At 70.8% G+C, this 54,270-nt stretch carries 60 protein-coding genes and 2 pseudogenes (2 of these 62 cut by a window edge); 32 read left to right on the forward strand and 30 right to left on the reverse strand.

The genetic code is table 11. The features are described from left to right. The 8 genes from ACWCQS_RS19645 to ACWCQS_RS19680 all read right to left on the reverse strand — a co-directional run. Positions 1-305, reverse strand: the 5' portion of a protein-coding gene (locus ACWCQS_RS19645; RefSeq protein ID WP_451005576.1) for an HAD domain-containing protein. Its footprint begins 178 nt before the window's first position; the window shows 305 of its 483 coding nt (coding positions 1-305); its start codon is at positions 303-305; its stop codon lies beyond the left edge, outside the window. A gap of 336 nt (positions 306-641) precedes the next feature. Continuing rightward, positions 642-2,672 (reverse strand): HelD family protein, encoded by a 2,031-nt coding sequence (locus ACWCQS_RS19650; RefSeq protein ID WP_451005577.1) that lies wholly within the window; start codon positions 2,670-2,672, stop codon positions 642-644. A gap of 51 nt (positions 2,673-2,723) precedes the next feature. Then, a complete protein-coding gene (locus ACWCQS_RS19655; protein WP_451005578.1) occupies positions 2,724-3,338 on the reverse strand; it encodes a TetR family transcriptional regulator in 615 nt (204 codons plus the stop codon). 26 nt (positions 3,339-3,364) lie between these two features. Continuing rightward, a complete protein-coding gene (locus tag ACWCQS_RS19660) occupies positions 3,365-4,261 on the reverse strand; it encodes a phosphotransferase (protein WP_451005579.1) in 897 nt (298 codons plus the stop codon). Between the two features lie 214 nt (positions 4,262-4,475). After that, positions 4,476-5,180, reverse strand: a complete 705-nt coding sequence (locus ACWCQS_RS19665; protein ID WP_451005580.1) for an HAD family hydrolase — start codon at positions 5,178-5,180, stop codon at positions 4,476-4,478. Positions 5,181-5,194: 14 nt separating this feature from the next. Continuing rightward, positions 5,195-6,352, reverse strand: coding sequence for a phosphotransferase family protein (locus ACWCQS_RS19670; protein ID WP_451005581.1), 1,158 nt, complete (start codon positions 6,350-6,352; stop codon positions 5,195-5,197). A gap of 62 nt (positions 6,353-6,414) precedes the next feature. Then, the gene (locus ACWCQS_RS19675) at positions 6,415-7,248 is read right to left on the reverse strand and encodes a winged helix-turn-helix domain-containing protein (protein WP_451005582.1); all 834 of its coding nucleotides are present in this window, start codon (positions 7,246-7,248) and stop codon (positions 6,415-6,417) included. Between the two features lie 215 nt (positions 7,249-7,463). Next, a complete protein-coding gene (locus ACWCQS_RS19680) occupies positions 7,464-8,342 on the reverse strand; it encodes a winged helix-turn-helix domain-containing protein (RefSeq protein ID WP_451005583.1) in 879 nt (292 codons plus the stop codon). 299 nt (positions 8,343-8,641) lie between these two features. Between ACWCQS_RS19680 and ACWCQS_RS19685 the strand changes: the two genes are divergently transcribed. Continuing rightward, positions 8,642-8,824, forward strand: coding sequence for a hypothetical protein (locus tag ACWCQS_RS19685; protein ID WP_451005584.1), 183 nt, complete (start codon positions 8,642-8,644; stop codon positions 8,822-8,824). Positions 8,825-9,624: 800 nt separating this feature from the next. On the opposite strand, the gene ACWCQS_RS19690 is transcribed toward ACWCQS_RS19685, so the two are convergent. From ACWCQS_RS19690 to ACWCQS_RS19700, 3 genes are all read right to left on the reverse strand, one after another. Beyond that, positions 9,625-10,536: a GntR family transcriptional regulator gene (locus ACWCQS_RS19690; protein ID WP_451005585.1), complete on the reverse strand. Its 912-nt coding sequence runs from the start codon at positions 10,534-10,536 to the stop codon at positions 9,625-9,627. Between the two features lie 105 nt (positions 10,537-10,641). Continuing rightward, entirely contained in the window at positions 10,642-11,391 is a 750-nt protein-coding gene (locus tag ACWCQS_RS19695; protein WP_451005586.1) for an HAD family hydrolase, read from the reverse strand. Further along, complete coding sequence (locus ACWCQS_RS19700) at positions 11,391-12,272, reverse strand: GntR family transcriptional regulator (RefSeq protein ID WP_451005587.1); 882 nt, start codon at positions 12,270-12,272, stop codon at positions 11,391-11,393. The genes ACWCQS_RS19695 and ACWCQS_RS19700 overlap by 1 nt, the downstream gene beginning before the upstream one ends. Before the next feature lie 133 nt (positions 12,273-12,405). On the opposite strand from ACWCQS_RS19700, the gene ACWCQS_RS19705 reads away from it, so the two are divergent. Beyond that, a complete protein-coding gene (locus ACWCQS_RS19705; RefSeq protein WP_388630840.1) occupies positions 12,406-12,573 on the forward strand; it encodes a hypothetical protein in 168 nt (55 codons plus the stop codon). A gap of 13 nt (positions 12,574-12,586) precedes the next feature. Here the strand turns inward: ACWCQS_RS19705 and ACWCQS_RS19710 are convergent. From ACWCQS_RS19710 to ACWCQS_RS19720, 3 genes and pseudogenes are all read right to left on the reverse strand, one after another. Beyond that, positions 12,587-13,497: pseudogene (locus tag ACWCQS_RS19710) on the reverse strand (winged helix-turn-helix domain-containing protein). Positions 13,498-13,815: 318 nt separating this feature from the next. Continuing rightward, positions 13,816-15,054, reverse strand: coding sequence for a GNAT family N-acetyltransferase (locus ACWCQS_RS19715; protein ID WP_451005588.1), 1,239 nt, complete (start codon positions 15,052-15,054; stop codon positions 13,816-13,818). A gap of 84 nt (positions 15,055-15,138) precedes the next feature. After that, a complete protein-coding gene (locus ACWCQS_RS19720) occupies positions 15,139-15,786 on the reverse strand; it encodes an RsiG family protein (RefSeq protein ID WP_451005589.1) in 648 nt (215 codons plus the stop codon). Positions 15,787-15,945: 159 nt separating this feature from the next. Between ACWCQS_RS19720 and dtd the strand changes: the two genes are divergently transcribed. From dtd to ACWCQS_RS19735, 3 genes are read left to right on the forward strand one after another with little or no spacing between them, the layout of a single operon-like run. Next, positions 15,946-16,371, forward strand: a complete 426-nt coding sequence (gene dtd, locus ACWCQS_RS19725) for a D-aminoacyl-tRNA deacylase (protein ID WP_351805233.1) — start codon at positions 15,946-15,948, stop codon at positions 16,369-16,371. A 55-nt stretch (positions 16,372-16,426) separates the two neighbouring features. Next, positions 16,427-16,564, forward strand: coding sequence for a hypothetical protein (locus tag ACWCQS_RS19730; protein WP_451005590.1), 138 nt, complete (start codon positions 16,427-16,429; stop codon positions 16,562-16,564). 13 nt (positions 16,565-16,577) lie between these two features. Then, positions 16,578-17,180, forward strand: coding sequence for a hypothetical protein (locus tag ACWCQS_RS19735; protein WP_451005591.1), 603 nt, complete (start codon positions 16,578-16,580; stop codon positions 17,178-17,180). A 36-nt stretch (positions 17,181-17,216) separates the two neighbouring features. Here the strand turns inward: ACWCQS_RS19735 and ygfZ are convergent, their stop codons facing one another. The 4 genes from ygfZ to ACWCQS_RS19755 form a co-directional block, all read right to left on the reverse strand. Then, positions 17,217-18,182: a CAF17-like 4Fe-4S cluster assembly/insertion protein YgfZ gene (gene ygfZ / locus ACWCQS_RS19740; protein WP_451005592.1), complete on the reverse strand. Its 966-nt coding sequence runs from the start codon at positions 18,180-18,182 to the stop codon at positions 17,217-17,219. Positions 18,183-18,191: 9 nt separating this feature from the next. Further along, positions 18,192-18,629: a Fur family transcriptional regulator gene (locus ACWCQS_RS19745; RefSeq protein ID WP_451005593.1), complete on the reverse strand. Its 438-nt coding sequence runs from the start codon at positions 18,627-18,629 to the stop codon at positions 18,192-18,194. A 49-nt stretch (positions 18,630-18,678) separates the two neighbouring features. Beyond that, positions 18,679-19,254 carry an FABP family protein gene (locus tag ACWCQS_RS19750; protein ID WP_451005594.1) on the reverse strand — a complete coding sequence of 192 codons (576 nt, stop codon included), beginning with the start codon at positions 19,252-19,254 and terminating at the stop codon, positions 18,679-18,681. Positions 19,255-19,486: 232 nt separating this feature from the next. Next, positions 19,487-19,621 (reverse strand): hypothetical protein, encoded by a 135-nt coding sequence (locus ACWCQS_RS19755; protein WP_451005595.1) that lies wholly within the window; start codon positions 19,619-19,621, stop codon positions 19,487-19,489. Between the two features lie 48 nt (positions 19,622-19,669). On the opposite strand from ACWCQS_RS19755, the gene ACWCQS_RS19760 reads away from it, so the two are divergent. Then, a complete protein-coding gene (locus tag ACWCQS_RS19760; protein WP_451005596.1) occupies positions 19,670-20,032 on the forward strand; it encodes a DsrE family protein in 363 nt (120 codons plus the stop codon). Between the two features lie 4 nt (positions 20,033-20,036). Here the strand turns inward: ACWCQS_RS19760 and ACWCQS_RS19765 are convergent, their stop codons facing one another. Further along, the gene (locus ACWCQS_RS19765) at positions 20,037-20,300 is read right to left on the reverse strand and encodes a DUF3099 domain-containing protein (RefSeq protein WP_388630868.1); all 264 of its coding nucleotides are present in this window, start codon (positions 20,298-20,300) and stop codon (positions 20,037-20,039) included. 284 nt (positions 20,301-20,584) lie between these two features. Between ACWCQS_RS19765 and ACWCQS_RS19770 the strand changes: the two genes are divergently transcribed. From ACWCQS_RS19770 to ACWCQS_RS19790, 5 genes are all read left to right on the forward strand, one after another. Continuing rightward, positions 20,585-21,328 (forward strand): LmeA family phospholipid-binding protein, encoded by a 744-nt coding sequence (locus ACWCQS_RS19770; RefSeq protein ID WP_451005597.1) that lies wholly within the window; start codon positions 20,585-20,587, stop codon positions 21,326-21,328. Between the two features lie 198 nt (positions 21,329-21,526). Next, on the forward strand, positions 21,527-21,607 hold the full coding sequence (locus ACWCQS_RS19775) for an Ms5788A family Cys-rich leader peptide (protein WP_350751515.1): 81 nt from the start codon (positions 21,527-21,529) through the stop codon (positions 21,605-21,607). A gap of 129 nt (positions 21,608-21,736) precedes the next feature. Beyond that, positions 21,737-22,582 (forward strand): sulfurtransferase, encoded by an 846-nt coding sequence (locus tag ACWCQS_RS19780; RefSeq protein WP_451005598.1) that lies wholly within the window; start codon positions 21,737-21,739, stop codon positions 22,580-22,582. A gap of 57 nt (positions 22,583-22,639) precedes the next feature. After that, on the forward strand, positions 22,640-22,930 hold the full coding sequence (locus tag ACWCQS_RS19785; RefSeq protein ID WP_384776111.1) for a DUF1416 domain-containing protein: 291 nt from the start codon (positions 22,640-22,642) through the stop codon (positions 22,928-22,930). Positions 22,931-23,321: 391 nt separating this feature from the next. Further along, on the forward strand, positions 23,322-24,056 hold the full coding sequence (locus ACWCQS_RS19790; RefSeq protein WP_451005599.1) for a hypothetical protein: 735 nt from the start codon (positions 23,322-23,324) through the stop codon (positions 24,054-24,056). A gap of 144 nt (positions 24,057-24,200) precedes the next feature. On the opposite strand, the gene ACWCQS_RS19795 is transcribed toward ACWCQS_RS19790, so the two are convergent. Genes ACWCQS_RS19795 through ACWCQS_RS19805 form a run of 3 tightly spaced genes read right to left on the reverse strand, consistent with a single transcriptional unit; the run spans position 24,201 to position 26,531 of the window. Next, positions 24,201-25,367 carry a hypothetical protein gene (locus ACWCQS_RS19795; RefSeq protein ID WP_451005600.1) on the reverse strand — a complete coding sequence of 389 codons (1,167 nt, stop codon included), beginning with the start codon at positions 25,365-25,367 and terminating at the stop codon, positions 24,201-24,203. Position 25,368: 1 nt separating this feature from the next. Beyond that, the gene (locus ACWCQS_RS19800) at positions 25,369-25,623 is read right to left on the reverse strand and encodes a MoaD/ThiS family protein (protein WP_388630882.1); all 255 of its coding nucleotides are present in this window, start codon (positions 25,621-25,623) and stop codon (positions 25,369-25,371) included. 47 nt (positions 25,624-25,670) lie between these two features. Continuing rightward, a complete protein-coding gene (locus ACWCQS_RS19805) occupies positions 25,671-26,531 on the reverse strand; it encodes an alpha/beta hydrolase family protein (protein ID WP_451005601.1) in 861 nt (286 codons plus the stop codon). Between the two features lie 195 nt (positions 26,532-26,726). Between ACWCQS_RS19805 and ACWCQS_RS19810 the strand changes: the two genes are divergently transcribed. The 7 genes from ACWCQS_RS19810 (at position 26,727) to ACWCQS_RS19840 (ending at position 34,057) form a co-directional block, all read left to right on the forward strand. Beyond that, complete coding sequence (locus ACWCQS_RS19810; RefSeq protein ID WP_451005602.1) at positions 26,727-27,515, forward strand: response regulator transcription factor; 789 nt, start codon at positions 26,727-26,729, stop codon at positions 27,513-27,515. A gap of 97 nt (positions 27,516-27,612) precedes the next feature. Beyond that, positions 27,613-28,638, forward strand: a complete 1,026-nt coding sequence (locus tag ACWCQS_RS19815) for a LacI family DNA-binding transcriptional regulator (RefSeq protein WP_451005603.1) — start codon at positions 27,613-27,615, stop codon at positions 28,636-28,638. A gap of 99 nt (positions 28,639-28,737) precedes the next feature. After that, positions 28,738-29,736: a S1C family serine protease gene (locus ACWCQS_RS19820; protein ID WP_451005604.1), complete on the forward strand. Its 999-nt coding sequence runs from the start codon at positions 28,738-28,740 to the stop codon at positions 29,734-29,736. Positions 29,737-29,794: 58 nt separating this feature from the next. Further along, positions 29,795-30,034 carry a hypothetical protein gene (locus tag ACWCQS_RS19825; RefSeq protein ID WP_451005605.1) on the forward strand — a complete coding sequence of 80 codons (240 nt, stop codon included), beginning with the start codon at positions 29,795-29,797 and terminating at the stop codon, positions 30,032-30,034. Between the two features lie 844 nt (positions 30,035-30,878). Next, on the forward strand, positions 30,879-31,607 hold the full coding sequence (locus ACWCQS_RS19830) for a response regulator transcription factor (protein ID WP_451005606.1): 729 nt from the start codon (positions 30,879-30,881) through the stop codon (positions 31,605-31,607). Further along, positions 31,604-33,091 (forward strand): sensor histidine kinase, encoded by a 1,488-nt coding sequence (locus ACWCQS_RS19835; RefSeq protein ID WP_451005607.1) that lies wholly within the window; start codon positions 31,604-31,606, stop codon positions 33,089-33,091. Before ACWCQS_RS19830 ends, ACWCQS_RS19835 begins: the two co-directional genes overlap by 4 nt. Positions 33,092-33,343: 252 nt before the next feature. Beyond that, entirely contained in the window at positions 33,344-34,057 is a 714-nt protein-coding gene (locus ACWCQS_RS19840; protein WP_451005608.1) for a PH domain-containing protein, read from the forward strand. Between the two features lie 243 nt (positions 34,058-34,300). Here ACWCQS_RS19840 and ACWCQS_RS19845 read toward each other — a convergent pair. Beyond that, positions 34,301-35,360 (reverse strand): annotated as a pseudogene (locus tag ACWCQS_RS19845) (ABC transporter transmembrane domain-containing protein); the annotation flags it as partial. A gap of 427 nt (positions 35,361-35,787) precedes the next feature. Between ACWCQS_RS19845 and mshD the strand changes: the two are divergent. The 7 genes from mshD (at position 35,788) to ACWCQS_RS19880 (ending at position 43,130) form a co-directional block, all read left to right on the forward strand. After that, positions 35,788-36,714, forward strand: coding sequence for a mycothiol synthase (gene mshD, locus ACWCQS_RS19850; RefSeq protein WP_451005609.1), 927 nt, complete (start codon positions 35,788-35,790; stop codon positions 36,712-36,714). A 120-nt stretch (positions 36,715-36,834) separates the two neighbouring features. Continuing rightward, positions 36,835-37,221, forward strand: a complete 387-nt coding sequence (locus ACWCQS_RS19855; RefSeq protein ID WP_450985647.1) for a GntR family transcriptional regulator — start codon at positions 36,835-36,837, stop codon at positions 37,219-37,221. Further along, a complete protein-coding gene (locus tag ACWCQS_RS19860) occupies positions 37,218-38,114 on the forward strand; it encodes an ABC transporter ATP-binding protein (RefSeq protein WP_451005610.1) in 897 nt (298 codons plus the stop codon). Before ACWCQS_RS19855 ends, ACWCQS_RS19860 begins: the two co-directional genes overlap by 4 nt. Then, a complete protein-coding gene (locus ACWCQS_RS19865; protein ID WP_451005611.1) occupies positions 38,111-39,097 on the forward strand; it encodes an ABC transporter permease in 987 nt (328 codons plus the stop codon). Before ACWCQS_RS19860 ends, ACWCQS_RS19865 begins: the two co-directional genes overlap by 4 nt. Before the next feature lie 146 nt (positions 39,098-39,243). Next, complete coding sequence (locus ACWCQS_RS19870; protein WP_451005612.1) at positions 39,244-41,598, forward strand: RNA degradosome polyphosphate kinase; 2,355 nt, start codon at positions 39,244-39,246, stop codon at positions 41,596-41,598. Next, positions 41,579-42,700, forward strand: coding sequence for a CHAD domain-containing protein (locus tag ACWCQS_RS19875; protein ID WP_451005613.1), 1,122 nt, complete (start codon positions 41,579-41,581; stop codon positions 42,698-42,700). Before ACWCQS_RS19870 ends, ACWCQS_RS19875 begins: the two co-directional genes overlap by 20 nt. 22 nt (positions 42,701-42,722) lie before the next feature. Beyond that, positions 42,723-43,130 (forward strand): NUDIX hydrolase, encoded by a 408-nt coding sequence (locus tag ACWCQS_RS19880; RefSeq protein WP_451005614.1) that lies wholly within the window; start codon positions 42,723-42,725, stop codon positions 43,128-43,130. Here the strand turns inward: ACWCQS_RS19880 and ACWCQS_RS19885 are convergent. After that, positions 43,112-43,285 carry a hypothetical protein gene (locus tag ACWCQS_RS19885; RefSeq protein ID WP_451005615.1) on the reverse strand — a complete coding sequence of 58 codons (174 nt, stop codon included), beginning with the start codon at positions 43,283-43,285 and terminating at the stop codon, positions 43,112-43,114. The two genes, ACWCQS_RS19880 and ACWCQS_RS19885, sit on opposite strands and share 19 nt — an antisense overlap. Before the next feature lie 143 nt (positions 43,286-43,428). Here ACWCQS_RS19885 and ACWCQS_RS19890 point away from each other — a divergent pair, with 143 nt between their 5' ends. Both ACWCQS_RS19890 and ACWCQS_RS19895 read left to right on the forward strand, forming a co-directional pair. Next, complete coding sequence (locus ACWCQS_RS19890; protein ID WP_451005616.1) at positions 43,429-44,277, forward strand: hypothetical protein; 849 nt, start codon at positions 43,429-43,431, stop codon at positions 44,275-44,277. Between the two features lie 101 nt (positions 44,278-44,378). After that, the gene (locus ACWCQS_RS19895) at positions 44,379-44,546 is read left to right on the forward strand and encodes a hypothetical protein (RefSeq protein ID WP_388631014.1); all 168 of its coding nucleotides are present in this window, start codon (positions 44,379-44,381) and stop codon (positions 44,544-44,546) included. A 28-nt stretch (positions 44,547-44,574) separates the two neighbouring features. Here the strand turns inward: ACWCQS_RS19895 and ACWCQS_RS19900 are convergent, their stop codons facing one another. After that, complete coding sequence (locus ACWCQS_RS19900; protein ID WP_451005617.1) at positions 44,575-44,880, reverse strand: metal-sensitive transcriptional regulator; 306 nt, start codon at positions 44,878-44,880, stop codon at positions 44,575-44,577. Positions 44,881-45,084: 204 nt separating this feature from the next. Between ACWCQS_RS19900 and ACWCQS_RS19905 the strand changes: the two genes are divergently transcribed. The 4 genes from ACWCQS_RS19905 to ACWCQS_RS19920 are packed head-to-tail and all read left to right on the forward strand — an operon-like array spanning position 45,085 to position 47,404. Beyond that, a complete protein-coding gene (locus ACWCQS_RS19905; protein WP_351615062.1) occupies positions 45,085-45,705 on the forward strand; it encodes a DUF47 domain-containing protein in 621 nt (206 codons plus the stop codon). Positions 45,706-45,712: 7 nt separating this feature from the next. After that, positions 45,713-46,711 carry an anion permease gene (locus ACWCQS_RS19910; protein WP_451005618.1) on the forward strand — a complete coding sequence of 333 codons (999 nt, stop codon included), beginning with the start codon at positions 45,713-45,715 and terminating at the stop codon, positions 46,709-46,711. A gap of 58 nt (positions 46,712-46,769) precedes the next feature. Continuing rightward, positions 46,770-47,027, forward strand: coding sequence for a hypothetical protein (locus ACWCQS_RS19915; RefSeq protein ID WP_069783739.1), 258 nt, complete (start codon positions 46,770-46,772; stop codon positions 47,025-47,027). 8 nt (positions 47,028-47,035) lie between these two features. Further along, positions 47,036-47,404 carry a hypothetical protein gene (locus ACWCQS_RS19920; RefSeq protein ID WP_451005654.1) on the forward strand — a complete coding sequence of 123 codons (369 nt, stop codon included), beginning with the start codon at positions 47,036-47,038 and terminating at the stop codon, positions 47,402-47,404. Positions 47,405-47,546: 142 nt separating this feature from the next. On the opposite strand, the gene pstB is transcribed toward ACWCQS_RS19920, so the two are convergent. The 4 genes from pstB to pstS all read right to left on the reverse strand — a co-directional run bounded on the left by pstB (position 47,547) and on the right by pstS (position 51,682). Then, a complete protein-coding gene (pstB, locus tag ACWCQS_RS19925; protein ID WP_069780064.1) occupies positions 47,547-48,323 on the reverse strand; it encodes a phosphate ABC transporter ATP-binding protein PstB in 777 nt (258 codons plus the stop codon). A gap of 47 nt (positions 48,324-48,370) precedes the next feature. Continuing rightward, the gene (gene pstA, locus ACWCQS_RS19930; RefSeq protein WP_451005619.1) at positions 48,371-49,432 is read right to left on the reverse strand and encodes a phosphate ABC transporter permease PstA; all 1,062 of its coding nucleotides are present in this window, start codon (positions 49,430-49,432) and stop codon (positions 48,371-48,373) included. Next, positions 49,429-50,436 (reverse strand): phosphate ABC transporter permease subunit PstC, encoded by a 1,008-nt coding sequence (pstC, locus tag ACWCQS_RS19935; RefSeq protein ID WP_451005620.1) that lies wholly within the window; start codon positions 50,434-50,436, stop codon positions 49,429-49,431. Before pstC ends, pstA begins: the two co-directional genes overlap by 4 nt. 115 nt (positions 50,437-50,551) lie before the next feature. Continuing rightward, positions 50,552-51,682, reverse strand: a complete 1,131-nt coding sequence (gene pstS, locus ACWCQS_RS19940; RefSeq protein WP_451005621.1) for a phosphate ABC transporter substrate-binding protein PstS — start codon at positions 51,680-51,682, stop codon at positions 50,552-50,554. Between the two features lie 349 nt (positions 51,683-52,031). Between pstS and ACWCQS_RS19945 the strand changes: the two genes are divergently transcribed. Further along, positions 52,032-53,588, forward strand: coding sequence for an FAD-binding oxidoreductase (locus ACWCQS_RS19945; RefSeq protein WP_451005622.1), 1,557 nt, complete (start codon positions 52,032-52,034; stop codon positions 53,586-53,588). 27 nt (positions 53,589-53,615) lie between these two features. On the opposite strand, the gene ACWCQS_RS19950 is transcribed toward ACWCQS_RS19945, so the two are convergent. Continuing rightward, positions 53,616-54,270, reverse strand: the 3' portion of a protein-coding gene (locus tag ACWCQS_RS19950) for a phosphatase PAP2 family protein (RefSeq protein ID WP_451005623.1). The gene runs 50 nt beyond the window's last position; only the last 655 of its 705 coding nucleotides appear in the window; its start codon lies beyond the right edge, outside the window — the gene reads right to left on this strand; its stop codon occupies positions 53,616-53,618.

Consider the following 54,270-nt stretch of genomic DNA (forward strand, 5'->3'; position numbering starts at 1 on the left):
GCGACCAGCGGCCGGGTCTTCCAGTGCAGGGGCTCCGTTGGCCCGTCCGCGTCGGGCCACTGCACGACCGGCAGCGGGGGCAGGCCCAGCCAGGGCGCGAGGCAGGCGTTGGCGTCGTCCATCCAGGTCGTGGCCCACACCAGCTCGCAGCCCAGACCGACGAGCCGGGGTCCGAGCGCCGGATCGACGCGGGCCAGGAGCGGGTGGCCGTCGGCGGGCACCCGCGGGCCGTCGTACACCGGGTAGGCGCGGTCCGCCGCCCCGAACGGGATGAGCGGGCCGTCGACGTCGAGGAAGAGCAGCATGACCTCCAGGATCAGCCCCCGAAGCCCTGCGCCGCCAGGATCTCGTCGCTGCGGAAGCGGTGGGCCTAGGCCCTGTCGTCAAACTCCCTCCCCCAGCCTTCGGCCGGGCGGTGCCCCCAGCCCCACGACGCCATGCACGCTCCCCCAAAGGGGGCACCCCCACTCGCCGCACCGGGCCCGGGCCCAAGTACGCCCAGTACGAGGCCAGAGCCCGGCACTCCCCCAGCCTTCGGCCGGGGGGACCCCCAGAGCACGCACCTACTGCATACATCAGCCCCTCCGCGGCGGGCGCGAGGCCCGCCCTCCGGGCGGACGGCGGGAGTTTGACGACAGGACCTAGAACGGCAGCGGGCGGGCGTGGATCACGTCCAGGCGGGAGACCGCCCGGGTCAGGACCACGTACAGCCGGTGCGCGCCGCGCTCCTCCGCCTCCGCCACCGCCGCCGGTTCCACGGCCACGACATGGTCGTACTCCAGACCCTTCGCCAGGGTCGCGGGGACGAGTGTCACGCGGGCGCCCAGCGCGTCCGGGCCGGCCGGGTCCAGGCCCGCCGCGGTGAGGGCCGATCGCACGGCGTCCAGGTCCGCGTCGGCCGTCACGACGCCCACCGAGCCCTCGTGGGCCAGCGCCTCGCGCACCGCGGTCACGGTCGTGCCCGGCACGTCGTCGGTCGGGCGCAGCCTCAACTCGCCGTCCGCGCGCAGGGAGTGGGCCGGGGGCACCGATACGTCCAGGCGGGGCAGCAGGCGGTTGGCCAGCTCCAGGACGGCCGCCGGCACCCGGAAGCCGGTGGTCAGCGGGACCACGGCCGCGTCCGGCCGGCCGAGGTGGCGCAGCTGGACGGACCAGTCGCGGGCGGCCCACGGGGTGGTGCCCTGGGCGAGGTCGCCGAGGACGGTCAGCGAGCCGAAGGCGGCGCGGCGGGCGATGGCCCGGCACTCCATGGGCGAGAGGTCCTGCGCCTCGTCGACGACGAGGTGGCCGTACCCCTCCGGATGCTCGATCAGCCCGGACAGTTCGTCCAGCAGGACCAGGTCGGCGGCCGACCAGCGGGCCGACTTGTACGAGCGGGGCGGGCGGGACCACCGGAGCGCCGTCTGCTCGTCCGGGTCCAGGAGGCCGTCGGCCGACCGTGACAACACCGCCGGATCGGTGAGGAGTTGGGCCAGCACCTCCTCGGGGCGGACCTTCGGCCAGACCAGGTCGAGGTGCTCGGTGAGCGGGCGGGCCCGTTCCATGCGGCGCACCCAGGAGGCCGGCAGGACCCCGGCGCGCCGTTCGGCCCGCTCGCGCAGCAGCCGTACCACCCGGGTGCGCACCCGCTCGCGGCCGATGGCGTACGGCGGCTCCTCGGTGCGCACCGCCTCGACGATGGCGGCCAGTTCCTCTGCGCGCACCCGCCACCGGCTGGAGCCGTCCTTCACGGCGAGGTCTCGCACGCCGTCGGTGGTGGTCCTGCCGTACAGCGCCCGGCGCAGCACTTCGGCCATGCGGGCGTCGTGCTTGAGCGCTGCCGTGTCCGCCGGGTCGGTGCCGGTGACCGGGTGCCGGGCGATCTCGCCCAGCAGGGTGGACTGGCGTACGCCGGTCTCGCCGAGCGAGGGCAGCACCTCGGCGATGTAGTGCAGGAAGGTGCGGTTGGGTCCGAGGATCAGCAGTCCGGCGCGCTGGAGCCGCTTGGGATGGGTGTAGAGCAGGTACGCGGCGCGGTGCAGGCCCACCGCCGTCTTGCCGGTGCCGGGCGCGCCCTGCACGCACACCGAGTCGGTGAGGGCGGCGCGGACGAGGTCGTCCTGTTCGGGCTGGATGGTGGCGGCGATGTCCCGCATGGGTCCGACGCGCGGCCGTTCGATCTCGCGGGCCACGATGTCGCTGGTCCCGGACTCGCCTCGGCCGAGGTGCTCGTCCTCCAGCCCGGTGAGGTCGGCGGACTCGCCCCGGCTGCCCGGCGCCCAGCCGAACCGGCGCCGTACCTCGACGCCGCGCGGGTCGCGGGCGCTCGCCTGGTAGAAGGCGCGGGAGACGGGGGCCCGCCAGTCGACCACGAGGGGCGGGGCGGCCGGATCCTCGGTGATCCGCAGGCGGCCGACGTGGTAGTGCTGCCCGCCGTGCTCGGGGTCGCCGTCGGCGAAGTCCAGGCGGCCGAAGAACAGCGGGCCGGGCGGCAGTTCGCGCAGTGCCTTGGCCTGGCTGCGCAGGCGGTGGCCGAGGACCTCGGCGTCGGCTCCGGAGGCGGAGACGTCCTCGCCGACGACGACCTGTTCGGCGGCGCCCTCGACCATCGCGGCGAGGGCGGCACGGCAGGTGTCGTGGTAGGCGCGCTCGGTGTGCAGCGTGTCCGTGAGGGCGGGGTCGAGTGACGTCATGGCGACCAGCGTACCGCCATAGCGTTACCAAGTTACATTTTTAACCAAGTCTCACTGTGGCCGTTTCAGCTCCGGCAGCCCCTCCTCCAGTCGCCGGAACGCCCGCTCGGCCGCCCGTACGGCGTCCGGCGCCACCTCCTCGACCCGCTCCCCCGCCGCGACCCGCCGCCAGTTCTCCTGGGCGAGGATGCGCTGTACGGCGATGATCTGCCCGGCGGCCAGCCGCGCGTCCAGACCGCCCCCGAGCGCCTCGGCGAGCGCCGCCTCCGACCGCTCCAGATGGGAGTGCGCCCGCGCCACCAGGGCGGGGGTGCCGTAGAGCAGGGTGTGGAAGGCGAGCACCTGGGGGTGGTCGTTCAGGCCGGTGACCGGGTCGCGCCGGTCGAGACCGGCCAGGAAGTGCCGACGCAGCGCGTCCACCGGATCGGCCGCCCCGGCGACCACCCGCGCGGCCTCCGTCTCGTGGTCCGCGATCCGGTGCAGGACCAGGTCCTCCTTGGCCGGGAAGTAACGGAAGAGCGTCGGCTTGGAGATCCCGGCCGCCGCCGCGACCTCGGCCACGGACACCGCGTCGAAGCCCCGCTCCAGGAACAGCCGTACGGCGATGTCGGACACGTCCTGGTACATCTGCCGCTTCTTGCGCTCACGCAGGCCCATCTCACCCATGGGGCGAGCGTACGCAGCATTTCCGGTCAGAGGACGGCTTCCGGGCGGCTGCCGTGCTCGCGGCACCAGCGCATCAGCGCCGCCGCGATCCGGTGCGGACCCGGTACCGGGTCGAGGCCCAGCGGTACGGCGGCCTGAGCGAGGACCCGGCGCAGCTTCAGCGCCGCGGACGCGAGCTGTCGCCATCCGAGGTCCGGTGCGGCGCCCAGCATCAGGGCGCAGCGGATGACATCGGTGATGACGGACTGGGCCCGCTTGTAGCCGAGCAGCAGCGGCAGATCGTCGTGCCAGCCCCTCCCGCTGCCGGGGCGCACCTCCTCCACGGTGACGTGCCACAGCTCGGCCACCCTGCGCGCCTGTCCTGCCGGATAGCGCATCAGATGGAGGTGGGTCGCCAGCTCGTAGAGCGGATCACCGACCATGGCGAGTTCCCAGTCGATGGTCCACAGGCGTTGTTCGGCGTCCACGATGAAGTTCTCGCAGTGCAGGTCGGCGTGGAGCAGGCGGAACGGCCGCCGGGTGAGGCCGGAGACGTGCTTGCGGAGGTGGACGAAGGCGTCGTCGGTCACGCCCAGCTCGCCGAACAGCCCCTCGAACCGGTCGAGGTTGTGCCGGTAGACCCGGTGCTCGGTGAAATGGACGAGCCGCTCCAGAAAACCCTCGGTGTCGCCGTCGTCCGGGCGGTCCTCCGGAGACCATCGACGCGCCGCCCGAAGGCTCCTGGGCTCCACGGCGGCCAGCTGCCGGAAGAGCTCGACGATCTGGCGGTGGTAGACGTCCGGGACCGGCCTGCCGGATTTGTGGAGCGAGCCGAGCGTGCGTCCCTCGATGAACCGCGCGAGGACGATGCCGCCCACGTCCACGACCTCGGGAATGCCCGTGATCCGTCCGGCGAGCGCCCGGAGCAGCTGCTCCTCCGACACGAAGCACCTACGGTCGAACCAGAGCACGCCCGACCGCGGCTCCCGGCATTTCCACCGCCTCGAAGCCACTCGACTCGCCTCGCCCAGCGGCGGGAACGCATAGGTCTCGTGGTGATAACCGTGGAGCGGCCCCTCGACGAGAGACTCGTCACCGCTCACCTCGACCGCATGCAGCCTCGCGACCGACGGCCTGGAAGCGACCACCTGGCCCCCCTCAATCCCCCTGGAGCAACGGAAGGTAAGAAGTCACCACAACGGACGCATCCGCCCGCCTCAGTCCGCGCACCTTGCGCTCGTCCCGCCCGTACCCGACGAAGGCGACCCCCGCCGCCCGCGCCGCCCGGACGTCCGTGCCGCTGTCGCCGACCATGACCGCTTCGTCAGCTGCGGAGCAGAGCGCGGCGAGGGCGCGGTGCAGCACATCCGGGTGGGGCTTCATCAGCCCTGGGTCGGCTGTGCGCCCCTGAACCGTCTCGAAGAGGCCCGACAACCCGGCACCGGACAGATACAGTTCCGCCGCCGCGGGCGCGTTGTTCGTGACGATCGCCAGCCGGCGCCCCGCCCGGGCCAGGTGGTGGACGAACTCGACGGCGTACGGCGTCGGCCAGGCGCTCTTGGCCGCGTCCCGCTCACCCGCCGCGAGCAGTTTCTCCATCGGTGCCAGCAGCTCACGGTGACCGGGTCCCGCCCGGTGCACTGCCTGCAGCACCACATGGGGATCAATGCTCTCCCGCTCCTCGGGCGCGAAGAGTTCACCTGCCCCCGCCGCGTCGGCCACCTCCCGCAGCGCGTCCGCCAGCGGTGCCGACGAGCCCTCGGGGAACAGTCTGCACACGGGCCCGTCGAAGTCGAACAGTACGCAACGTGCCGCGCTCAACAACCGCCGTGCCTGGCGCGTGTCCCCGGCGTCATCGGCCATGCCGCCCCTCCGTCTCATCCGTGCCCGAGTCGTCCGCTCCTCGCAGCCCCGCCGTCGGACCGGACCGGACGGGGTCCCGCATCGACCGCCAGCCACGCCCGCAAGGCGTCGATGACCGCTCCCTCGGCCCGCACTCCCTCCAGAAGCCCGAGCGGTTCGCGCGCCCGCCGCAGCGCCCGGCGGATGCGTTCGGCCGCGAGGCCCAGTTCACCCGGGGCCGGCCGGTCCGGGAGAACCAGCGCCGCCCGCATCACGTCGGGGAACACCGACTGTACGTACTCGAAACCGAGGTACACGGGCAGGTCGGCCTCCATGCCCGCACACAGCGCCCCATGACCCGCACGGTGCATGGCCTCCGTCCACATGCGGACCATGAGGTCGTGCTCCGTCTTGTCGTAGTTCATCCGCACCAGATGGGTCGCCAGGTCGTGCAAGGGGTCACCGAACAGGCAGAGCTCCCAGTCGATCACCGCCAAGCACTCGCCCTCCGGCTCCGGCCGCAGCACCACGTTCGCCCTGTGGACATCGGAGTGCAGCAGGACGAACCGGCGTGAGGTCAGCTCCGGCACACCCCGCATGAAGCGGTCGATCGCGTCCGCGGGAATGCCCACGGCCTCGAACAGCGCACCGAAGCGGGGCAGATTGGCCCGGTGAACCCTTTCTTTCGCGAACCCCGCGATCCACTCCAGGAAGCCACGGCTGTGACCGAGGCGCGGCCATCCCGGGGGAAGCGGCGGAAGTTCCTCCAGTGTGACATCGGCGAGGCGGGCGAAGACCTCCGCGAGAGCCCAGAGCCGGTCACTGCCGATGGCGCCCTCCGGAACCACGTCGGCCAGTGTCCGACCACCGATGTACTCCTGCACGGACCAGTCTCCGAAGTCCGCCAGGCAACGCGGAACTTCACTCATGTGGGCCTCGAGCGCGCGCAGGACTCGGGCCTCGCTGGGCCAGATCCGCGGCACCACCTCGACCGTGGGAAAGGGCGTACGGAACTTGGCGAGCAACCGTCCGGACCGCTGCCCGAGGAGGAAGGCCAGAGGTTGCCGCAGCGATGTGATGCGGTTGATGTTGTGATGGCCGGAAACCACCTCCCCATCGGAGCTGCGGCGCCGCGCCTCCGCGAAGTAGCGCACGAGAGACAGGTGCGCTCCGCGGGGCAGAGGGTGCGACATGCGCGCAGAGAATAGCGGGCAGCAGGAGCCTTCTCACGCCATGTCACTATGTGGACACCGTGTCAGAAGTCGTCCTCGACCTCGCTCAGCAGTTCCCAGCATGACCGGAAACTGGCCTGTGTTGTCGCGAAGTTCCGGCCGTCGTCGGACTCGGTCTCCGCGGGTTCGGCGCGGTAGTGGGAGAGCGTCGAGCCGAGACCGAGGACGTCCAGCGACGGCACCGGGCTGCCGTCCGTCTCCAGTCTGATCGTGCGCTCGAACACCTCGTACAGGCCGAACAGCAGGTCCTTTTCGTTGATGACGTAGAGCTTGTACTGCGGGGTCATCGGCACGCGCCGGACCTCCGCCTCGGCGTCCACGCCCAGCCCCCGCCACTGCTCCATGAGGTCCTTGATCTCGATGGCGTACCGCCGTGCCATGGCACGCCAGCGCTGCCAGATCCGGTCGTCGCCGGGGTCCTTGGCCGCGGGGTAGGCCAGCCGCAACCGCTCGGAGGGCAGGAGCATGCGCAGCCTCACCCGCTGCGGCGCGACCTCCCCGCCGGCCACACGTTCGGCCTGGACCTTCAGATGGTTCCACAGCGTCTCGGAGGTCAGCGTGAACGTGTCCAGGAGAACTTCGGGCTCCTCGAAGGCGCGGTGGATGAACGGCCCGAGCGAGACCGTCGCCCCGTGCCTGGGCCGCGCACCGGACGATCCCACGTCCGGAACCTTGAGCACCCGCATACCGCTGCCCTGCCGGGACTCCACCCATCCCTCGTCCACCAGCTTGCGCAGCACCCGCTGGATGGTGTCCCGGCTCACCCCGAACTCCTCGGCCAGCTGCCGCTGTGTCTTCAGATGCTGGCCGGTCCGGTAGGTGCCGTTCGCAAGCTGCTCCCGGAGCACGGACTCCACGAGAGTGGACGCCCTGGCTCCGCCTTCCGCATGTCCTGAGGTAGCCACACACCGAACCTAGCGCCCTGGCACACGGAACGCACTACTTTGGGCCGCTCGTCCACCCATATTGGACCGATAGGAGCAACCGAGATGACTGGAAACCGGCAAGTTGGCCGTGCCGACTCATCCGGCTGAAAGTGGCGGACATGTGAGCGCGGCCTTCCGGTCGCTGGTCAGGAGAGCGTGAGATCCGTGGTGATGGTGCCCCACAGAGCGTCGAACCACTTCTGGGACTGTTCCCCGAACGTGGCGTCCCGGTCACCGGCGCTCTTCTCGAAGCAGAAGAGGAGTGACTGGGAGCCGAGGGCGTCCCACATGTCGAGCCGCTGGCTCCCCCACTCCTCCTCCCGCCTCGTCAGCATGTAGTACCCGAAGAGCACTTCCTCGTTGTTGAGCAGGTACATCTTGAAGGGGGGAGTGAACGGCAGCGCGCGGAAGGTGACCTGCACGTCGATGTCGTGCGTGGCCCGCAGGGCCAGGAGATGGTGCTCGATGACCTGGCCCTGGGCGTTGCGCATCGACAGCCAGCGCCGATGGACCGGGTCGTCGTCCCCGTGCCCCTCCACGGGCACCGGGAAGGCGAGGTTGATGTCCCGGGACGGCACGAGGATCCGGACCTCGATCGTCCGGGGGCGCAGGGTGCCCTCATGGATCAGCCGGAGCGGCTCGCCGAGGGCCACCATGAGGGTCTCGGCGGTGTGGGAGACGACGTCGATGCGCACATGCGGGGCCGCGAAAGCCTCGGTCAGCCGGGGCGCGAGGGCCACCATGGTCGGCTGGGGCTCGCTGCGCGTCGCCGCGGGCTCCGCGACACGGGGGGGCCTGCCCTTGCTCACGTCGGTCAGCAGTCCGTCGACCTGCAGCAACCGCAGAGCCTGCCGTACGGCACCCCGCTCGACACCGAACTCGCCGGCCAGTTCCGCCTGGGTGGGCAAGCGGTCGCCCGGCCGCAGCCGGCCGTCACGGATCCGGCTCCGCAAGGCGTCGGCGACGTCGCGGAACGAGAGTGGTCTGCCGTGGTCCACTGCCACATGCTCATGGGTCACAACCAAAACGCTACAACTTTGATCCATCTCCGGGGAGTTGTTTCGTGGTTGTTTATGAAGATCCGCCAACGTCCGGAACTTGGTCACAGTTGGCACCAACATAAGGGCAACTCGCTGGGGAACCAGCTCCGCGCTCGGCCAGTCGGCCCGTCACCCGTGCAATCGGACCGGAATTCAGTCAAATAATCAGTCCAACCATGACGGTCGGTTAAGCGATCAATCGATGAGGGCAGAAACTTCATGTCGAGATCAGTCCAATTGGACGATGCGTTGATCACACAGCACATGTGACGACAGGGGGAGACATGATCGTCAGTCAGCTGGTCACCGCCACCCTGACCATGGGCCTGGAGCACCTGGTCGAGGCACGTTACGGAGGACTGGGCATGCTCTCCTTGTTCCTCGTCGGCGCGGGGATCAAGGCACGCAACTCGACCTGCTCCGGCATCGGCGCTGTGCTGCTTCTGCTGCTGATGCTCCAGGCCTGAATCACAACACAGCAGTCCAATCACCGGAAACTAACCGGATTTGACTGGTCCGTCTCAATCCTGGGCGGGGTGCGCCTGCGTCGATCCTTTCCGGAGTAAGGACTCCTCCAGTGACTTCGCGGCCCTCATCACATCGGGATACACCGACTGCGCCCGTTCGAAGGCCACGTAGTGCCGCAGATCCCGGGTCACGCCGCGGATCGCCGTAGGTGGCGAGCTCCCAGTCGACCCGGATCAGGGGCGGGTCACCGCCGTACAGCCCACCGGAACGGGCCCAGTTGGGTTTGCGGATCTGCAGGTCGGCCAGCCGGGCCAGAGTCTGCAGGAAACCCTGGCTGTCGGTGTGGTTCCGGGGCCACAGGAAGGGCGGCGGCGGCAGCGCGGGCCCCGCACCTTGGCCGCCTGGGCGAGCAGGTCCGCCAGTGCCCCGACCAGCAGGCGGCTGACCGGTTTGCCGGCCCGGCAGACGCTGGTGAGCGGCACCCCTTCCGACCAGGCACTCGGGCGCGTTGGGCAGAACGCCCTTGACGGCCCGCAGGATGCCCGCCTCGCTGCGCCAGGTCCGGATCACCACGGGCAGGGCGCCGACGCCCGGCAGCCGTACGGTCATGAGGGTGCCCGGCTTCCGGCGCAGTTGCCGGGCCATGGCAACCGTCAGCGGCACCACGTGGTGCACGCGCCCCGGCGGTGTCGCAGCGGACGGGTGGTGTGCCACTCGTCCGCGCCGAGCCGGCAGAGGCTGGCTCGGCGCCATCCCTCACGCGAGAACCCGAGCGGTCACTCGGACGGTAGGGCGGATGCTATCCCCACGCCTGTGCCGCCGTCTCGGCCGCCGCGGCCTCGTCCGTCAGCAGCTCCCACGTGGCCTCGAACCACGCCTTCATGCCGTCCACGAAGGTCGACCCCGGTGAGTCGGCACGGGCGTCGCGGACGTGGTGGGTGAGCGTCGCGCCGAGCCCGAGGACGTCCACGGCCCGGACCTCCTCACCGGTTTCGAACATCACCGGGCGGACGATCGGTATGTACGGGCCGTGCAGCACCTCGGAGCGGTTGATGACATAGAGCTTGAAGGTGGGCGCGAAGGGGGCGTGGCGGAATTCGTACTCCACCCTGGGGACGAGCTGCTCGGCGCTCAGCTCGCCGAGGACCTTGTGCAGCGAGGCGGTGTGGGCCTCGGTGATGCCCCGCAGCCGTTCCCGCAGCCGTTCGTCGTGTCCCGGCTCCACCCCGCGCGGATAGGGCAGCGCGTCGATCGCGGACGGCAGGATCAGGCGCAGGGCGATCCGCCGGGGCGCGATGATGCCGGCGCGGATCCGCTCCGCCTGCAGACGGATGTGGGTGTCCAGGCTCTCCGAAGTCAACGTGTAGATGTCGAGCGTGACTTCGGGCTGCTCGCACGCCTCGGCGATCAGCGGCCCCAGGGTCAGCTGGCGCCGGGACCTGCTCGCCCGGGGCGTCGAGGACTGGATGCGCTGGTTGCGCACCACCCGCGAGCCCTTGCCCTGCCGGGACTCGATCCATTCCTCACCGCGCAGTGCGCGCAAGGCCCGCTGCACGGTGTCCCGGGAGACCCCGAACTCCCTGGCCAGCGTGGCCTGGGAGGGAAGGTAGGTCTCCACAGGATAGAAGCCGTCGGCCATCCGGGCCCGCAGCTCCTTCGTGACCCGGAGAAACTCGTGCCCGCCGGCCTCGTCCTTCCGCTCCGCCGTCATGCGCCGTACGTACCTCCCAGGCACCGTCGGCAAACCCACAACAGTCAGGCAACCAGTCAAGTCAACTGCGCCGCTACTGGACCGAGTTGGCCGGGCGTGTTGCCGTCACCAGCCCCGCAGCACCCGCAGCAAAGGCTCCAGCGACGCGACGACGTGCCCGGCCCCGGCATCCCGCAGAAGCTTCCCCTTCCGATCGTTACGCGCGTAGCCGAGAAAGGGCACGCCTGCGTCGTTCGCGGCGGCGAGGTCGGACGGCGAATCGCCGATCATCAGGGCCGCCGAAGGGGCGGAGCCCGTCGCGGCCAGCGCCCGGTTGAGGCAGTGCGGGTCGGGCTTGAGGAGGTGCAGCTCGGTCGTACGGCCGTAGATGTGGGGGGCGAAGCAGCCGGTGAGCCCGCGGTCTTTCAGATAGGTGCGGACCACCTTCGGGGAGTTGTTGGTGGTGATGGCCAGCCGGGCGCCCACCGCCGTCCAGGTGCGTATCAGGGGATCGGCGTATGCGGTGGGCAGCGCGGATCCGGCGGCCCGCAGCTCCTCCTTGGTGAGACGTTCCTCCAGCTCGGTCACGAGGTCGCTGCCGGGGTGCCGCAGGTCCACCGCGCGCAGCACCTCGTGCGGGTCGAGCGAGTCCCGCTCGGAGCCGCTGAGCAGGTTGTTCAGCCCGCGCCCGGCCAGCCAGTCCACCAGCTCGGCCGCCACCCGTTCGGCCGTGTGCCGCGCGAACAGACGGCAGATCGGCCCGTCGAAGTCCCACAGGACCACCCGGGCATCTTCGATCAGATCCCGGAGCCGATCGGTCTCGTATGCGGTCTGTTCGGACTGCGTCTTCTCAGTCTGCGTCGCATCAGAAGTCACTAGGAGAGTGTCAGGTCCGTGGTGATGGTTTCCCAGAGGGCGTCGAACCACTTCTGCGATTGCTCCACGAACGCCGCATCCCGCTGCCCGGCCCGCTGCTCGAAGGAGAACAGCAGGGACTCCGAGCCGAGTGTGTCGTACATCTCCAGCGTCCCGCTGTCGGTGGGCTCCGCGCGGCGCGTGACCATGTAGTGCGCGAACAGCGCCTCGACCCCGTTGAGCAGGTACAGCTTGACCGGCGGGGTGAACGGCAGCGCCCGGAAGGTGACATGGACGTCGATGTCGTGGGTGCCGCGCAGCGCCTGCAGGTTGTACTGCAGGACCTGGCCCTGGGCGTTGCGCATGGCCAGCCAGCGCCGGTGCACGGCGTGGTCCTCCTCGCTCCCGGCGTCCACCGACACCGGGAAGGCGAGGCTGATGTCGCGGGACGGCAGCAGGATGCGGGCGTCGATCTGCTGGGGGCGCAGCCGGCCCTCGTGGATCAGGCGCAGCGGCTCGCCGAGCGCGGGGATCAGGCTCTGGGCGGTCAGACAGAGGGCGTCGATGCGCACGTGCGGCGCCGAGAAGGCCTCGGTCAGCCGGGGCGCGAGCGCCACCATGGTCGGCTGCGGCTCCCCCCGCTGGGGCTGCGGCTCGGCGACCCGCGGCGGGCTGCCCTTGCTGACGTCGGCGAGCAGCCCGTCCTCCTGGAGCGCCCGCAGCGCCTGGCGTACGGCGCCCCGCTCGACGCCGAACTCCCCGGCCAGCTCGGCCTGGGTGGGCAGCCGCTCGCCCGGCTGCAGAGCGCCGGTGCGGATCCGCTCGCGCAGGGTGTCGGCGATCTCCTGGGGCGTGAGCCTCCTGCTGCCGTTCACTGCCACATGCTCCTGGGTCACGACCAAACGCTACAACTTTGATCCATCTAAGGGGAGTTGCCGAGAAGTTGTTTATGAACTCGGACCAAGTGGGGACAACTTAATCGGAGTTGGTTGCCAACTTTCCCGAGTTGGCCAATCTTCTGAAGGGGGAACCGCCGTGCCAGCCCTCGCTCTCCTCGTCGAGCAACTCGTCCAGTGGAAGTACGGTGTCGCCGGCGCCGTCGGACTGCTTCTGATCTCCGTCGGCATCGAGACCAAGAGCCACAAGGCCCTCTCCGCCGGCGCCGTACTGCTCGCCGTGCTCCTCGCGGGTCCGGCGCTGTAAGGCCTCACCAGTCCTAGGAACTGAGCAGCAGCTCCGAACTGATCGTCTCCCACAGCGCGTCGAACCACAGCCGCGACTGCTCCACGAACGCGGCGTCGCGCTCCCCGGCACGTCGCTCGAAGGCGAACAGCATCGAGCGCGTGCCGTCGGCGTCGTACAGCTCCAGATGCTCGTGCTCGATCTCCCGCTCGCGGCGCTTGAGCGTGTAGTACGCGAACAGCGCCTCGGAGCCGTTGAGGAGATACGGCTTGACCGGCGGGGTGAACGGCAGGGCCCGGAAGGAGACCCGGACGTCGACGCCGTGCGTGGTGCACAGGGCCAGCAGGTTCTGCCGCAGCACCATGCCCTGGGCGTTGCGCTGGGCCAGCCAGCGCCGGTGCAGCAGACCGTGGTCGTCGGCGGCCACCGGGGCCGGGAAGGCCAGGTCGATGTCACGGCTGGGCAGCAGCACCCGGACGTCGATCTTGGCCGGTTTCAGACGCCCCGCGTGGATCTGCCTCAGCGGCTCGCCGACGGCCAGCGTGAGCGAGACCGAGGTCAGGCAGAGCGCGTCGATCCGCACGTGGGGGGCGGCGAAGGCCTCCGCTATCCGGGTGCGAGGCCGACCATCGTGGGCTGCGGCGCCGCCGGTCCGGCCGGCCGCCGGGCCGGTGGCGGCACCGCCGCCACAGTGGCCGGGCTGCCCTTGGACACGTTGGTGAGCAGATGCTCCGACTGCAGGATGCGCAGGGCCTGGCGTACGGCACCGCGTTCGACGCCGAACTCGACGGCCAGCTCCGCCTGCGTGGGCATGCGCTGACCCGGCTGCAGCAGCCCTGCCCTGATCCGGCTGCGCAGTTCGTCGGCGATGTCGCGATGGGACGTATGGGGCCGCTGTGACCTCGTCCGTCCACTGGCGGAGGCGTGCTCCGGGTCCACAAACAAACACTACAACTTCCCGCCAAGTTCCGGCAGTTCGCCGATAGCTGGTTATGAGTCGCTTCCTGGCGGACATAAGTACGGTGAAGTTGGCTGCCAACTTGCAGGACATGGTCAAGCTTCCCAGTGGTTGGCCGACCGGGCTCCCTTCCGGAGGGGAGCCGGGAGCCCGGGCAGGGGACGGCCACCGAAGCGCACAGTCACAACTGAACACGACATCGCACAGCCACAACTGAACACCGCCAGCACAGCCACAACTGAACAGCTCGCTACGGATGCACAGTCCAAAGCCGTCGGCAGAAGGGAGCGGTCAGCAGGCAGCGATCAGAAGATGTCCGGGCACCAAGGACGCGCGGACGAGCGGAACAGGGCGTCGGCCTTCCGGGCGGCGCCCTCTCGTTCTTCCCGCACCCGCCCGAGCGCCGCGAGCCGCAGCACCGACTCGCCGCCGAGCCAGACCGAGGCCAACTCGCCCACGCCCAGGGTGAGATCGGCGCCCTCAGTGCCCGTCGGCACACAGGACGCCCCCTCGGGCGAGGCCTCCAGCCGGAACCGGCCCCCGGCCAGCCCGGCGTCGTCCACGACCTCCAGGACCAGGGTGCCCCTCCCGTCGTACGTCCGCGCCTGAAGGGCCCGTACGACGTCCAGGATCCGCACCCACAGCCAGTCCGCGTGCCCGGTGATCCGGGCGGCGCGCGGGTCGGGGAGGTAGCCCGGCAGCAGGTCGTCGGGGCCGCGGAAGCCGGTCTTGACCTTGGTGATCCAGTCGATGGAACACAGGTAGTGCCACAGGGCGCGCTCGGCCGCCGGGGTGGTGGCGGTGAGCTTGAGCACGGAGGCGGTCTGATCCGGCTGCTTGCCGGTCCAGGTGTCGTCGGACTTGTACGCCACCAGGCCCTGGACCTCGCCGTCGGCCGCGCGGTGGACGGCGTAGAACGGCTCGGTCCAGTCGGCGCGGTAGCGGACCGCCCCGGTGTGCATCTGCCACCACAGCTCGTCCCGGCTGACCGCGCCGGGCTGGGCGCGCCGGAACCGCTCGTAGAGCTCCGGGCCGAGCTTGCGGACCTCCGCCCCGTCCACCAGGTCGATGCGGCCCCCGTCGCCCGGGCCCGACCAGCGCGGATCGAGGCCGGCCCGGGGCACCTCCACGGTCCACTGGGTCGACCAGGTGGCCGGGCCGAAGCCGTAGCGGCCGTAGATCGGGTACTCGGCGGCGATCAGCGTGGCGACCACGTCGCCGCGCTCCTTCGCCGCCGCGAGGTCCTGGTTCATCATTCGGGTCAGCAGGCCACGGCGGCGGTGGGTGGGGCTGACGGTGACGTTGCTGATCGCGTCCGCCGGGACCAGGCCGCCGCCCACCGCGGTGAGCTCCTGCGCGAAGGAACGGAAGGTGGCGACGCACCGGCCGCCGTCGAAGGCGCCGAGCAGCCGGCCCGGCACGAACTGCAGGCGCCGGGCGTCGAGTTCCTCGGGCGTCAGCGCGGGCGGCTCCAGGAACCCGGTGGCCAGCGCGCGCTGCCAGTCCTCGAAGTCGGCCTCGGTGACTATCCGGACGTCGCTCATGGGGCCACGGTAGGCGGGCGCCGCGCCACCTGTCGCCTTGATTTCCACGCTTCCCGAACTCGCGGGCGCCGCCGCCCGCCGACGTCATGTCAGCAGGTCGTCGACCTGTGCCTCGCCCACCCGGTACCGCCGCGCGATCTCCCCGCTGCAGTCGTCGGTCGTCCGCTGCAACCGCTGGCGACGCCGGGACACCTCCTGCTCGTACCGCACCAGGCGCCCCATCGCGCTGGCCAGTTCCAGGTCGGTCCGCGCCTGCAGGTCCGACAGCTCGACCTCGGCGAGCATCTCCGCGGCCAGCTGCCGGTACTCCTCGTTGTGCGGGGTGCCGAGCGTGACATGGCGGGCCGAGGAGCGGTGCCGGGCCGGGGCGTCCTTGAGGATCTCCGGGAGCCGGTCGACCATGGAACCGTCCGCGGGTGCCGGCACGGACGCGCGGCCCCGCCGGCACAGCTCCGCGCGCAGGATGTCGATCCGCCCCTGCAGCAGCCGCCGCACATAGCTGAGGTCCGCCTCGTCACGCTGGGCGTCGCGGCGCAGCGTGCGCAGTTCGGGCAGGCTCAGCCGGGCGAGGTCGAGCGGATGGGGGTCCGCCCAGCTCGAAGAGTCCGGGGGAGGCTCCGCGGGCAGCGCGGGGCCCGCCGGGGCTGCCGGGCTCGCCGGCGCGTCGGCGCGCTGGGCGGGCGGCCGGTGCGTCCCCTGCGTCCCCAGCCACCCGCTACTCGGTGTGCTCATGTGCTTGTGACCGTCCCCTCGACCGGCGTGTGAAAGCATCGTGCCACCCCAACTGGCCGCTATGTGACCGAGTGCCCCCGAACGGCCCCAGATGGGGGGTAAGGGATCGATATTGGACCCCATGTGACCGCGTACCGGGCACCCGGCATGATGGTCCGCATGCGTGCGGTGGTGCAGAGAGTGGACGGCGCGAGCGTCGTGGTGGACGGTGAGACGGTCGGCGCGATCGAGGGCGAGGGACTGTGCGTCCTGGTCGGGGTGACCCATGAGGACACCAAGGAGAAGGCGGCGCAGCTGGCCCGCAAGCTCTGGTCGATCCGCATGCTGCAGGACGAGAAGTCGTGCAGCGACATCGACGCACCACTGCTGGTCATCAGCCAGTTCACGCTCTACGGCGACGCCCGCAAGGGCCGGAGGCCCACCTGGAACGCCGCCGCCCCCGGCGATGTCGCCGAGCCGCTGGTGGACGAGGTGGTGTCCCGGCTGCGGGCGCTGGGCGCGACGGTGGCGACGGGGCGGTTCGGCGCGCGGATGCGGGTGTCGCTGACGAACGACGGACCCTTCACGGTGCTGATCGAGGTCTGAAACAGCACCGGATCGGCTGGTTTGCCCGGCGGTCCGGCCGGGATACCCATGCCGCATGATTCCATCCCGGGTCGAGGACACCCTGCCGGAGCTGGCCCCCTTCGTTCACGCCGTGCAGGCGCGGCGGCCCGACGACGGCACGTGGTGCGAGGCATGGACGGTACGGGACGTGCTGATCCACCAGACGGGCTGAGGAACTGGCCCGGGTGCTCCAGGCGTTCCGCGCCGGATCGCCGGTGGAGACCCGGGGCTTCGACCGCGAGGAGCCCTTCCGGCGGCTGTCCGACTCCGAGCTCTGGGCGACCTTCCTGAACCGCTGCGAGCGGCTCACCGAGGTCGCCGCGGCCGCCGCGCAGGACCTGTCGCCGGACACGGAGATCAGGTGGACCGGCCGGACGGTGACGGCCCCCTTCTTCGCGGAGCACATGCGGGAGGAGCTGATCCTGCACCGCTGGGACCTCACCGGTGACGACCGGACGGCGGTGCAGGCGCTCGACGAGCCGTGGATGACGGAGCACAGCGTCGTGTCGGTCGGCCGGCCGTTGCTCGCACGCGGCAGCACCGGCCTGGATCTGGGCCCCGACGGACGGATCGAGGGCCGCCTGCGCACCCCGGGCACGGACGACATCGTGGTGACCGCCGACGCCGACGGCGCCGGCATCCGGTTCGCCGCCCCGAGGGCCCCGCCACCATCGAGAGCGACGCGGCCACCCGCGTCCTGCTGCTGTGGGGGCGGCGCCCGGCCGCCCCGTCGCGCTGGCACAGCGCGGCCGGCCCGGAGACGCTGCGGGGCGTACGGACTCTCCTGAGCGGCTACTGACGCAGTCGCAGTCCCCGTCGCACGACTACGGCTCGACCACGACCTCCTGCGCGGCGGCCGTCTCTCCGGCCAGGAGCCGCGCGTCCACGGGCACGTTCCGCTTCACCAGCGCCAGCGCCACCGGGCCCAGCTCGTGGTGCCGTGCCGACGTCGTCACAAAGCCGATCCTGCGGCCCTCCGGGCCCTCGTCGGCGAGCCGGATCTCCGTGCCCGGCACCGGCAGATGCACCTCGCTGCCGTCCAGGTGGAGGAAGACCAGGCGCCGGGGCGGCTTGCCGAGGTTCTGCACCCGGGCGACGGTCTCCTGCCCCCGGTAACAGCCCTTCTGCAGATGCACCGCCGTGCCGATCCAGCCCAGCTCGTGCGGGATGGTCCGGTGGTCGGTCTCGAAGCCGAGCCGGGGCCGGTGCTGCTCGACGCGGAGCGCCTCGTGGGCGAGGAGGCCGGCGGCGGGCCCGTGCGCGGCCGCGAAGGACTCCAGGTCCTCGCGCGGCAGGAAGAGATCACGGCCGTACGGCGTCTCGCGTACGACGACGCCCGGCGGCACCTCGGCGATGGAGCCGGCGGGCAGATGGACCACCGCGAAGTCGGCCGTCCGGTCGGCGACCTCCACGCGGTAGAAGAACTTCATCGACTCCAGGTACGCGAGCAGCGCGTCCTGCGTACCGGGCTCGACGTGCGCCCACACGGTCGTGCCGTCGTCCACCAGGTACAGCGCGTGCTCGATGTGCCCGTGCGCGGAGAGGATCAGCGCCTCGGTGGCCTCACCGGCCGGCAGCTCGCTGACGTGCTGGGTGAGCAGCAGGTGCAGCCAGCTCAGCCGGTCCGCACCGCTGACGGTGATGACACCGCGATGGGACAGGTCGACGAAACCGGTGCCGTCGGCGAGGGCGCGCTGCTCGCGGAACAGGTCGCCGTAGTGGGCGGCGACACCTTCGTCCACACCCTCGGCGGGGACGGCGCCGGGCAGGGACAGCAGAGGGCTCTTCATACCGTCAGCCTACGACGTGGTAGTTGAACTCTTCAGTGAGCAGTCCTTGCACCGGCCGAAGATCGCGAAGTGCTTCATGTCGGTGTCGAACCCGAACTGCCGGCGCAGCTTGGCGGTGAACTCGGCGGCCACGTCCACATCGGCCTCGATCACGTTCTCGCAGTCGCGGCAGACCAGGTGCAGATGGTGGTGGCGGTCGGCGAGGTGGTACGTCGGCGCACCGTGCCCGAGGTGGGCGTGGCTGACCAGGCCCAGCTCCTCCAGCAGCTCCAGCGTCCGGTAGACCGTGGAGATGTTGACCCCCGACGCCGTCTTCCGCACTTCGCCGAGGATGTCGTCGGGGGTCGCGTGCTCAAGGGTGTCGACGGCTTCGAGGACAAGCTGCCGCTGCGGCGTCAGCCGGTAGCCGCGCTGCCTGAGGTCGCTCTTCCAGTCGGTGCTCACCACACCCACGAGTCTAGGACCACTCGGTGTGGCCCACTTGGGGAAGACGGGCCTACTTGAAGAAGGCGATGCCGTCGTCCGGGAGGTCGTCCGGGAGGGCCTTGGCCCAGCGCTCGACGTCCTCGGGGGTGACGACCTTCTTCAGGTGGGCGGACATGTAGGGGCGCAGCTCGACCTCGGGGGTCTGCTTCTCGCCGACCCACATGAGGTCGCTCTTGACGTAGCCGTAGAGGCGCTTGCCGCCGCTGTAGGGCTGGGAGGCGGCCGTGCGGGCGACGGCGTCCGTGACGAGGTCGATCTGCGGCTTCTGGTGGGCCATCTCGCCGTACCAGATCTCGATGACGCCGTCGTCGCGGGTCATCGTCACCTCGACCTTGCGGTCGGCGTCGATCCGCCAGTAGCCGGACTCCGACTCCAGCGGGCGGACCTTGTTGCCGTCCTTGTCGAGCACCCAGGTGCGCGAGTGGTACTCCAGGAAGTCCCGGCCGTCGTGGGTGAAGCTGACCTCCTGCCCGAAGTTGCACTTCTCCGAGCCGGGGAAGTCGTGCACGCCCGCCCCGGCCCAGTTGCCGAGCAGGAAGGCGAGCGGGACCAGGTCCTTGTGCAGGTCGGACGGGATCTCGATCATGAGGGAAGCTTCCTAGAGGTGGTTCAGCGCTGGCCCTGGTACAGCTTCTTCACGGTCAGACCGGCGAAGGCGAGCACGCCGACGCAGACCAGGACCAGCAGGGTTTCGAAGAAGATCTCCACGGGTGCTCCTTGAGCGAGGGTGGGCATACGACAGAGCCGGGCCCCAGCTTACGCGGCCGGGAGCCCGCTCTCTTTGCGAGGTCGTCCGTAGCGGCGTCACCCTTCGGGTCTCAGTCGAGCAGCTGCTGCTGCAGGACCACTGTCTGCTGGAACGGGATCTCCTTCGCGCCGCCCGCGCGGGACCGCACCGCGAGCGCGATGGCGTCGCCGGAGGTGAGGTAGGCGTTGTAGCGCAGCTCGATCACGATTCAGTGTGTGCCCGTGGCGGCCGGTGCCGCGGTTACGCTTCCGGCATGACCAACAAGCTCGTGATCAAGGTGACGGCCGGGGCCGATGCCCCTGAGCGCTGCTCGCAGGCGTTCACCGTGGCCGCGGTGGCCGTGGCCAGCGGGGTCGAGGTGTCGCTGTGGCTGACCGGGGAGTCGTCCTGGTTCGCGCTGCCGGGGCGGGCCGCCGAGTTCGAGCTGCCGCACGCGGCGCCGCTCCCGGATCTGATCGAGTCGATCCGGGCCGCCGGGCGCATCACGCTCTGCACGCAGTGCGCGGCCCGGCGCGAGATCACCGAGAAGGACGTCATCGAGGGCGTACGGATCGCCGGTGCGCAGGTCTTCGTACAGGAGGCGCTCGCCGACGGCGCCCAGGCGCTCGTGTACTGACGCCTCACGGCCGCGGGCGCTTCTTGCCGTCCAGCTCGTCCCACCACTCGTCCGACTGGGGATCGCCGGAGGGGTCGTCCCACCAGCGGTCCTCGGGGCCCCGCCGGTTCGCGATCATCGCGGCGACCGGCGGGATGATCATGGCCACGATGCACATGCCGACGGCCGCCGGCACCGACCAGATGCGCACGACCCCCCAGGCCAGGACGAAGAGGCCGATGCACGTCCCCATCATGGCGAAGTAGATGTGCCGCCGCCGCGCGTACATAAGTTCAGGGTAGGCCGTGGCCCGGATCCGGCACGCGGGACCGGCGTGGGCCACACCGGTCGGCGGTCGCGGCCGTTCGGTGGACGCACCGGGGCGGGCGCGACCCGGCGGGGCATCCGTTCTCATCCCCTCTCCTCCCCGGCTCGCGCATCCAGCACACCACGGTGAGCGGCACCGGCGGCGAGTCGGCTGTCACAAGTGATCCACATTCTTCCCCGGGTCGCGCGCCGCGGAGTTACCTTGGCGTAGCCACGCACCGACCGCCGACCCGGGGGAAACACCACATGCGCGCCCTGCGAATAATCCTGATCCTCGTCGTGATCCTGGGTGGGCTGTTCGTGATCGCGGACCGGGTGGCCGTGCACTTCGCCGAAGGGGAGGCCGCCGACAAGCTGAAGTCGACGCAGAACCTGGCCTCGACGCCGGACGTGAACATCAAGGGGTTCCCGTTCCTCACCCAGGTCGCGGGCGGCTCGCTCGACGACGTCGAGGTCGGGATCAAGGACTACGAGGCCGCGACCGGGACCGCCGGGAAGACGATCCGGATCGACGATCTGCAGGCCGACATGAAGGGCGTCTCCTTCTCCGGCGACTACAGCTCCGCCACCGCCTCCAGTGCCACCGGCACCGCGACGATCTCCTACGCCGAGCTGCTGAAGACCGCCAAGCCCGAGCCGACCGAGGTCGTCCCCGGCCTCAAGGCCAAGGTCGTCAGTCTCGCCGACGGCGGCCACGGGAAGATCAAGGTGACGGCCAAGCTGACCGGCACGCTCGGCCCCCTGCCGATCAACCAGACCGTGTCCGTGCTCAGCACCGTGACCGTCGAGAACAACAGGGTGCAGGTACACGCCGACTCCCTGCCCAAGCTCGCCGCCGCCGCGATCGCCGAGAACCGCATCCGCGAGATCACCGACTTCCAGCAGGCCATCAACCAGCTGCCCGGCGGCGTCAAGCTGGACAAGGTGCAGGCCGCGCAGGACGGTGTGGAGATCAGCGTGAAGGGTTCGGACGTCAAGCTGGCGGGGTAGGGCCACGCACGGACGGCAGGTGTACGTCCGACTGGCGAGACGGGTCGTCCGTTGAGTAGACGCGGCGACCCGCGCGAGCGCTCGGGAGGCCGCGGGGCGGCCGCCGGGCGCTCTTCCCATCCCGCCATACGGACGATCGTGTCTCGTCATATGACACGCCGGTGACACGCCCGCCCGGACGTCCCTACGATCGCATGCATGAAGCGACAGGCGGATCTCACGAAGCGGCGGGCAGTGGACCTGTGCCGCGTTGCCGCCATGCTCTGTCGCCCCTTCTGAGCGAAAGTCCCCGGCTTCCGCATCTCACCGCCGCCCTGCTGGAAGGGCACCCGTGCGCCGCTCGGGCTCTACGAGCGCGCACCCCTGTACTCGCACACCCCGCCGCAACTGCCCCGGAGGAGAAAGAGCATGAGCCGCACCGACGTCCTGGTCGACGCCGACTGGCTGCAGGAGCACCTGGACGACCCGGCCATCGCCATCGTCGAGGTGGACGAGGACACGTCCGCCTACGAGAAGAACCACATCAAGAACGCGATCCGCATCGACTGGACCAAGGACCTGCAGGACCCGGTCCGCCGCGACTTCATCGACCAGGAGGGCTTCGAGAAGCTCCTGTCGGAGAAGGGCATCGCCAACGACACCCTGGTGGTCCTCTACGGCGGCAACAACAACTGGTTCGCCTCGTACGCCTACTGGTACTTCAAGCTCTACGGCCACGAGAACGTCAAGCTCCTCGACGGCGGCCGCAAGAAGTGGGAGCTGGACGCCCGCGAGCTGGTCGCCGGCGACGAGATCCCGGAGCGCGCCAAGACGGAGTACAAGGCCAAGCCGCAGGACACCTCGATCCGCGCCTTCCGTGACGACGTCGTCGCCGCGATCGGCTCGCAGAACCTGGTCGACGTGCGCTCGCCCGACGAGTTCTCCGGCAAGCTGCTCGCCCCGGCGCACCTGCCGCAGGAGCAGTCGCAGCGTCCGGGTCACGTCCCGAGCGCCCGCAACATCCCGTGGTCCAAGAACGCCAACGACGACGGCACCTTCAAGTCGGACGAGGAGCTGAAGGCCCTCTACGCCGAGGAGAACGTGGACCTCGCCAGGGACACGATCGCCTACTGCCGCATCGGTGAGCGCTCGGCCCTGACCTGGTTCGTGCTGCACGAGCTGCTCGGTGTCGAGAACGTCAAGAACTACGACGGCTCCTGGACCGAGTACGGCTCCCTCGTCGGCGTGCCGATCGAGCTCGGCGCGAACAAGTAAGCCCACCCCTCATCCATCCCGACCGACCTCCCGGTCACACCCCTCTGGAGAAACAGCATGTGCGGAGCGAAGGCCGGCGGCCCGGACGCCTCGACGATCAAGCCCGGTGAGACCACGATCCAGGGTCAGGTGACCCGCGACGGCGAGCCGGTGACGGGCTATGTCCGTCTGCTGGACTCGACCGGCGAGTTCACCGCCGAGGTTCCCACCTCGGCGACCGGTCAGTTCCGGTTCTACGCGGCCGAGGGCACCTGGACGGTCCGGGCGCTGATCCCGGGCGCGACGGCCGACCGCACGGTCGTCGTGGCGGAGAAGGGCGCGCTGGCCGAGGTCGCCATCGCGGTCTGAACGGGCCTGCGCGAAGCAGCAGCACAGTGACGGTCGAAGGGCCGCATCCCCGGGGTTGGACGCCAGTGGGGGTGCGGCCCTTCGGCATGCGCGGTGGGCCGTTGCTAGCGCGACGCGCCTCATTGCGCCAGTAACGACACGCTTGCTGCTGGGGTAGGCACTAGTACTAAGATCATCCAAAAGGTCTAGCGGTGAGTCAATTCCCCTTTTTCTGCGGTGATTTGACGCCCTCTCGATGAACGGCGAGCGGCCGACATCAGCCATAATTCCCCCAATTGGTGCACAAAAACCCAGTCTCCCGTCATTCCCGACATGACAGCCATAGCGGTCGGCGAATACGTTCCATGACGACCGGCCAACGAGTCGGTGTCTCAGAGACTGGAGAAGCACGATGAAGATCTCGCGTTCGACCGTCGTCACCGCTGCGGCAGCGGCAGCCGCGGCTCTGGCCGCGACCGGCGTCACGTACGCCTCGGCCGCCTCCGCGCCGGAGGCGGCGTCGGCCGTCCACCAGGCGGCCCCGGCCGCTGCCGCACCGCTCGGTGGCGCCGGCAACAACAACGGCAGCGGCAATGGCAACGGCAACAACAACGGCAACGGCAACGGCAACGGCAACAACAACGGCAACAACAACATCGGCAAGGGCAACGAGGGCCGCGAGGGCCGTGGTGGCGGCCGTGGTGGCGGCTGGGGCGGCGGCTGGGGCGGGTGGGACGGAGGCCGGATCGAGATCAACGAGCGGTCCTACTCCGCCCACCCGGGTGACTGCATCACCGTGGTCAGTGGCCTGGGCGCCAAGACGCTGAACATCCGGAACGACAGCCACCGGGTTGTCGAGGTGTTCCGCGGCGCGGTCTGCGACAACGGCGCTCCCGTCGCCACTGTCGGACCCCACAGCCAGAGCGACGGCGTGCGCGTCCGCCGCACGGAGGGCCTCCACGTCAAGGACGGCGTGGTCGGCAGCTTCCGCGTGGTCGGCTGCCCCTGGGGCGGCTGGGGCGGCGGCGACGGCGGCTGGGGCGGCGGCGACGGCGGCTGGGGCGGCGGCGACGGCGGCCGGGGCGGCGACGACGGCGGCTGGGGCGGCGGCGACGGCGGCTGGGGCGGCGACGGTGGTGGCCGGTAACCCAGAGCCCGCCGGCAACCCGCAACCCGCTGGCAACTCACAGCCCGCTGTATGACATGGAGCCCCGGCCCGCCGGAATCGGGCCGGGGCTCCGGCTTGTCCCCCGTCCGGCAACGGACGGGGCGTGATCGAGGGGGAACAGCTCTAACCGAGCGCCCTTCCCAGCACCCACACCACAGGCGCGGCAGCCGACAGCGGCAACGCCACCCCGGCCGTGAAGTGCACGAACCTCGACGGGTAGTCGTAACTGGCCACGCGGTGACCGATCAGCGCGCACACCCCGGCGGCCGCACCCAGCAGCGCGCCCTTCGCGCCCAGCCCGGTCATCCCACCCACGGCGATCCCCGCGCCGGCCGCCGCCAGCAGCGACACCGCCACCGACGCCGGTGTCGGCAGCGGCAGGACCCGGGCCAGGATCGCCACCGCCACCGCCGCGGCGCCCACCGACACCGCGTGCGCGCCGGCGCCCAGGTACCCGGTGGCCAGCACCGACAGAGCCGACGAGGCGACCGTCGCCATCAGGCCGTACATCCGCTCGTCCGGCGAGGCGTGCGAGCGCAGCTGCAGGACCAGGGCCAGCAGGACCCAGATGCCGAGCGGACCGAGGATCGCCGCGGGGGCGTGGTCGCGGCCGGCGACCAGCACCGCCGCGTCGGCCGCCAGCCCGCCCAGGAACGCCAGCGCGATGCCCTGCCGGGCCGGCCACATGCCGTTCAGCCGGAACCAGCCCGCCGCCGTCACGCCCTGCAGCACCACCAGCGGCAGGACCAGCGCGTACGAGGCGACCGGCGCCGCCGCGGCCAGCAGCAGGCCCAGCAGCGCGGTCAGCAGCGCCGGCTGCATACCGGGCTCGATGATCGGCGAACGGCCCTCGAGGCGCGCCCGCTGGGCGTCCGTGATCCGGGCGTTCCCGGCGAGCGTGGCGGGGCCGTAGGCCGGCCCGGACTCGGGTACGGCTTCCGGGGCGGGGGTGGCCGCGGGTGCGGGTGCGGTGTGCGGCTCCGGTTGGGGAGCGGCCGCGTACTGCTGCTGGTGCTGCTGCTGGTACGGATGGTGTTGCTCCTGGTACTGCCCCTCGTACGCCTGCGACGGCGGATACGCCGCCTGCGCCGCCTGCGCGGGCGCCTGCAGCGACGCGTGCGTCTGCGAATCCCAGGTCTGCCCCTGCCACTGCTGGGTGAGATGGGGGTCGTAGCCGGGCTGCTGCCCGTGTCCGGCGTACTGGTCCTGCTGGGGCCACTGCTGCTGATAGGGGTCGTAGCCCTGGTAGCCCTCATAGGGGCCCTGGCCCTGATACGGCTGGTCGCTCATCTCACCCTCCTGCGAACGGCGGGAGCACCTCGACCGTGCCGCCCTCGGCCAGCCGTACCGTCTCATGCGCGCGGGTCCCGACGGGGTCACCGTCGACGAGGAAGGAGCAGCGCTGCAGCACACCTGTGAGTTCACCGGGGTGGCGCGCGCGCACGGCGGCCAGCGCGTCGGCGAGCGTGTCCGCGTCGTACGGCTCCTCGGCGACACCGGCCGCGGCCTTGGCGGCGGCCCAGTAGCGCACCGTGACCTTGGGCATCTGATTCCTCAATCGACAGCGAGTAAGAAATAAAGAGTGCAGTCAGGCTAGCCCGCCTTGACGGCCGCCCAGTCCGCGATCCGGGCGAGCAGGGCGTCGTCCGCCGCGTGCTCCGCGTGGCCCATGCCCGCCTCCACCCAGAGTTCGCCGTGGTCACCGGCCGCCTCGGCGAGCATCCGGGGGTGGTCGAGGGGGAAGTAGCCGTCGCGGTCGCCGTGCACGATCAGCAGCGGGGTGGGAGCGATCCCGGGGACCGCCTCCGTCGGGGAGATCGGGACCGGATCCCACTCGCGGTGGTGGATCCGGGTGCGCAGGCCGTAGCGGCCGACCAGGCGGCCCTCGGGGCGGGTGACCAGCCAGTGCAGGCGGCGCATGGGGGCCGTGCCCCGGTAGTACCAGCGGGCCGGGGCGCTGACCGAGACCACCGCGTCGACCGTGCCGGGCTCCAGGGCGGCGTGCCGCAGGACCACCGAGCCGCCCATGGAGAAGCCGACGGTCGCCACGCGCGCGTGCCCGCGGCCGCGGGCCCAGGCGACGGCGGCGGCGAGGTCCAGGACCTCCTTGTCCCCGACGGTGGAGCGACCGCCGGAGCGCCCGTGGCCGCGGAAGGAGAAGGTGACGACCGCGCCGTAGCCGCGCAGGACGCCCGCCACCCGTCGTACATGCGGACGGTCCACGTCCCCGGTGAACCCGTGGGCGACGACGAACACCAGGTCACGGGAGGCCGAACTGCCGTTGTCGGGACCGGATCCGGAGCGTTCGTATACGACGGCGCCCGGATCGTATACGGAATCGATCGGAATTCCGTCGGCGGTGCGCAGAAACGTCCGGATAGGCGCCTGTCTGCGCGTCTCGCGATTCGGACGAACGGTGGAATGCGCCACTTGACCTGCCGAACGGTTCCTCATGTGGGCTATTCTGCTGGGCATGAGGACTCGGGCAGCGCAGCCCCCGGGTCCTTTTGTGCTTTCGGAAGCGTTGTATACGAAGTGGGAAACCCCAGGTGAAGGCGCCGGGGAGGGACCACGGTGTACGGGGCCTTCGGGATCGCAGAGCAGTGCTCGTCCGCACAGCCGCGCAGGGACCGAGGAGGAACCAGACATATGAGTTCTCTGCTGCTCCTGACCAACGCCCTCCAGCCGTCGACGGAGGTGCTGCCCGCCCTCGGCCTGCTCCTGCACAATGTGCGGGTGGCCCCGGCGGAGGGCCCCGCCCTGGTCGACACCCCGGGCGCCGACGTCATCCTCGTCGACGGCCGCCGCGATCTGCCCCAGGTGCGCAGCCTGTGCCAGCTGCTGCGCTCCACCGGTCCGGGCTGTCCGCTGATCCTCGTCGTCACCGAGGGCGGCCTCGCCGCCGTCACCGCCGACTGGGGCATCGACGACGTGCTCCTCGACACCGCCGGCCCCGCCGAGGTGGAGGCGCGGCTGCGGCTGGCCATGGGCCGCCAGCAGATCGTCAACGACGACTCCCCGATGGAGATCCGCAACGGCGACCTCTCCGTGGACGAGGCGACCTACAGCGCCAAGCTCAAGGGCCGGGTCCTGGACCTGACCTTCAAGGAGTTCGAGCTGCTGAAGTACCTCGCCCAGCACCCGGGCCGGGTCTTCACCCGCGCCCAGCTGCTGCAGGAGGTGTGGGGCTACGACTACTTCGGCGGCACCCGCACGGTCGACGTCCACGTACGGCGGCTGCGCGCCAAGCTCGGCCCGGAGCACGAGTCGCTGATCGGCACCGTCCGGAACGTCGGTTATCGATTCGTTACGCCCGAGAAGGCCGACAAGGCCGAGCGGGCTGCCGAGCAGGCCAAGGCCAGGGCGGAGCAGGCAAAGGCGGAGGATACGGACACATCCGCCGTCCGTGACGGCTCCGAGATCCACGCCGACGTCTAGTGCAGGCATGAAAGCCGCTCGGGCCGGGCATTGCTTCCGCACATCCAAGCACTGGTACGCCCTGCCCAGAGCGGGTCAATCCGCGTAGACTCCGCGCGTGGCCAAGGTGACTCGGGATGACGTGGCACGGCTGGCTGGAACCTCCACCGCCGTCGTCAGTTATGTCATCAACAACGGACCCCGGCCGGTCGCCCCGGCCACGCGCGAGCGTGTCCTCGCCGCGATCAAGGAACTGGGGTACCGCCCCGACCGGGTCGCCCAGGCGATGGCCTCCCGGCGCACGGACCTCATAGGCCTGATCATCCCGGACGCCCGCCAGCCCTTCTTCGGCGAGATGGCGCACGCGGTCGAGCAGGCCGCCTCCGAGCGCGGCAAGATGGTCCTGGTCGGCAACACCGACTACATCGGTGAACGCGAGGTCCACTATCTGCGCGCCTTCCTCGGCATGCGCGTCTCGGGCCTGATCCTGGTCTCCCACGCGCTGAACGACCTCGCCGCCGCCGAGATCGACGCCTGGGACGCCCGGGTGGTGCTGCTGCACGAGCGCCCCGAGGCCATCGACGATGTCGCAGTGGTCACGGACGACCTCGGCGGCGCCCAGCTCGCCGTGCGCCACCTGCTGGAGCACGGCTACGAGTACGTCGCCTGTATGGGCGGTACGGCCGAGACCCCGGCCGTCGGCGACCCGGTCTCCGACCACGTCGAGGGCTGGAAGCGGGCCATGGCCGAGGCGGGGCTGTCCACCGAGGGCCGGCTGTTCGAGGCGCCGTACAACCGCTACGACGCCTACCAGGTCGCCCTGGACGTCCTCTCCGGCCCCGAGCGGCCGCCGGCGATCTTCTGCTCCACCGACGACCAGGCGATCGGCCTGCTGCGGGCGGCGCGCGAGCTGCGCATCGACGTGCCCGGCAAGCTGGCGGTGGCCGGGTTCGACGACATCAAGGAGGCGGCGCTGGCCGACCCGCCGCTGACCACGGTCGCCTCGGACCGCTCGGCGATGGCCCGGGCGGCGGTCGACCTGGTGCTGGACGACGGGCTGCGGGTGGCGGGGTCGCGGCGGGAGCGGCTGAGGACGTTCCCGTCCCGGCTGGTGGTGCGCACCAGCTGCGGCTGCGAGGCCTGAGCCGCACCGGCAGGCCTTTATATCGGGCAAACGAGGTTCTGCCGGGCTTCTCAGCGAGCACTCAGGAAGCTCTCATGGTCACAGGGGAGGCTTCTAGGCATGACCGAGAGCCAGGGTGGATACACCCAGCAGCCGAGCAGCAGCTACTCCACCTCCGTCAGCCCCGAGTGGCCGCCTCCGCCGCCGTACCAGCCGGTGACGGCGGTGGCGCCGGAGCCGCGGAAGAAGCGCAACCGGGGTCCCGTCGCCCTCCTCGCGGCCGTCGCCGTCGTCTCCGCCGCGGTGGGCGGTGCCACGGCGTACGGCTTCCAGGAGCTGACCGGCAAGGACACGGTCTCCTCCACCGGTACGACCACGAACGTGGTGCCGACCGGCAAGCGGGGTGACGTCGCCGCGATCGCTGCCGCGGTCAGCCCGAGCGTGGTCGAGATAAGCGCGGCTCTCAGCAGTGGCTCCTCCACCGGCTCCGGTGTGATCATCACGTCGAACGGCGAGATCGTCACCAACAACCACGTCATCTCCGGGGCGCGGTCGATCAAGGTGCGCACCAGTGACGGCAACAGCTACACCGCCGATGTCGTCGGCACCGACAGCTCCAAGGACCTCGCGCTGATCAAGCTTCACGGCGCGTCGGGTCTGAAGCCCGCCTCCCTCGGCAACTCCTCCGGCGTCCAGGTCGGCGACTCGGTCGTCGCGATCGGCTCCCCCGAGGGCCTGACCGGCACCGTCACCAGCGGTATCGTCTCCGCCCTCAACCGGGACGTGACCGTCTCCACGGACGAGAACCAGGGTCAGGGGCAGGGCGGTGACGGACAGTGGCCGTTCCAGTTCGGCGGCCGTCAGTTCAACGGCGACACGGGTTCGTCCACGACGACGTACAAGGCCATCCAGACGGACGCCTCCCTCAACCCGGGCAACTCCGGCGGCGCCCTGATCGACGCGAGCGGCAACGTCATCGGCATCAACTCCGCGATGTACTCGTCGAGCCAGCAGTCCTCCTCGTCCTCGGACGCGGGCAGCATCGGCCTCGGGTTCGCGATCCCCGTCAACACCGTCAAGTCCGACCTGGCCAAGCTGCGGTCGGGCAACAACAGCTAGCGCGTGAGCCCCGCACCGGGCAGCGCGTGGCACGGCACCAGTCAGCAGGGAGTACGTCATGATCACCAAGGTTTCGCACCAGATCGCCGACCACGGTCCCACCGACCTCACCCTGGCCCTCACGGTCTCCTGGGACCTGCACGTGCCGATCCCGGCGCCCCGCAAGCCCGAGCAGGCGCCCCGTGCACCCGAGGTGGTCGTCACGCCGGTCCCGCAACTGATGGGCCTGCGCACCGCCCCCGTCCGCACCCACCGCCGCAAGGTCCCCCTGAACCGCTTGACCGCGGTGCGCGCCTGACGCCGGGGGCGGGGCCGACGCCCGGGGCTGCCGCCGGGGCAGGCCTGACCGTCGAGGTCCGGCCTGCCCCCAGGCCGGACCCCCGGGTTGGGCCTGACCGCCGGGGTTGGACCTGACACCGGCGGGAACTGGCCTCGGTCGGGCCTAGCCTCGGGCGAGCCCCGGACGGGACTGGACTCGGACGAGCCCAGCCTTGGACGAGCCCCAGACAGCACCGACCCCGGACAAGCCCAGCCTCGGACGAGCCCCAGACAGCACCGACCCCGGACAAGCCCCAGACGGCAGTGACCCCGGACAAGCCCAGCCTCGGACAAGCCCCAGACGGCAGTGACCCCGGACAAGCCCAGTCTCGGACAAGCCCCAGACAGCACTGGACTCGGACCGGGCGGACTCGGACCGGGCCAACTCGGACCGGGCGGACTCGGACCGGGCCAACTCGGACCGGGCCAACTCGGACCGGGCGGACCTCCGGTTCAGGGCTGCCGCCAGCCGCGTCCTGCCGCCGGTTCAGGTCTGACGGCCGCCGCGTCCTGCTGCCGGACCGGGGCCGAACCCCGGACCGGGACCCGACCACCATCCGCGAACAACCGCCGCGGCGGCCGGCCCTCGGCACCAGCCCCGACCACCGACCGCACCGACCACCGTCAAAGCCGGCCCCGGACCGGGTCCGAGCCCCGGCCAGGCCGCCGAAGGCCGAGCACGAACCGGCTGCCGAGCCGACCGCCCCACGGGCCGCACCCGGCAGGTCTGCCTCCCGGACCGTCGGTCGTGGCAGGCTGAGAGTCAGCCGAGAGGCACCCCCGTCCACCCGCCCCGACCACCGCACCCCGAGGAATCGCGAGTCATGAGCCCCGCCGAAGGCGACCCCCAGCGCATCCTGATCGTCGACGACGAGCCGGCCGTACGCGAGGCGCTCCAGCGCAGTCTCGCCTTCGACGGGTACGACACGGAGGTGGCCGTCGACGGCGCGGACGCGCTGGAGAAGGCGACCGCCTACAAGCCCGACCTGGTCGTCCTGGACATCCAGATGCCGCGCATGGACGGCCTGACCGCGGCCCGCCGTATCCGCGGGGCGGGAGACACCACCCCGATCCTCATGCTGACGGCCCGCGACACCGTCGGCGACCGGGTGACCGGCCTCGACGCCGGCGCCGACGACTACCTGGTCAAGCCCTTCGAGCTGGACGAGCTGTTCGCCCGTATCCGCGCCCTCCTGCGCCGCAGCTCGTACGCGGCGGCGGTGTCCACCGAGGCCCAGGAGGACGAGGCGCTGACCTTCGCCGACCTGCGCATGGACCTCGTCACCCGTGAGGTCACCCGCGGCGGCCGGCAGGTGGAACTGACCCGCACGGAGTTCACCCTCCTGGAGATGTTCATGGCGCACCCGCGCCAGGTCCTCACCCGCGAGCAGATCCTGAAGGCGGTCTGGGGCTTCGACTTCGAGCCCTCCTCCAACTCCCTCGACGTCTACGTCATGTACCTGCGCCGCAAGACCGAGGCCGACGGCGAGCCGCGCCTCGTGCACACCGTGCGGGGCGTGGGGTACGTCCTGCGGCAGGGCGGCGCCGAGTGAGCAGGCTGGTACGGCGTTACCGGTCCCTGCCGATCAGGGCCCGGCTGGCGATGCTGGTCGCGGCGGCGGTGGCGTTCGCGGTGGCGGCGGTGTCGGTGACGTGCTGGTTCATCGTGCAGGGGAAACTGTACGACCAGGTCGACACCGACCTGCAGAAGGCGATCCAGCGGCCCCAGATGGCGGACGACGTCACCACGCTGCTGTCCAGCTGCCCCCAGGCTCCGTCGGAGTCGGCCTTCGGGTTCCGGTCGCGCGGCAACTACTACTTCGAGCTGGTCAAGGCGGACGGCACGGCCTGCATCTTCTCGAACTCCGCGGGCGCGGTGAAAACCGTCTCCAGCGACCGGGACGTGGCGAAGTCGGTGGACAGCCGCAAGGGCCTCCTCCGCAACGGGACGGACAGCAACGGAGACGCCGTTCGCGTGCTGACCATGCCCTTGGTGGTCAACGAGGGCGTGGCGACCCCGCCCCAGCTGTACCCGAACACGGCCCTGCTGGTGGCCACACCGCTCAAGACCACCCAGGACACCCTCAACGACCTGGCCCTCATCCTGCTCCTCGTCTCGGGGATAGGAGTCGTCGGGGCCGGCGCCGCGGGCCTGGCCGTCGCCCGTGCCGGTCTGCGCCCGGTCGACAAGCTGACGGAGGCCGTGGAGCACGTGGCCCGGACCGAGGACCTGACCATCCGCATCCCCGTGGAGGACGACAGCGAGGACGAGGTCGCCCGGCTCTCCCGGTCCTTCAACTCCATGACCGCCTCCCTGGCCAGCTCCCGCGATCTCCAGCAGCAGCTGATCGCCGACGCCGGCCATGAACTCCGTACGCCGCTGACGTCGTTGCGCACGAACATCGAGCTTCTGACCCGCAGTGAGGAGACGGGCCGTCCGCTCCCGCCGGAGGACCGCAAGGCGCTGCTCACGTCGGTGAAGGCGCAGATGACCGAACTTGCCGCGCTGATCGGCGATTTGCAGGAGCTGTCCCGTTCGGAGGGGCAGCACGGTGAGCGGGTCCAGGTGGTGTCGTTCCAGGACGCGGTCGAGGCGGCACTGCGCCGCGCCCGTCTGCGCGGCCCCGAGCTGACGATCACGTCGGACCTGGAGCCCTGGTACGTCCGGGCGGAGCCCTCCGCGCTGGAGCGCGCGGTCGTCAACGTCCTCGACAACGCGGTGAAGTTCAGCCCCGAGGGCGGCATGGTCGAGGTGCGGCTGACCGACGGCGTCCTGACCGTCCGCGACCACGGCCCCGGTGTCCCGGAGGACGAACTCCCGCACGTCTTCGACCGCTTCTGGCGCTCCCCCAGCGCCCGCGCCCTGCCCGGCTCGGGCCTCGGCCTGTCCATCGTGGCCCGCACGGTCCAGCAGGCGGGCGGCGAGGTCACCCTGTCCCCCGCGCAGGGCGGCGGCACGGTGGCGACGATACGGCTGCCGGGCGCGCCGACGCCGCCGCCGGAGACGCCGGAGACGACCGAGACCCTGGTCGGCTGAGCGAGCCGGCGGTCACTCCGGCTTCGGCAGGGCACGCAGTCGCCGGATCCGGGTGCGGCTCGGCTCGGGTCTGCCGGGTGCGGCTGGCCCGCCGCCCTGCTCGCGGTGTGAGCGTGCGGGCGTTCCTCGACCTGTCCAGGACCGGCGCGTGGCGGCGGATCGTTTCGCACGCCCCCTCCTCACCGCCCCGCACACGAGGTCTAGTCTCTCCTCGGTCGCGCACCCTTCCGGTGCGCCGGGGAGGGGATCTCCATGGACGAGGGCGCGTCGGCACGGGAGTACCGCAGGCAGCGAAGACGGCCCCGGCAGGCCGCGCTGCTGCCGCTCATCTTCCTGGGCAACGCCGCGCTGCAGACCATCCGCACCCGCCACGTCCTGCCGATCCTGTGGGCCCCCGTCGCGCTCGCCGCTCTCGTGGCGGTCTGCGTGTGGGGCGCCCTGTCGGAGTGGCGGGCGCGCACCGTGGTGACGACCCGGGGAATCACCCGCCAGGGACCCCTGCGGGCGCGCACCTGGGCCTGGTCCACCGTCTACGACATCCGGATCGAGAACTCCGGCAGCCAGCCCCTCAACGCCCACCCCCGGTGGCCGGCCTACCTGTACGACCTGGAAGGCCGCCGCTTCCTGCTCCCGCAGATCAACGAGTGGCAGCTGGACGATCCCTACGCCGAGGTCGCGGCCCTGCGCGAGGCCGCCTGGCGGTACGGGATGCCCTACGGGCAGCGGGCCGAGATCGAGGAGGGGATCCTGCGGCAGGCCGGGCGACGACGGGGATGGCAGTGGGCGAGCGTCGCGGCCGCGGTGGTGTTCGCCTTGATGATCCTGGTCGCGCTGGCGGAGGACGTCGCCGGGACGCCGGCCAATCTCTACCTGCTGCTCCTGGTCATACCGCTGGCCGCTTTCGGCCTGCTCGGGCTCCTGCTCGCCCGGTACTTCGCCGCCCGCGCCCTGCGGCTGCCGCGCTGAGCGCTCCGCGCCGGAAGTGCCGCGATGTGCCGTCGGCCGTCTGCGGCGTCATCGCCCTCACCGGCGCAGGATGAGTGTGTCGTCGCCCGTCGGCGCCGGTACCGCCACCGCCTGCGGCAGCGGCTGGGCGAGACGGGCGTACGCGCCGCCCCGGGCGAGGAGTTCCTGGTGCGTGCCCGTCTCCACCAGGCGTCCGTGGTCGACGACCAGGACGCGGTCGGCGGCGGCGAGGGTGGGAGGCGCTGCGGGCGCCCGGGTAGCGGAAGGACACGTCGTGGAAGCCGACCCAGCCGCGTACGGGCCACTGCGGGACCGGGTCTGCGGGGTCGGTGACGGCGGGCTCGGCGTCCAGGATCTCGCCGATGCGGCGGGCGCCGGCGGTGGCCGCGGTGACGGTCAGGCCCAGTCGGCCGAGGTTGCGGACCGGCGGGTAGAGGTAGCCGAGGAAGGCGGCGAACGCGAGGAGTTGGCCGAGGGTCATACGACCGGCGGAGATCTCCCAGACGCCCAGCCCGATCACCGCGAGCACGCAGAGCGTCTCGACGACCTGGACGAACTGCTCGTACGTCTCGCCCAGCCGGGCCCCGCGCACGCTCGCCCGCAGCCAGGCGCGGGCCTCGCGGTCGAGCCGTCTCTCCTCGTCCCGCTGTCTGTTGTACGCCTGGGTGAGGACGACATTGCCGAGCGACTCCTCCACCACCGAGGTGATCGCGCCGTCCGCCACCCGCCCGTCACGGGCAGCCTGTTCGATCCGGCCGGAGAAGCGGCGCCCGGCGAGCAGGAACAGGGGCGCGAGGACGAAGGTGGCCAGCGCCAGGTCCCAGCGCAGCCAGAAGGCGGCGGTGGCATGGAAACCGGCGGAGAACGCGGCCGAGACCGCGCCCACGACGCCGGAGACCACCAGTTGTTCGATGGACTCGACGTCTCCGGTGAGCCGTTCGACCAGGTCGCCCCGGCGGTGCTGCTGGAAGAAGTGCGGCGGCAGGTCCTGGACATGGCGGAAGACGGCCGCGCGCAATCGCAGCACGAATCTCTCGGCGGTCCAGGCGGCCAGGGAATTGCCCAGACAACCGACCAGCGCGGCGAGCGCGGCCGCGCCGAGCCAGGCGCCGGCCGGTCCCCACAAGGCGGACAGTGAACCGGCCTTCAGGGCGTGGTCGGTCAACTCGGCGAACAGCAGGATCGCGGCGGTCTCGGCGAGCGCGGAAACAACCACGCAGGCGATGATCACGCCGAGCCATTTACGGTCCCCGCGGGTCAGCGGCCAGAATCGGCGGAAGGCCTCCCGGGCTTCCCCGAGCATCGACGACTCCTGTCCACAGCTGTGGACAGACGCTCTGCCTGCCTGCCCGCCGCGGGGCCACCGGCGCGACCACGCGATAACCGGTGACCCGCCCGACGACGGCCCGACTCAGCCCTCGTCTCCGACCGGCCGGCGCTTCGGCGCCTGCCCGGGCCGCTTCTCCGGCGCCGGTTTCTTCCGCTCCGGAGCGGGCTTGCAGTGCTTCTTGAATGGGGGCGAGCCTGTGGAAAGACATGGCGATTCTCCGTTTCCCGTGATTCACGTCGGAGAATTCCGACACGGAAAACATTACGGCATTCGAAAGCCGGGAAAAGTCAATTCCGGTGAGACCTCAATTAAAGAGCACTGTGAGCAATTCACAGGAATTTTCGGGAACCACGGCGCCATTCACATAGGTTTTACGGGGTGGCTGCCGTACCCTCTACGCATGAGCAGCGACGACACCGTACGGGCCTTCCCCGCCCGCTCCATCGAGACCCACTCCGCGCTCACCCCGGACCAGGCCGATGCCGTGCGGGCCCTGCTCGCCGAGGCCGCCGCGGTCGACGGGCAGCAGCCGGTGTCCGAGCAGGGCCGACTGCAACTGCGCGGGGGCGCCCGCGAGGGCGTCTCGCATCTGCTGCTGTGCGTCGACGGCGAACTCGTGGGCTACGCCCAACTGGAGGACACCGACCCGGTCGAGGCGCCGGCCGCCGAACTCGTCGTACGGCCGGTGGACCGGGGGCAGGGGCACGGGCGGGCGCTCGGCGCGGCACTGCTCGCCGCCTCCGGCAAGCGGCTCAGGGTGTGGGCGCACGGCGGGCATCCCGCCGCCCGGCATCTCGCCCAGGTGCTCGGCCTGACCCTGTTTCGCGAACTGCGGCAGATGCGGCGGCCGTTGACCGATCTGCAGCTGCCCGACCCGGTGCTGCCGGAGGGCGTGAGCGTGCGCACCTTCGTGCCCGGCAAGGACGACGCGGCCTGGCTCGCGGTCAACGCGGCCGCCTTCGCCCACCACCCCGAGCAGGGTTCGCTGACCCAGCGGGACCTCGACGACCGCAAGGCCGAGCCGTGGTTCGACCCGGCCGGGTTCTTCCTCGCCGAGCGGCGCGGGGAGGTGATCGGCTTCCACTGGACCAAGGTGCACGCCGAGGAAGCCCTCGGCGAGGTGTACGTCCTCGGGGTCCGGCCCGGCGAACAGGGCGGCGGCCTCGGCAAGGCCCTCACCACGATCGGCCTGCGCCACCTGGCCGATCAGCAGCTGCCGACCGCGATGCTCTACGTCGACGCCGACAACCAGGCGGCGGTGTCGGTGTACGAGCGGCTGGGCTTCACGACACACGAGACGGACCTGATGTACCGCACGGAGACCTGACATACCGCAGGTACCGCACGAAGACCTGACATTCGGCGGGATAGGGGCGGCCGGCTTGACGGCCGCCCCTCTCTTGCACCACCCTTTCACTACTCAATTAGTGAAAGGGTGGTTCAACGCATGGTCGAGTACCGCATCGACCGGCACAGCGGGGTCGCCACCTACGTCCAGATCGTCCAGCAGACCAAACAGGCCCTGCGCATGGGCCTGCTGCAGCCGGGAGACCGGCTGCCCACCGCACGTGAGGTCGTGGAGGCCACCGCGATCAACCCCAACACCGTCCTGAAGGCGTACCGGGAACTGGAACGCGAGGGACTGGTGGAGGCGCGCCGGGGCCTCGGGACCTTTGTGCGGCGGGCGCTCGGCAGCACCCCGGTCGACCCCTCCCTCCGCACGGAGCTGGAGGCATGGGCCGAGCGGGCGCGCGGCGCCGGGCTGGAGCGGGACGACGTGGCCGCACTCTTCACCGCCGTACTCGACACGCACTTCCAGGGAGAACGTTCATGAGCGACACGGCGATCGAGGCGACCGGCCTCGGCAAGCGCTTCGGACGCCGGGGCGGGTGGGCGCTGCGCGACTGTGCCTTCCGGCTGCCCGCCGGGCGGGTGTGCGCCGTCGTCGGGCCCAACGGCGCCGGCAAGTCGACGCTGCTCGCCCTCGCCGCGGGGCTGCTCCCGCCCACCGAGGGCCGGCTGCGGGTGCTCGGCACAAGCGCGGCCGCGGCCCGCCCGCGGGTCGGCTACGTCGCCCAGGACAAGCCGCTCTACCCGCAGCTCACGATCGCCGAGATCCTGCGCATGGGCGCCGACCTCAACCCCGGGCACTGGGACGCGGCCGCCGCCGAGCACGTCGTCGCGGGCGGCGACCTGGACCCCAGGGCCCGCATCCGCTCCCTCTCCGGCGGTCAGCGCACCCGGGTCGCGCTCGCCCTCGCCCTCGGCAAGCGGCCCGAACTGCTGCTCCTGGACGAGCCGATGGCCGACCTCGATCCCCTCGCCCGGCACGAGCTGATGGGCACGCTGATGGCCCAGGCCGCCCAGTACGGCACCACCATCGTGCTGTCCTCGCACGTCGTGGCCGAGCTGGAGGACTCCTGCGACCATCTCCTGCTCGTCGGCGGCGGCCGGATCCGGCTGGCCGGCGAGATCGACGACCTGCTCAATGCCCACCTCCGGGTCACCGGCGCCGCCGACTCCGCCCGCCTCGACGCACACGCCGTCGTCGAGTCCCGGGTCACCGGCCGCCAGCTGACCGCGCTGCTCCGCCCGGCCGGACCGCTCCCCGCCGACTGGCGCGCCACGCCGCCCACGCTGGAGGAACTGGTCCTCGCCCACCTGCGCAATCCCGAGGCCCCCGCCCTCACCACCGCACCGGCCGTCACCGAGGAGAGTGCCGCGTGACCACCGTCCCGACCGCCCCGCGGCCCCGCACCGCCCGCTGGCTGCTGCGACTGCACCGCCCCGCGCTGTACGGCTTCGCCGGCCTGGTGATCGTCCTGACCGCCGTACAACTCGCCCTGGCAGGGCCGCTCGCCGACGCCGCCGCCGCGGGCTGGCGCCAGTTCGACGCCTGCGGCCTGGGCGTATGCGCATACGACCAGGCCGCGATCCTGCGCTACAAGAACTACTACGACTACGCCACCTACGCCCTGAACGCGCTGCCCTTCCTGGTGGCCGCGTGGGCCGGTGCCGCCCTGACCGGCCGGGAGATGGAGACCGGCACCGCTCGGCTGTCCTGGACCCAGGGCGCCTCCCCCGCCCGCTGGCTCACCGTCCGGCTGGCCGTCCCGGCGGCCCTCGTCGCCACCGGCACCTGTCTGCTGTTCTGGCTGCACCACCGGGCCTGGTCGGCGGGGCTGGGCCGGATCGACACCGCCAAGCGCTGGTACGAGCTGACGACCTTCCACGCCAACGGCCCCACCACCGCCGCGCTGGCCCTGACCGGACTGGCGGCCGGCACCCTGGCGGGCCTGGTGCTGCGCCGTACGCTGCCCGCGCTGGTCGTCGGCACGCTGTTCACCGCGGGCGTCGCCGGCGTGGCCCAGCAGCTGCTGCCCCACCTGTGGCCGGCGGTCACCCGCGTCGGCGACCTCCACCAGGGCTACCGCGGTGACGGCCTCATCGTCGCCCAGGGCCTGGTGACCAGGACCGGCGAGCATGTGTCCTGCGGTTCCGGGGCGTGCGACCGCGCCTCCGTCTACGCGGTCGGTTACTTCAACACCTATCACCCCTACTCTCACTACTGGCCGCTCCAGCTCACCGTCAGCGCGCTGTTCCTGGCGGTCGCCGGGGTGCTGGTGGTCGCCTCCTACCTGGTGCTGCGGCGGCTGACCGGGGCGCTGGGGGCGGCTGGGGAAGCGGAGCGCGTCCTCGTCGGCGCCTGATCGCCGTTGAGATACCGGCGGCGTGCCTTTCGGGGCGCGCCGCCCGCCTCGCTTTCGCAACCAGGACCCCCGGGAGCCGCCCCGCGCTATCCCGGACGTCATGTCTCCGTAACCATCGATTCAGCCAGACTTGCGACGCTCGGCCAATGCAGCCCGCCGTGCCAGAGCCTTCGCCGCCCCCCGAGGGGCCCGCGGAAAACGGGGCCATGACGCTCCCGCCCGCACGTTCCGACGCGCCTGTCATGCCTGTAGCGCGGAAGAATGGGTTCATGAGTCAGCAAGACACCCAGGCAGAGGTCCAGCACATCCAGCCCGACGTGGGCTCCATAGCCGCACACCGCTCGCGCACCGTCGCGGGCTCGGTCTCCGATCTGGAGCCGGACCTCGACGCTGATCTCGACGCGTACGACGAGACGAAGGCCGGGGGTGCGCCGCTGCCCCAGGGCCGTTTCCTCGACCGTGAGCGCAGCTGGCTCGCTTTCAACGAGCGCGTCCTGGAGCTGGCCGAGGACCCGAACACACCACTGCTGGAGCGGGCGAACTTCCTCGCGATCTTCGCCAGCAACCTGGACGAGTTCTTCATGGTCCGGGTGGCCGGTCTGAAGCGCCGTATCGCCACCGGCGTCGCGACGCGCTCGGCCTCCGGGCTGCAGCCGCGCGAGGTGCTGGAGATGATCTGGGCCCGCTCGCGCGAGCTCATGGCCCGGCACGCCGCCTGCTACCACGAGGACGTCGCCCCCGCGCTCGCGGAGGAGGGCATCCACCTGGTCCGCTGGAACGAGCTGACCGACAAGGAGCAGGCGCGCCTGTTCACGCTGTTCCGGCACCAGATCTTCCCGGTCCTCACCCCGCTGGCCGTCGACCCCGCGCACCCCTTCCCGTACATCTCCGGCCTCTCCCTCAACCTGGCCGTCGTCGTACGCAACCCGGTGAGCGGCCACAAGCACTTCGCGCGGGTGAAGGTGCCGCCGCTGCTGTCGCGCTTCCTGGAGAGCAGCCCCGGCCGGTACGTCCCCATCGAGGACGTCATCGCCGCGCACCTGGAGGAGCTGTTCCCGGGCATGGAGGTGCTGGAGCACCACACCTTCCGCCTCACCCGCAACGAGGACCTGGAAGTGGAGGAGGACGACGCCGAGAACCTGCTCCAGGCCCTGGAGAAGGAGCTCATGCGGCGCCGCTTCGGCCCGCCGGTGCGCCTGGAGGTCGAGGAGTCCATCGACCGCGAGGTGCTGGACCTGCTGGTCCGCGAGCTGAAGATCAGCGAGGCCGAGGTGTACCCGCTGCCCGGCCCGCTCGACCTCACCGGCCTCTTCCGCATCCACAGCCTCGACCGGCCCGAGCTGAAGTACCCGAAGTTCGTCGCCGGCACCCACCGCGACCTCGCCGAGGTGGAGTCGGCGTCTGCGCCGGACATCTTCGCGGCCCTGCGCACCCGGGACGTGCTGCTGCACCACCCGTACGACAGCTTCTCCACCTCCGTGCAGGCCTTCCTGGAGCAGGCGGCGGGCGACCCGGACGTCCTCGCGATCAAGCAGACCCTGTACCGCACCTCCGGCGACTCCCCGATAGTCGACGCGCTCATCGACGCCGCCGAGTCCGGCAAGCAGGTCCTCGTCCTGGTCGAGATCAAGGCCCGCTTCGACGAGCACGCCAACATCAAGTGGGCGCGCAAGCTGGAGGAGGCCGGCTGCCATGTCGTCTACGGCCTGGTCGGCCTGAAGACGCACTGCAAGCTGTCCCTGGTGGTCCGCCAGGAGGGCGAGACGCTGCGCCGCTACAGCCACGTCGGCACGGGCAACTACCACCCGAAGACGGCGCGCCTGTACGAGGACCTGGGCCTGCTCACCGCCGACCAGCAGGTCGGCGCGGACCTCTCCGACCTGTTCAACCGCCTGTCCGGCTACTCCCGCCGGGAGACCTACCGCCGCCTGCTGGTGGCGCCCAAATCCCTGCGCGACGGACTGGTCTCGCGGATAGACAAGGAGGTCCAGCACCACCGCGCGGGCCGCCCGGCCTTCGTCCGCATCAAGGTCAACTCGATGGTCGACGAGGCGGTCATCGACGCCCTCTACCGCGCGTCCCAGGCGGGCGTGCCGGTGGACGTGTGGGTGCGCGGCATCTGCGCCGTCCGCCCCGGCGTCACCGGCCTGTCCGAGAACATCCGGGTCCGCTCGATCCTCGGCCGCTTCCTGGAGCACTCCCGTGTGTTCGCCTTCGGCAACGGCGGCGAACCCGAGGTGTGGATCGGCAGCGCCGACATGATGCACCGCAACCTCGACCGCCGGATAGAGGCCCTGGTGCGGGTGGTCGACCCCGCCCACCGGGCGGCCCTCAACCGGCTGCTCGACACCGGCATGTCCGATTCGACCTCCTCCTGGCACCTCGGTCCGGACGGCGAGTGGACGCGACACGCGACCGACGCGGACGGCCAACCCCTGCGCAACGTCCAGGAGATGCTCATAGACGCCCGGAGGCGCCGGCGTGGCACAGCAACACCTTGACCCGACGGACCCCACGGCCGGGGTGGTGACCGGGGACGCCCTCGCGGCGTATCTGCGCGCCCAGGCCACGGAGTTCCTCCGCGCCCTGCGCCTGCACCGCGAGACGGGCGGTGCGAACGGGGCGGGCCCCGCGCGAGCCCAGGCGAGCGCGGGGGAGAAGGGCGCGGAGGAGTCCGTCGACGCGGCGCGCGCCCTGCGCCGTTCAGCCCGCCGCATCAGCGGCAGCCTGCACACCTTCCGCCCGCTCCTCGACGCCGACTGGTCCGAGGAGATGCGCCCCGAACTGGCGTGGCTGTCCGGCACGCTGGGCCTGGAGCACGCGTACGAGGCCCGGTTGGAACGGCTGCTGCTGGCGCTGCACCGGTTGTCGGGGGCGACGGCCTTCCCGGGCCAGGTGGTTTCGGTCAACGTGGCCGCGGGCGCGACGGCGGCGTCCAACGCCGGTGGCCCGACCCACCCGACGGCACCTCAGGAACGCGGCAACTTGACAGTGGGCGCGGCAAAGGCGGGCGCCCTGCTGGAACGCCAGCTGACCCTGGCCCGGACGAGGGCTCACTCCACGGCCCTGCAGGCACTGGGGTCGAGCCGCTTCCACGCCGTCGCGGACAAGGTCGCCGTACTCGCCAGCGAGGTCCCCCTCACCCCCACCGCCCCCACCACCGACCTGCGCCCCCTGGCAGCCGCTGCGGAGGAACGGCTGACAGACGCCATCGCCGGGCTCCCGCTGGTCGTGGCGGGCCACCCGTACAACGCGGAGGCCCTGGTGCACGGACTGTCCCCGGACCCGTCCCCGCACCCCCAGGACGGCCCCTGGCACCAGGTCCGGCTGCTGCTGCGCCTGCACCGGTACGCCCAGGAGGCGCTGCACGGCGGCAACATGCCCGTCGACGTGCGCCTGCTGGCGGCCGGCCAGGCCCTGAACCGGCACCGGGACGCCTCGGAGGCGGCAGCGGCGGCGGCCCAGGCCGCCCGTACGCCCCGGATCGCCCCGGCGACGGCGTACGCGCTCGGCGTGCTCCACGCCGACCAGCGGCACGAGGTGGAGGCCGCCAGGTTCGCCTTCCAGCAGGCCTGGCAGAAGCAGACCGTCAACGCGCCCTGAGGTCCCCCGAGGAGGCGGTGGTGTGAGCGACACGTTGGTGCGGGCGGCCGGCTGTGTGCTGTGGCGCCGCTCGCCGGTCTCCGGCGACCTGGAGATCTGTCTGGTCCACCGGCCCAAGTACGACGACTGGTCGCACCCGAAGGGCAAGCTCAAGCGCGGCGAGGACGCGCTCGCGGGCGCCCTTCGGGAGGTCGCGGAGGAGACCGGGTACACGGCCGTGCCCGGCGCGGAGCTGCCGACCCTGCGGTATCTCGCGAACGGCCGTCCGAAGCAGGTGCGTTACTGGGCGGCCGAGGCGGTCTCCGGGCACTTCGCCCCGAACGCCGAGGTGGACCGCATCCTGTGGCTCTCCCCCGCCGCGGCCCGCAGCCGCCTCACCCAGCCCCGGGACTGCGAACTCATCGACGCCCTTCACCGATCCGCCGCGTGAGCCTCCGCGTCCGTACGGGCCTGGCTGCGGGCCCGGCGGGCCGGACCGCGCCAGCCGCACGTACAGCGGGCCATGCAGAAGCGGCCCTGTTCCGTCGTCGAGGTGAGGTGCTCCTGCCCCTGCCGGATGCGCTCCGGCCCTTCCTGCTGCGCCACCCTGACAACGTTACCCACTCCGCGGCCAAAGGGTTCGTACGGCTTTTCCTCCCCTCGTCGGCGCGTGACGGCGCCCCCTACCTGTCGTTAACCGGACGACAGGGGGCCCGTGACGGACACACCGGCTTGGGGGTAGGCAGGCGATGGAACGGCGGCAGCACAGGCACGCGGGCAGGACGGTCGTCGCGGTCGGCATCATGCTCGGCCTCGGGGCGGGTGCCACGGGCTGTTCCGGCAGCGGGGCCGCCGCCGAGGACGTCAAGGACGGGGGCGATGCGGTCGCCGTCCTGCACCGGGCGGCCGACATCCTGCGCGACGCGGGCAGTTCCAAGGCCACCACCTCCATGGAGATGGCCACGGGCGGCACCCGGGTCACCATCCGCGGCCAGGGTGTCTACGACTTCCGGCGCCGGCTCGGCCGGCTCACCGTCGTCCTGCCCGAGGACCCGGCGGGCACCTCCGAGCACCAGCCGATCACCGAACTCCTCGCCCCGGACGCCCTGTTCATGAAGAACCGGGGCGCGGGCGTGCCCGCCGACAAATGGGTCCGGGTGGACACCGCCACACTGTCCGACGGCAACCTGGTCACCGGCGGCGCGACCGACCCGTACGCGGCGGCCGAGGTGCTGCGCGGGACGCGGACGGCGACCTACGTCGGCAGGACCGAGGTCGGCGGGACCGCCGTACGGCACTACCGGGGCACGGCGGACCTGGGCAGCGCGGCCCGCCGGGCCTCCGCCGAGAACAGGGCGCCACTGGCCGCGGCGGCGAAAGGGTTCGCCACGGCCGAAGTGCCGTTCGACGCCTATCTCGACGACGAGGGCCGCATCCGCAAGCTCAGGCAGCGCTTCAGCTTCGTCAACGGCAGGCTGAAGACCCCCGTGGCGGTCGCCTCGACGACCCTGCTCTACGACTTCGGCGCCCCCGCGGTCGTACGGCTGCCACGTTCGGCGGACATCTACGCGGGCCGTATCGCCGAGGACGACAACTAGTCCCTGGCGCCACCCCGTAAGTAGCCCGTCCGTGCCATGCGCGGTGTGTAGAGCGCTGCCTACTCTAGATAGTCGGTGACGGCAGGGATGAGGTGAGGCGGGTGGCTCCGGTCGGCGGTACGGCGGTGCAGGACCACGTGGCCCTCGCCGAGATCGAGCTGTGCGGAGAGCTGATCATCGCGGCCTCCGCGGCCGAGGACCGGCTCAGCATGGAGAGCATCGACGAGGTGCTGCGGGTGGCCGAAGAGCGACGGTCCTGGGAGTCCTGAGCGGTCCGGAGCGCGGGAGCCGGCGGGATCAGGAGCGCAGCAGCCGGCCGATCGCCTTCGTCGCCTCGTCCACCTTGGTGTCGATCTCGTCGCCGCCCTTGAGGGCCGCGTCGGCCACACAGTGCCGCAGATGCTCCTCGAGCAGCTGCAGCGCGAAGGACTGCAGGGCCTTGGTGGAGGCGGAGACCTGGGTCAGTATGTCGATGCAGTACGTGTCCTCTTCGACCATCCGCTGCAGGCCGCGGATCTGCCCCTCGATCCGGCGCAGCCGCTTGAGGTGCTCGTCCTTCTGCTTGTGGTAGCCGTGCGTGGCGCCGGCCTCGGTCGTCGTCATCACAGGCCTCCATCTCGGGACGAGCTCGCTAGATACCCCTACTGGGTATATGGTAGCCAACTTTGCGGGGTAAGGAGCCCTTGGTACGCCCCCGTGCTGATCACTCTGCCCGATGGGCGACACTGGGATGCGGCCCATTAGCCGTGGCCGGATGATGCGCCTAGCATCAGCCTGACCGAAACCGAAGCACCCCGAGGACCCCACGTGCGCTTTCGTCTGACCCCCAGGGAGACGAGCTTCTACGACATGTTCGCCGCCTCCGCGGACAACATCGTCACGGGCTCGAAACTCCTGATGGAACTGCTCGGGGCGGACGGACCTGCCCGAGCCGAGATCGCAGAGCGTATGCGGGCCGCGGAACACGCGGGTGACGACGCCACGCACGCGATCTTCCACCAGCTGAACTCCTCGTTCATCACGCCGTTCGACCGCGAGGACATCTACTCCCTCGCCGGGTCCCTCGACGACATCATGGACTTCATGGAGGAGGCCGTCGACCTGGTCGTCCTCTACAACGTCGAGGAACTGCCGAAGGGCGTCGAGCAGCAGATCGAGGTCCTGGCCCGGGCCGCCGAGCTGACCGCCGAGGCCATGCCCAACCTGCGCACGATGGACAACCTGACCGAGTACTGGATCGAGGTCAACCGGCTGGAGAACCAGGCGGACCAGATCCACCGCAAGCTGCTGGCCCACCTCTTCAACGGCAAGTACGACGCGATCGAGGTGCTCAAGCTCAAGCAGATCGTGGACGTCCTGGAAGAGGCGGCGGACGCGTTCGAGCACGTGGCGAACACGGTGGAGACCATCGCCGTCAAGGAGTCCTGAGGCGTCGATGGACACCTTCGCGCTCATCGTGACCATCGCGGTCGCGCTCTTCTTCACCTACACCAACGGCTTCCACGACTCGGCGAACGCGATCGCGACGTCGGTGTCGACGCGGGCGCTGACCCCGCGGGCGGCCCTCGCCATGGCCGCCGTCATGAACATGGCCGGTGCGTTCTTCGGCACCGGCGTCGCCAAGACCGTCAGCGAGGGCCTGATCGAGACGCCCTCGGGCTCGACGGGGATGGGCATCCTCTTCGCGGCCCTGCTGGGCGCGATCACCTGGAACCTGATCACCTGGTACTTCGGCCTGCCGTCCTCGTCCTCCCACGCCCTGTTCGGCGGCCTCGTCGGCGCGGCCCTGGCGGGCGGTACGGCGGTGCACTGGAACGGCGTACTGGACAAGATCATCATCCCGATGTTCCTGTCCCCCGTGGTCGGCCTGATCGTCGGCTACCTCGTCATGCTGGCGATCATGTGGCTGTTCCGCCGGGCCAACCCGCACAAGGCCAAGCGCGGCTTCCGTATAGCGCAGACGGTCTCCGCGGCCGGCATGGCCCTCGGGCACGGCCTCCAGGACGCCCAGAAGACCATGGGTGTCGTCGTCATGGCACTGGTGGTTTCCGGCCACGAGACGTTCGGCGAGCCGATCCCGGTCTGGGTGAAGATCGTCTCGGCGGTGATGCTGTCCCTGGGCACCTACGCGGGCGGCTGGCGCATCATGCGCACCCTGGGTCGCAAGATCATCGAGCTGGACCCCCCGCAGGGCTTCGCGGCCGAGGCCACCGGCGCCTCGATCATGTTCGGCACGGCCTTCCTCTTCAAGGCGCCGATCTCAACGACCCACGTCATCACCTCGGCGATCATGGGCGTGGGCGCGACCAGGCGCGTCAACGCCGTCCGCTGGGGCGTGGCCAAGAACATCGTCCTCGGCTGGTTCATCACCATGCCGGCAGCGGCGCTGGTCGCTGCGCTGGCCTTCGGCTTGGAGAAGCTGACGGTGCTGTAAAGTCGTCAGCACAGTACGGGTACGTACCCGTACCCATCGCGTGCCGAGGAGTCCGATGATGACCGACGCCAACGTCCGTATCCCTGAGGAAGCCCGGGACCGGCTCGCCGCCATAGCGGCAGCCGAGGGGATGTCGCTGCGCGCCTACCTGGCACGGCTGGCCGAAACCCTGCTCACTCCCGCGGAGCGGGCCGAACGGGCCGAGCAGGCCCGCGCCGCGCTGACGGAGTGGACCGGCTACGCACCCACTCCCGCAGAGGAACGAGACCTCGACAGCGAGCTGGACCGCCGGCTGGCCCGGGCGACCGCCCGGTGAGCGACGCGATGCACATCGTCCTGGACGACACCGCTATGGCCGCGGCCGGCCGGGGCAATGTCCTTGCCTCCCGGTTGATCCACCGCGCCCACGTGGAGGTCGGCTGGTACCTGTACGCCCCGGCGTGCGCACTGGTCGAAGCCGACCGGGCCCGTCCTGGTACCGCGGAGCATCTCGCCGCGCTGCCGGGCATCGTCCTTTTGGACCTGGACCTGCCCGCGGCCTTGGCGGTCGCCCAGCGGCACTCGTGGGCCGCGGCGCACTGTCAGTACGCTGCTCAGCCCACCCCGGACCGTCCCGACGGCGCGCTCATCGCCACCGTCACCCCGGACCGGTGGATCGGCGAGCCGGTGCGGGTGCTGGACCTCAACCCGTAAAGACCGTGACGGCCGGGCGGCCACAGCGCCTCCAGACAGACGCAATGGGCCCGCCCCCGGGAGCCAGGGGCGGGCCCTCTTGCGTCCTCGCGGTGGCACCGCCATGCAGCACCGCGAGGGGTCTATGACATCGGACCTCGGCTCAGCCGAAGCGGCCCGAGATGTAGTCCTCCGTCGCCTGGACGGACGGGTTGGAGAAGATGCGCTCGGTGTCGTCGATCTCGATCAGGCGGCCGGGCTGGCCCACCGCGGCGAGGTTGAAGAACGCCGTACGGTCCGAGACGCGCGCCGCCTGCTGCATGTTGTGCGTCACGATGACGATCGTGAAGCGCTCCTTCAGTTCGCCGATCAGGTCCTCGATGGCGAGGGTGGAGATCGGGTCCAGGGCCGAGCAGGGCTCGTCCATGAGCAGGACCTTGGGCTCGACCGCGATCGCGCGGGCGATGCACAGGCGCTGCTGCTGGCCGCCGGACAGACCGGAGCCCGGCTTGTTCAGGCGGTCCTTGACCTCGTTCCAGAGGTTCGCACCCTTGAGCGACTTCTCGACGATGTCGTTCAGCTGGCTCTTCTTGTAGTTACCGTTCAGGCGCAGACCCGCCGCCACGTTGTCGAAGATCGACATCGTGGGGAAGGGGTTCGGGCGCTGGAAGACCATGCCCACCTCACGGCGGACCGACACCGGGTCGATCCCGGCGCCGTACAGGTCCTCGTCGTCCAGGAGCACCTTGCCCTCGACGCGGCCACCGGGGGTGACCTCGTGCATCCGGTTCAGCGTGCGCAGGAACGTCGACTTGCCGCAACCGGAGGGGCCGATGAACGCCGTCACCGAACGCGGCTCGACGGTCATCGAGATGTCCTCGATCGCCTTGTGGGAGCCGTAGTAGGCGGTCAGTCCGCTTACGTCGATTCGCTTGGCCATGTCTACTTCACTTCCAGAAATTCAAGCTCGGTCGCTGTATGGCCGCGTCAGCGACCGGTCTTCGGGGCCTTCCAGCGGGCGATGCCGCGGGCCACCAGGTTGAGGATCATCACGAAGGCGATCAGCGTGAGGGAGGCCGCCCAGGCACGGTCGTACGCCGCGCTGGCACCCGCACTCTGCTGGTACTGCTGGAAGATGAACAGCGGCAGCGACGCCTGCGCACCCTCGAAGGGGTTGTTGTTGATGAACGGGTTGCCGAACACCAGCAGCAGCACCGGAGCGGTCTCACCCGCGATACGGGCGATGGCCAGCATGACACCGGTGGTGATACCGCCGATGGAGGTCGGCAGGACCACCTTGAGGATAGTCCGCCACTTGGGCACACCGAGTGCCAGCGAGGCCTCGCGCAGCTCGTTCGGGACGAGCTTGAGCATTTCCTCGGTGGAGCGGACGACGACCGGCATCATCAGGATGGCCAGGGCCAGCGAACCGGCGAAGCCGAAGGGCTGCATCTGGAAGATGAGCATCAGCGACAGGATGAATAGGCCGGCGACGATCGACGGGATACCCGTCATGACGTCCACGAAGAACGTGACGGCCTTGGCGAGCCTGCCCCGCCCGTACTCCACCAGGTAGATCGCGGTGAGGATGCCGATCGGCGCACCGATGACGGTGGCGAGGCCGACCTGCTCCAGGCTGCCGATGATGGCGTGGTAGATACCGCCGCCGGGCTCGGAGTCGGCGACGACGCCCATGGAGTGGGTGAGGAAGTAGACGTCGAGGACCTTCACGCCGCGCGAGATGGTCGTCCAGATCAGGGAGACCAGCGGGATGACGGCGAGCAGGAAGGCGACCCAGACGAGGGAGGTGGCGACCCGGTCCTTGGCCTGCCGGCGGCCCTCGACCTTGGCGGCGATGCCGTAGGTGCCGAGGACGAAGAGGACCGCGGCGATCAGGCCCCACTGGACCTTGCTGCTGAGTCCGCCGATCAGGCCGATGGCCACGGCCAGGACGATCGAGCCGGCCGCGATGGCCCAGGGGAACCATTTCGGGAGGCTGGCGCCGCGCAGCGTGCTGTGGCGCTTGTGGGTGACGGCTGCGGTGCTCATGCGTTGGCCCCCGAGTACTCCTTGCGGCGAGCGATGATCATGCGGGCCGCGCCGTTGACCACCAGGGTGATGACGAAGAGGACGAGACCGGAGGCGATCAGCGCGTCACGGCCCTGCTCGGTGGCCTCACCGAACTTGCTGGCGATGTTCTGCGCGAAGGTGCCGCCGCCCGGGTTCAGCAGGCTGGCGTGGATGACGTAGTCCGGGGAGAGCACGGTGGCGACGGCCATCGTCTCGCCGAGGGCGCGGCCGAGGCCGAGCATGGACGCGGAGATCACACCGGAGCGGCCGAAGGGCAGCACGGCCATGCGGACGACCTCCCAGCGGGTGGCGCCGAGGGCCAGTGCGGCCTCCTCGTGCATCCGCGGGACCTGCCGGAACACCTCACGGCTGACGTTGGTGATGATCGGCAGGATCATGATCGCCAGCAGGATGCCGACGGTGAGCATGGAGCGGGGGGCGCCGCCGTCCCAGGAGAAGATGCCGGTCCAGCCGAAGTAGTCGTTCAGCCAGCCGAACAGGCCCGCCATGTGCGGGACGAGGATCAGGGCACCCCAGAGGCCGTACACGATGGACGGCACGGCGGCGAGCAGGTCGATCACATAGGCGATGGGACCGCTCAGCCGGCGCGGGGCGTAGTGGGTGAGGAACAGCGCGATCGCGACGGCGACCGGGACCGCGATGACCATGGCGATGACCGAGGAGACGATCGTGCCGAAGGCCAGCACCGCGATGCCGAAGACCGGCGGCGTGAGGTTGGTGTTCCACTCGAAGGTGGTGAGGAAGTTCCCGTGGTCCTTGCTGATCGCGAGGGACGAACGGTAGGTGAGGAAGACCGCGATCGCGGCCATGATCACCAGCAGCAGGATGCCCGAGCCGCGGGTGAGGCCGAGGAAGACGCGGTCGCCGGGGCGGGACGCGCCGCGGGCGTTGCGCTTCTGCTCGGCCACGTTGGGCTGGGGCGTGGGGGGAGGTGTGTCAGTTGTCTTGGTCGATATGTCCATCGGGTTCTCCGGTCTGCGGAGCCGGTCGCCCGGGTGGGGCGGCGACTCATGGCGGCGGTGCACCGGACGGTGCGGCCCGGCCCGTCTGGGCGCCGGGCCGCACTTTCGGATCAGATCAGCTCAGGCCCGCGATGGTGGTGCGGACCTTGCCGATGATCGCGTCGGGGATCGGGGCGTAGTCGTTGCTCGACAGGAGCTTCTGACCGTCCTCGCTGGCGATGTAGCTGAGGAACGCCTTGGTGGCGGGCAGGGTGTCCGCCTTGTTGCCCTTGTCGCAGACGATCTCGTACGTCACCAGGGTGATCGGGTAGGCGTTCTCGGCCTTGGTGGCGTAGTCCAGCTTCAGCGACAGGTCCTTGCCGGTGCCGACGACCTTGGCGGCCGCGATGTCGGCGGTGGCGCTCTCGACGGAGGGCTTGACCGGGGCCTTGGCGCCGGTGGCGATGGAGACGGTGGTCATGTCCTTGGCGTAGGACAGCTCGAAGTAGCCGATCGCGCCGGAGTTCTGCTTGACGCCCTGGGCCACACCGGCGGAGCCGGAGGCCGCCTGGCCGCCCTTGGCCTGCCAGGCCTTGCCGCCGGAGTACTTCCAGTTGTCCGGGGTGGTGGCGATCAGGTACTTGGTGAAGTTGTCCGTGGTGCCGGAGTCCTCGGAGCGGTGGAAGGCCTGGATCTTCAGGTCCGGGAGCTTCGCCGACGGGTTCAGCTTCTTGATCGCCGGGTCGTTCCAGTTCTTGATCTTGCTGTCGAAGATCTTGGCGATCGTCGGGGCGTCCAGGACCAGGTTGTCGACACCCGGGACGTTGTAACCGAGGGCGATCGGGCCGCCGACCATCGGCAGGTCGATGCCCTGGCCGCCGGAGCAGACCTTCTGGGAGGCGGTGACCTCGTCCGGCTTCAGACGGGAGTCGGAACCCGCGAAGGCGAGCTGACCCTGGTTGAAGGAGGTGACACCGGCGCCGGAGCCGCCACCCTTGTAGTTGATCTGCACGCCACAGGCCTGGGAGAACTCCTTGACCCAGGCGTCGATCGCGTTCTTCTGCGCGGAGGAGCCATCGGCGAGCAGCTGGCCCTTGGCATTGTCACACTTGATCGAGGAGGCGTTCGCCGAGCCGGACGGGTTGCCCGAGGCCTTGCTGCCGCCACCGTTGTCGTCCGAGCCGCACGCCGTCAGGGCCAGGGCACCGGTCACGGCAATCGCACCGAGCGAGAGGGCCCGCAGCCGGTTCTTGCGCTGAAGCATCACTTTCGGGAGTTCCTTCCAGGAGCCGCCGCGGTCGGCGGCGTGCGAGGTATGGAGGAGCGCGAGCGCAAAAGGCCGCGCTCCGCACCGTGCACGGCCGAAATTAGGCAGAACAGGTGAAGCCGCCGATGGCCGGAAGTGAACGGAGGGTGAACCCCTGCCGTCGGCCCGGTAAGGTCACGGAATGCTTACGGGGAGGGCACGTGCCGGTTCCGGCCAACGGGTTACGCGGGACCGTCTTCGACGTTCGTTCTCCTGTGCGTGAACTGTTACGAACCAACGCGCCTGGGGGGTCGTCTCATTCCAGGACGGGCCAAGGAGGCCTGCGGAAAGGCGGCACAGGACGATGGGCATGGAACGGCGTACGTTCATTGCGGGCGGCACGGCCGTACTGGCCGCGACCGCATTGACCGGCTGCAGTTCGGGCGCGGGCAGGGCCACCGCCTCGGCGAGCACGGGCTCATCCTCGCTCACGTCGCTCAAGACCACCAGCGCCAATGCCGCCGCGAACTGGACGGCCCTCGCCCATGACCTGGACGGCACCCTGGTCCGGCCCGGCGACGCGGCCTGGAACACGGCCCACCAGCTGTACAACACCCGCTTCGACGCCCTGAAGCCCGCCGCGGTCGCCTATGTGGCCCACGCCGGCGACATCCGTACGACCCTCGCCTACGCCCAGGCCCATGGCATCCGGGTGTCCATACGCAACGGCGGCCACTCCTACGCGGGCTACTCCTCCGGCGACAACCGCCTCATCCTCGACGTGTCCCGGCTGAACCGCATACGCGTCTCCGGCGGACAGGCCGTCGTCGGCGCCGGCTCCAAGCTGATCGACGTCTACCGGGCGCTGGCCGCGAAGGGCGTGACCATACCCGCGGGCTCCTGCCCCACCGTCGGCGTCTCCGGCCTGGTCCTCGGCGGCGGCCACGGCGTCGCCTCCCGCGCCTACGGCCTGACCTGCGACAGCCTCACCCAGGCGACGGTCATCACGGCCGACGGCACCCAGGTGACGGCGAACGCGTCCTCGCACTCCGACCTCTTCTGGGCCCTGCGCGGCGCCGGCAACGGCAACTTCGGCGTCGTCACCGAGCTGCAGTTCAAGACCCACCCGGCCCCGCAGGCCGTGACGGCGTACATGACATGGCCCTGGTCCAAGGCCGCGGCCGTGCTGAAGGCCTGGCAGGAGTGGGGCCCGAGCCAGCCGGACGAGATCTGGTCCTCCCTGCATCTGGAGTGCTCACCGGGCCGCACCCCCACCGTCTCGGTGGCCTGCTTCTCCCTCGGCACCTACGGCGAACTGCAGAACGCGGTCGACCGCCTGGCCCACGCGGCCGGCGCGAACGCCTCCTCCGTCAGCCTGCGCCGCCGGGGCTACGAGGAGGCGATGGAGATCTACGCCGGCTGCTCCTCCTTCTCCGCGGACGCCCAGTGCCACCTCCCGGGCTCCACCCCCGGCCGCTCCCCCCAGGGCCGCCTGGGCCGGGAGACATACACGGCCCGCTCCGACTTCTTCGACCGCTCGCTGTCGGCGGCGGGCATCCAGACGGTGCTGCGGCAGATCGCCTCGGTCCGGGGCGGCGCGGGCAGCATCGCGTTCACCGCCCTCGGCGGCGCGGTCAACCGCGTCTCCCCCACCGCGACGGCCTTCGTCCACCGCCGCTCCCGGATGCTGGCTCAGTACATAGCGTCCTGGGGCGCGGGGGCCTCCGGCGCCACGGCCCAGTCCTGGCTCACGTCCGCCCACCAGGCGATGGCCCCGTACGCCTCCGGAGCCGCATACCAGAACTACACCGACCCGACGCTGAAGGACTGGAAGAAGGCGTACTACGGGGACGCGGCGACCCGGCTCGGCACGGTGAAGAAGCAGTACGACCCGCAGAGGTTCTTCTCGTACGCGCAGGGGTTGTAAGACGGACGGGGGCCGCAGTCCCGTCCGCTACGCCGCGAGGTCCCGTTCCTCGGACTCCACCGACGTACGGGCAGGCGGAAGCACGGCCCCCGAACGCCCCTCGCTCACCGATCGCTTCCGTACGACCCACCCCGCCCGGGCCGACCGCTCCACCGCTCGCATCACCGGAGTGAGCAGCGCCATGGCCGGCGGGGAGAGCAGCAGGGCGACGGCCGTACCGAGCGCGAAGCCGCCGACGACGTCCGTCGGATAGTGAACGCCCATGTAGACCCGGCAGAAGCCCTCCAGCAGGGCGAGCCCGATACCGGCGATGCCGAAGCGGCGGTTGGCGACGAAGAGGCCGACGCCCAGCGCCATGGTGATGGTCGCGTGGTCGCTGACGAAGGAGAAGTCGGTCTTGCCGGAGACGAGGACGTCGAGGCCCTGGTGGGCGACGAAGGGGCGGGGGCGCTCCACGAAGCCCCGGATCGGCACGTTGACCAGCACTGCGATGCCGGCCGCGAGCGGCGCCCACACCAGCGCGGCGACGGAGGACGCGGCGTCCTCGGCACCTCGGCGCCGCACGGACCACCAGCACCACAGCACGAGCAGCACCATGGCGAGCAGCAGGCCGTACTCACCGACGAACTCCATGGCCCGGTCGAACCAGTGGGGCGCGTCCTTGGCCAGGCCATTGATGTCG

The sequence above is a fragment of the Streptomyces sp. NPDC002076 genome, from assembly GCF_053593835.1.

Excerpts from the sequence above, each read along its gene's own strand:
- ACWCQS_RS19920 (WP_451005654.1), top strand. The coding sequence starts at position 47,036 with ATGCACATCGTCCTGGACGACACCGCTATGGCCGCGGCCGGCCGGGGC.
- ACWCQS_RS19770 (WP_451005597.1), top strand. The coding sequence starts at position 20,585 with ATGCGCGCCCTGCGAATAATCCTGATCCTCGTCGTGATCCTGGGTGGG.
- pstA (WP_451005619.1), bottom strand. The coding sequence starts at position 49,432 with ATGAGCACCGCAGCCGTCACCCACAAGCGCCACAGCACGCTGCGCGGC.
- ACWCQS_RS19795 (WP_451005600.1), bottom strand. The coding sequence starts at position 25,367 with ATGAGCGACCAGCCGTATCAGGGCCAGGGCCCCTATGAGGGCTACCAG.
- ACWCQS_RS19890 (WP_451005616.1), top strand. The coding sequence starts at position 43,429 with ATGGAACGGCGGCAGCACAGGCACGCGGGCAGGACGGTCGTCGCGGTC.
- mshD (WP_451005609.1), top strand. The coding sequence starts at position 35,788 with ATGAGCAGCGACGACACCGTACGGGCCTTCCCCGCCCGCTCCATCGAG.
- ACWCQS_RS19730 (WP_451005590.1), top strand. The coding sequence starts at position 16,427 with ATGATTCCATCCCGGGTCGAGGACACCCTGCCGGAGCTGGCCCCCTTC.
- ACWCQS_RS19915 (WP_069783739.1), top strand. The coding sequence starts at position 46,770 with ATGACCGACGCCAACGTCCGTATCCCTGAGGAAGCCCGGGACCGGCTC.
- ACWCQS_RS19775 (WP_350751515.1), top strand. The coding sequence starts at position 21,527 with ATGAAGCGACAGGCGGATCTCACGAAGCGGCGGGCAGTGGACCTGTGC.
- pstC (WP_451005620.1), bottom strand. The coding sequence starts at position 50,436 with ATGGACATATCGACCAAGACAACTGACACACCTCCCCCCACGCCCCAG.
- ACWCQS_RS19665 (WP_451005580.1), bottom strand. The coding sequence starts at position 5,180 with ATGGCCGATGACGCCGGGGACACGCGCCAGGCACGGCGGTTGTTGAGC.
- ACWCQS_RS19900 (WP_451005617.1), bottom strand. The coding sequence starts at position 44,880 with ATGACGACGACCGAGGCCGGCGCCACGCACGGCTACCACAAGCAGAAG.
- ACWCQS_RS19820 (WP_451005604.1), top strand. The coding sequence starts at position 28,738 with ATGACCGAGAGCCAGGGTGGATACACCCAGCAGCCGAGCAGCAGCTAC.
- ACWCQS_RS19750 (WP_451005594.1), bottom strand. The coding sequence starts at position 19,254 with ATGATCGAGATCCCGTCCGACCTGCACAAGGACCTGGTCCCGCTCGCC.
- ACWCQS_RS19810 (WP_451005602.1), top strand. The coding sequence starts at position 26,727 with ATGAGTTCTCTGCTGCTCCTGACCAACGCCCTCCAGCCGTCGACGGAG.
- ygfZ (WP_451005592.1), bottom strand. The coding sequence starts at position 18,182 with ATGAAGAGCCCTCTGCTGTCCCTGCCCGGCGCCGTCCCCGCCGAGGGT.
- ACWCQS_RS19830 (WP_451005606.1), top strand. The coding sequence starts at position 30,879 with ATGAGCCCCGCCGAAGGCGACCCCCAGCGCATCCTGATCGTCGACGAC.
- ACWCQS_RS19765 (WP_388630868.1), bottom strand. The coding sequence starts at position 20,300 with ATGTACGCGCGGCGGCGGCACATCTACTTCGCCATGATGGGGACGTGC.
- ACWCQS_RS19720 (WP_451005589.1), bottom strand. The coding sequence starts at position 15,786 with ATGAGCACACCGAGTAGCGGGTGGCTGGGGACGCAGGGGACGCACCGG.
- ACWCQS_RS19945 (WP_451005622.1), top strand. The coding sequence starts at position 52,032 with ATGGAACGGCGTACGTTCATTGCGGGCGGCACGGCCGTACTGGCCGCG.
- dtd (WP_351805233.1), top strand. The coding sequence starts at position 15,946 with ATGCGTGCGGTGGTGCAGAGAGTGGACGGCGCGAGCGTCGTGGTGGAC.
- ACWCQS_RS19860 (WP_451005610.1), top strand. The coding sequence starts at position 37,218 with ATGAGCGACACGGCGATCGAGGCGACCGGCCTCGGCAAGCGCTTCGGA.
- ACWCQS_RS19910 (WP_451005618.1), top strand. The coding sequence starts at position 45,713 with ATGGACACCTTCGCGCTCATCGTGACCATCGCGGTCGCGCTCTTCTTC.
- ACWCQS_RS19670 (WP_451005581.1), bottom strand. The coding sequence starts at position 6,352 with ATGTCGCACCCTCTGCCCCGCGGAGCGCACCTGTCTCTCGTGCGCTAC.
- pstB (WP_069780064.1), bottom strand. The coding sequence starts at position 48,323 with ATGGCCAAGCGAATCGACGTAAGCGGACTGACCGCCTACTACGGCTCC.
- ACWCQS_RS19780 (WP_451005598.1), top strand. The coding sequence starts at position 21,737 with ATGAGCCGCACCGACGTCCTGGTCGACGCCGACTGGCTGCAGGAGCAC.
- ACWCQS_RS19840 (WP_451005608.1), top strand. The coding sequence starts at position 33,344 with ATGGACGAGGGCGCGTCGGCACGGGAGTACCGCAGGCAGCGAAGACGG.
- ACWCQS_RS19685 (WP_451005584.1), top strand. The coding sequence starts at position 8,642 with ATGATCGTCAGTCAGCTGGTCACCGCCACCCTGACCATGGGCCTGGAG.
- ACWCQS_RS19650 (WP_451005577.1), bottom strand. The coding sequence starts at position 2,672 with ATGACGTCACTCGACCCCGCCCTCACGGACACGCTGCACACCGAGCGC.
- ACWCQS_RS19690 (WP_451005585.1), bottom strand. The coding sequence starts at position 10,536 with ATGACGGCGGAGCGGAAGGACGAGGCCGGCGGGCACGAGTTTCTCCGG.
- ACWCQS_RS19785 (WP_384776111.1), top strand. The coding sequence starts at position 22,640 with ATGTGCGGAGCGAAGGCCGGCGGCCCGGACGCCTCGACGATCAAGCCC.
- ACWCQS_RS19715 (WP_451005588.1), bottom strand. The coding sequence starts at position 15,054 with ATGAGCGACGTCCGGATAGTCACCGAGGCCGACTTCGAGGACTGGCAG.
- ACWCQS_RS19870 (WP_451005612.1), top strand. The coding sequence starts at position 39,244 with ATGCAGCCCGCCGTGCCAGAGCCTTCGCCGCCCCCCGAGGGGCCCGCG.
- ACWCQS_RS19805 (WP_451005601.1), bottom strand. The coding sequence starts at position 26,531 with ATGAGGAACCGTTCGGCAGGTCAAGTGGCGCATTCCACCGTTCGTCCG.
- ACWCQS_RS19790 (WP_451005599.1), top strand. The coding sequence starts at position 23,322 with ATGAAGATCTCGCGTTCGACCGTCGTCACCGCTGCGGCAGCGGCAGCC.
- ACWCQS_RS19825 (WP_451005605.1), top strand. The coding sequence starts at position 29,795 with ATGATCACCAAGGTTTCGCACCAGATCGCCGACCACGGTCCCACCGAC.
- ACWCQS_RS19800 (WP_388630882.1), bottom strand. The coding sequence starts at position 25,623 with ATGCCCAAGGTCACGGTGCGCTACTGGGCCGCCGCCAAGGCCGCGGCC.
- ACWCQS_RS19855 (WP_450985647.1), top strand. The coding sequence starts at position 36,835 with ATGGTCGAGTACCGCATCGACCGGCACAGCGGGGTCGCCACCTACGTC.
- ACWCQS_RS19760 (WP_451005596.1), top strand. The coding sequence starts at position 19,670 with ATGACCAACAAGCTCGTGATCAAGGTGACGGCCGGGGCCGATGCCCCT.
- ACWCQS_RS19655 (WP_451005578.1), bottom strand. The coding sequence starts at position 3,338 with ATGGGTGAGATGGGCCTGCGTGAGCGCAAGAAGCGGCAGATGTACCAG.